The sequence below is a fragment of the Bradyrhizobium sp. WSM3983 genome (assembly GCF_000473045.1).
Classification (GTDB): Bacteria; Pseudomonadota; Alphaproteobacteria; order Rhizobiales; family Xanthobacteraceae; genus Bradyrhizobium.
Genome location: NZ_AXAY01000014.1, coordinates 112,670 through 168,116, shown reverse-complemented (window position 1 = coordinate 168,116; position 55,447 = coordinate 112,670). Strand labels below are relative to the sequence as shown.

Annotated in this window: 54 protein-coding genes (1 of these 54 only partly in view); 31 read left to right on the top strand and 23 right to left on the bottom strand. The window is 64.2% G+C overall.

Translation table 11 applies throughout. The features are described from left to right. The 5 genes from YUA_RS0121205 to YUA_RS0121185 all read left to right on the top strand — a co-directional run. Positions 1-624 carry the 3' portion of an ATP-dependent RecD-like DNA helicase gene (locus tag YUA_RS0121205; RefSeq protein ID WP_027532524.1) on the top strand. The gene continues 492 nt to the left of window position 1, outside the view, so the window shows 624 of its 1,116 coding nt (coding positions 493-1,116); its start codon lies beyond the left edge, outside the window; the stop codon is at positions 622-624. A 220-nt stretch (positions 625-844) separates the two neighbouring features. Beyond that, complete coding sequence (gene msrA, locus YUA_RS0121200; protein WP_027532523.1) at positions 845-1,546, top strand: peptide-methionine (S)-S-oxide reductase MsrA; 702 nt, start codon at positions 845-847, stop codon at positions 1,544-1,546. Positions 1,547-1,592: 46 nt separating this feature from the next. After that, positions 1,593-2,012, top strand: coding sequence for a peptide-methionine (R)-S-oxide reductase MsrB (gene msrB / locus YUA_RS0121195; RefSeq protein ID WP_027532522.1), 420 nt, complete (start codon positions 1,593-1,595; stop codon positions 2,010-2,012). Positions 2,013-2,119: 107 nt separating this feature from the next. After that, on the top strand, positions 2,120-2,284 hold the full coding sequence (locus tag YUA_RS48450) for a DUF3309 family protein (RefSeq protein ID WP_187436663.1): 165 nt from the start codon (positions 2,120-2,122) through the stop codon (positions 2,282-2,284). Between the two features lie 214 nt (positions 2,285-2,498). Then, positions 2,499-2,792 (top strand): hypothetical protein, encoded by a 294-nt coding sequence (locus tag YUA_RS0121185; RefSeq protein WP_027532521.1) that lies wholly within the window; start codon positions 2,499-2,501, stop codon positions 2,790-2,792. A 241-nt stretch (positions 2,793-3,033) separates the two neighbouring features. Here the strand turns inward: YUA_RS0121185 and YUA_RS0121180 are convergent, their stop codons facing one another. Next, positions 3,034-3,582, bottom strand: coding sequence for a DUF4112 domain-containing protein (locus tag YUA_RS0121180; protein WP_027532520.1), 549 nt, complete (start codon positions 3,580-3,582; stop codon positions 3,034-3,036). 61 nt (positions 3,583-3,643) lie between these two features. Then, on the bottom strand, positions 3,644-4,066 hold the full coding sequence (locus tag YUA_RS0121175) for a DUF5413 family protein (protein WP_027532519.1): 423 nt from the start codon (positions 4,064-4,066) through the stop codon (positions 3,644-3,646). Between the two features lie 143 nt (positions 4,067-4,209). Between YUA_RS0121175 and YUA_RS0121170 the strand changes: the two genes are divergently transcribed. Further along, positions 4,210-4,455: a hypothetical protein gene (locus tag YUA_RS0121170; RefSeq protein ID WP_027532518.1), complete on the top strand. Its 246-nt coding sequence runs from the start codon at positions 4,210-4,212 to the stop codon at positions 4,453-4,455. A gap of 179 nt (positions 4,456-4,634) precedes the next feature. Then, positions 4,635-5,000, top strand: a complete 366-nt coding sequence (locus tag YUA_RS0121165; protein ID WP_245285213.1) for a hypothetical protein — start codon at positions 4,635-4,637, stop codon at positions 4,998-5,000. Positions 5,001-5,135: 135 nt separating this feature from the next. Here the strand turns inward: YUA_RS0121165 and YUA_RS0121160 are convergent, their stop codons facing one another. Together YUA_RS0121160 and YUA_RS0121155 are read right to left on the bottom strand one after the other, a co-directional pair. Further along, on the bottom strand, positions 5,136-6,734 hold the full coding sequence (locus tag YUA_RS0121160; protein ID WP_027532516.1) for a hypothetical protein: 1,599 nt from the start codon (positions 6,732-6,734) through the stop codon (positions 5,136-5,138). Positions 6,735-6,771: 37 nt separating this feature from the next. After that, complete coding sequence (locus YUA_RS0121155; protein WP_027532515.1) at positions 6,772-8,064, bottom strand: adenylosuccinate synthase; 1,293 nt, start codon at positions 8,062-8,064, stop codon at positions 6,772-6,774. Between the two features lie 452 nt (positions 8,065-8,516). On the opposite strand from YUA_RS0121155, the gene mgtA reads away from it, so the two are divergent. Together mgtA and YUA_RS0121145 are read left to right on the top strand one after the other, a co-directional pair. Then, positions 8,517-11,042: a magnesium-translocating P-type ATPase gene (mgtA, locus tag YUA_RS0121150; RefSeq protein ID WP_027532514.1), complete on the top strand. Its 2,526-nt coding sequence runs from the start codon at positions 8,517-8,519 to the stop codon at positions 11,040-11,042. Between the two features lie 142 nt (positions 11,043-11,184). Further along, on the top strand, positions 11,185-12,117 hold the full coding sequence (locus tag YUA_RS0121145) for a DMT family transporter (protein ID WP_027532513.1): 933 nt from the start codon (positions 11,185-11,187) through the stop codon (positions 12,115-12,117). A 182-nt stretch (positions 12,118-12,299) separates the two neighbouring features. On the opposite strand, the gene YUA_RS0121140 is transcribed toward YUA_RS0121145, so the two are convergent. Then, positions 12,300-12,689 carry a DUF1330 domain-containing protein gene (locus tag YUA_RS0121140; protein WP_084292737.1) on the bottom strand — a complete coding sequence of 130 codons (390 nt, stop codon included), beginning with the start codon at positions 12,687-12,689 and terminating at the stop codon, positions 12,300-12,302. Between the two features lie 105 nt (positions 12,690-12,794). Here YUA_RS0121140 and YUA_RS0121135 point away from each other — a divergent pair, with 105 nt between their 5' ends. Continuing rightward, entirely contained in the window at positions 12,795-13,730 is a 936-nt protein-coding gene (locus tag YUA_RS0121135; protein WP_027532511.1) for a DMT family transporter, read from the top strand. A gap of 98 nt (positions 13,731-13,828) precedes the next feature. Then, positions 13,829-14,806, top strand: coding sequence for a tripartite tricarboxylate transporter substrate binding protein (locus tag YUA_RS0121130; protein WP_027532510.1), 978 nt, complete (start codon positions 13,829-13,831; stop codon positions 14,804-14,806). 175 nt (positions 14,807-14,981) lie between these two features. Here the strand turns inward: YUA_RS0121130 and YUA_RS0121125 are convergent, their stop codons facing one another. Further along, positions 14,982-16,667: a methyl-accepting chemotaxis protein gene (locus tag YUA_RS0121125; protein WP_027532509.1), complete on the bottom strand. Its 1,686-nt coding sequence runs from the start codon at positions 16,665-16,667 to the stop codon at positions 14,982-14,984. Positions 16,668-16,928: 261 nt separating this feature from the next. On the opposite strand from YUA_RS0121125, the gene YUA_RS0121120 reads away from it, so the two are divergent. From YUA_RS0121120 to YUA_RS0121100, 5 genes are all read left to right on the top strand, one after another. Further along, positions 16,929-17,972: a C-terminal binding protein gene (locus YUA_RS0121120; RefSeq protein WP_027532508.1), complete on the top strand. Its 1,044-nt coding sequence runs from the start codon at positions 16,929-16,931 to the stop codon at positions 17,970-17,972. Between the two features lie 99 nt (positions 17,973-18,071). After that, positions 18,072-19,415 carry an ABC transporter substrate-binding protein gene (locus YUA_RS0121115; RefSeq protein ID WP_027532507.1) on the top strand — a complete coding sequence of 448 codons (1,344 nt, stop codon included), beginning with the start codon at positions 18,072-18,074 and terminating at the stop codon, positions 19,413-19,415. A 134-nt stretch (positions 19,416-19,549) separates the two neighbouring features. Beyond that, positions 19,550-20,506, top strand: coding sequence for a carbohydrate ABC transporter permease (locus tag YUA_RS0121110; RefSeq protein ID WP_027532506.1), 957 nt, complete (start codon positions 19,550-19,552; stop codon positions 20,504-20,506). Next, positions 20,499-21,401 (top strand): carbohydrate ABC transporter permease, encoded by a 903-nt coding sequence (locus YUA_RS0121105; protein WP_027532505.1) that lies wholly within the window; start codon positions 20,499-20,501, stop codon positions 21,399-21,401. Before YUA_RS0121110 ends, YUA_RS0121105 begins: the two co-directional genes overlap by 8 nt. Positions 21,402-21,484: 83 nt before the next feature. Further along, positions 21,485-22,840, top strand: coding sequence for an esterase-like activity of phytase family protein (locus YUA_RS0121100; RefSeq protein WP_027532504.1), 1,356 nt, complete (start codon positions 21,485-21,487; stop codon positions 22,838-22,840). A 133-nt stretch (positions 22,841-22,973) separates the two neighbouring features. Here the strand turns inward: YUA_RS0121100 and YUA_RS0121095 are convergent, their stop codons facing one another. Together YUA_RS0121095 and YUA_RS0121090 are read right to left on the bottom strand one after the other, a co-directional pair. Further along, complete coding sequence (locus YUA_RS0121095) at positions 22,974-24,653, bottom strand: mucoidy inhibitor MuiA family protein (protein ID WP_027532503.1); 1,680 nt, start codon at positions 24,651-24,653, stop codon at positions 22,974-22,976. Between the two features lie 189 nt (positions 24,654-24,842). Beyond that, positions 24,843-25,463 (bottom strand): response regulator transcription factor, encoded by a 621-nt coding sequence (locus YUA_RS0121090; protein WP_027532502.1) that lies wholly within the window; start codon positions 25,461-25,463, stop codon positions 24,843-24,845. Positions 25,464-25,664: 201 nt separating this feature from the next. Between YUA_RS0121090 and YUA_RS0121085 the strand changes: the two genes are divergently transcribed. Beyond that, on the top strand, positions 25,665-26,702 hold the full coding sequence (locus YUA_RS0121085; RefSeq protein ID WP_027532501.1) for an AraC family transcriptional regulator: 1,038 nt from the start codon (positions 25,665-25,667) through the stop codon (positions 26,700-26,702). 3 nt (positions 26,703-26,705) lie between these two features. Here the strand turns inward: YUA_RS0121085 and YUA_RS0121080 are convergent, their stop codons facing one another. Continuing rightward, positions 26,706-27,917 carry an NnrS family protein gene (locus YUA_RS0121080; RefSeq protein WP_027532500.1) on the bottom strand — a complete coding sequence of 404 codons (1,212 nt, stop codon included), beginning with the start codon at positions 27,915-27,917 and terminating at the stop codon, positions 26,706-26,708. 181 nt (positions 27,918-28,098) lie between these two features. On the opposite strand from YUA_RS0121080, the gene YUA_RS0121075 reads away from it, so the two are divergent. Beyond that, entirely contained in the window at positions 28,099-28,809 is a 711-nt protein-coding gene (locus YUA_RS0121075) for a Crp/Fnr family transcriptional regulator (RefSeq protein ID WP_027532499.1), read from the top strand. Between the two features lie 86 nt (positions 28,810-28,895). On the opposite strand, the gene YUA_RS0121070 is transcribed toward YUA_RS0121075, so the two are convergent. Continuing rightward, entirely contained in the window at positions 28,896-29,093 is a 198-nt protein-coding gene (locus tag YUA_RS0121070; protein ID WP_027532498.1) for a DUF1858 domain-containing protein, read from the bottom strand. 82 nt (positions 29,094-29,175) lie between these two features. After that, positions 29,176-30,528, bottom strand: a complete 1,353-nt coding sequence (hemN, locus tag YUA_RS0121065) for an oxygen-independent coproporphyrinogen III oxidase (RefSeq protein WP_027532497.1) — start codon at positions 30,526-30,528, stop codon at positions 29,176-29,178. 252 nt (positions 30,529-30,780) lie between these two features. Between hemN and nirK the strand changes: the two genes are divergently transcribed. Then, on the top strand, positions 30,781-31,878 hold the full coding sequence (nirK, locus tag YUA_RS0121060; protein ID WP_027532496.1) for a copper-containing nitrite reductase: 1,098 nt from the start codon (positions 30,781-30,783) through the stop codon (positions 31,876-31,878). 53 nt (positions 31,879-31,931) lie between these two features. Beyond that, on the top strand, positions 31,932-32,810 hold the full coding sequence (locus tag YUA_RS0121055; RefSeq protein WP_027532495.1) for an SUMF1/EgtB/PvdO family nonheme iron enzyme: 879 nt from the start codon (positions 31,932-31,934) through the stop codon (positions 32,808-32,810). A gap of 211 nt (positions 32,811-33,021) precedes the next feature. Here the strand turns inward: YUA_RS0121055 and YUA_RS0121050 are convergent, their stop codons facing one another. Beyond that, positions 33,022-33,672, bottom strand: coding sequence for a 3-oxoacid CoA-transferase subunit B (locus YUA_RS0121050; protein WP_027532494.1), 651 nt, complete (start codon positions 33,670-33,672; stop codon positions 33,022-33,024). A 15-nt stretch (positions 33,673-33,687) separates the two neighbouring features. Beyond that, positions 33,688-34,395, bottom strand: a complete 708-nt coding sequence (locus tag YUA_RS0121045) for a CoA transferase subunit A (RefSeq protein WP_027532493.1) — start codon at positions 34,393-34,395, stop codon at positions 33,688-33,690. Positions 34,396-34,668: 273 nt separating this feature from the next. Here YUA_RS0121045 and YUA_RS0121040 point away from each other — a divergent pair, with 273 nt between their 5' ends. Continuing rightward, on the top strand, positions 34,669-36,570 hold the full coding sequence (locus YUA_RS0121040) for an AsmA family protein (RefSeq protein ID WP_027532492.1): 1,902 nt from the start codon (positions 34,669-34,671) through the stop codon (positions 36,568-36,570). Between the two features lie 113 nt (positions 36,571-36,683). On the opposite strand, the gene dctA is transcribed toward YUA_RS0121040, so the two are convergent. Further along, positions 36,684-38,069 carry a C4-dicarboxylate transporter DctA gene (dctA, locus tag YUA_RS0121035; protein WP_084292732.1) on the bottom strand — a complete coding sequence of 462 codons (1,386 nt, stop codon included), beginning with the start codon at positions 38,067-38,069 and terminating at the stop codon, positions 36,684-36,686. Positions 38,070-38,124: 55 nt separating this feature from the next. Then, positions 38,125-39,198, bottom strand: a complete 1,074-nt coding sequence (locus tag YUA_RS0121030) for a 4-oxalomesaconate tautomerase (protein ID WP_027532490.1) — start codon at positions 39,196-39,198, stop codon at positions 38,125-38,127. 106 nt (positions 39,199-39,304) lie between these two features. Between YUA_RS0121030 and YUA_RS0121025 the strand changes: the two genes are divergently transcribed. The 4 genes from YUA_RS0121025 (at position 39,305) to YUA_RS0121010 (ending at position 43,779) form a co-directional block, all read left to right on the top strand. Further along, positions 39,305-40,297, top strand: coding sequence for a LysR family transcriptional regulator (locus tag YUA_RS0121025; RefSeq protein ID WP_051383286.1), 993 nt, complete (start codon positions 39,305-39,307; stop codon positions 40,295-40,297). Between the two features lie 261 nt (positions 40,298-40,558). Next, entirely contained in the window at positions 40,559-41,944 is a 1,386-nt protein-coding gene (locus tag YUA_RS0121020; RefSeq protein WP_027532488.1) for an ABC transporter substrate-binding protein, read from the top strand. 99 nt (positions 41,945-42,043) lie between these two features. After that, complete coding sequence (locus tag YUA_RS0121015) at positions 42,044-42,916, top strand: carbohydrate ABC transporter permease (RefSeq protein WP_027532487.1); 873 nt, start codon at positions 42,044-42,046, stop codon at positions 42,914-42,916. Continuing rightward, entirely contained in the window at positions 42,913-43,779 is an 867-nt protein-coding gene (locus YUA_RS0121010) for a carbohydrate ABC transporter permease (protein ID WP_027532486.1), read from the top strand. The genes YUA_RS0121015 and YUA_RS0121010 overlap by 4 nt, the downstream gene beginning before the upstream one ends. 8 nt (positions 43,780-43,787) lie before the next feature. Here YUA_RS0121010 and YUA_RS0121005 read toward each other — a convergent pair whose 3' ends face one another. The 4 genes from YUA_RS0121005 to YUA_RS0120990 are packed head-to-tail and all read right to left on the bottom strand — an operon-like array spanning position 43,788 to position 46,940. Then, the gene (locus YUA_RS0121005; protein WP_027532485.1) at positions 43,788-44,036 is read right to left on the bottom strand and encodes a MafI family immunity protein; all 249 of its coding nucleotides are present in this window, start codon (positions 44,034-44,036) and stop codon (positions 43,788-43,790) included. A gap of 12 nt (positions 44,037-44,048) precedes the next feature. Beyond that, a complete protein-coding gene (locus YUA_RS0121000; RefSeq protein WP_027532484.1) occupies positions 44,049-44,861 on the bottom strand; it encodes an ABC transporter permease in 813 nt (270 codons plus the stop codon). A gap of 1 nt (position 44,862) precedes the next feature. Further along, on the bottom strand, positions 44,863-45,774 hold the full coding sequence (locus YUA_RS0120995; RefSeq protein WP_027532483.1) for an ABC transporter permease: 912 nt from the start codon (positions 45,772-45,774) through the stop codon (positions 44,863-44,865). After that, positions 45,771-46,940, bottom strand: a complete 1,170-nt coding sequence (locus tag YUA_RS0120990; RefSeq protein WP_027532482.1) for an ABC transporter ATP-binding protein — start codon at positions 46,938-46,940, stop codon at positions 45,771-45,773. The genes YUA_RS0120995 and YUA_RS0120990 overlap by 4 nt, the downstream gene beginning before the upstream one ends. A 123-nt stretch (positions 46,941-47,063) precedes the next feature. On the opposite strand from YUA_RS0120990, the gene YUA_RS0120985 reads away from it, so the two are divergent. Both YUA_RS0120985 and YUA_RS0120980 read left to right on the top strand, forming a co-directional pair. Then, positions 47,064-47,294 (top strand): hypothetical protein, encoded by a 231-nt coding sequence (locus tag YUA_RS0120985; RefSeq protein ID WP_027532481.1) that lies wholly within the window; start codon positions 47,064-47,066, stop codon positions 47,292-47,294. Further along, complete coding sequence (locus tag YUA_RS0120980) at positions 47,291-47,656, top strand: hypothetical protein (protein ID WP_156947181.1); 366 nt, start codon at positions 47,291-47,293, stop codon at positions 47,654-47,656. Before YUA_RS0120985 ends, YUA_RS0120980 begins: the two co-directional genes overlap by 4 nt. 32 nt (positions 47,657-47,688) lie before the next feature. On the opposite strand, the gene YUA_RS0120975 is transcribed toward YUA_RS0120980, so the two are convergent. Together YUA_RS0120975 and YUA_RS0120970 are read right to left on the bottom strand one after the other, a co-directional pair. Continuing rightward, on the bottom strand, positions 47,689-49,149 hold the full coding sequence (locus YUA_RS0120975; protein WP_027532479.1) for a glycerol-3-phosphate dehydrogenase: 1,461 nt from the start codon (positions 49,147-49,149) through the stop codon (positions 47,689-47,691). 39 nt (positions 49,150-49,188) lie between these two features. Next, positions 49,189-51,873 (bottom strand): EAL domain-containing protein, encoded by a 2,685-nt coding sequence (locus tag YUA_RS0120970; protein WP_027532478.1) that lies wholly within the window; start codon positions 51,871-51,873, stop codon positions 49,189-49,191. A 205-nt stretch (positions 51,874-52,078) separates the two neighbouring features. Here YUA_RS0120970 and YUA_RS0120965 point away from each other — a divergent pair, with 205 nt between their 5' ends. Continuing rightward, the gene (locus YUA_RS0120965) at positions 52,079-53,182 is read left to right on the top strand and encodes an NAD(P)/FAD-dependent oxidoreductase (RefSeq protein WP_027532477.1); all 1,104 of its coding nucleotides are present in this window, start codon (positions 52,079-52,081) and stop codon (positions 53,180-53,182) included. A gap of 110 nt (positions 53,183-53,292) precedes the next feature. Here the strand turns inward: YUA_RS0120965 and YUA_RS0120960 are convergent, their stop codons facing one another. Then, complete coding sequence (locus YUA_RS0120960) at positions 53,293-53,475, bottom strand: YdcH family protein (protein WP_027532476.1); 183 nt, start codon at positions 53,473-53,475, stop codon at positions 53,293-53,295. Positions 53,476-53,803: 328 nt separating this feature from the next. On the opposite strand from YUA_RS0120960, the gene YUA_RS0120955 reads away from it, so the two are divergent. From YUA_RS0120955 to YUA_RS0120945, 3 genes are all read left to right on the top strand, one after another. Continuing rightward, positions 53,804-54,010: a YdcH family protein gene (locus YUA_RS0120955; RefSeq protein WP_008546179.1), complete on the top strand. Its 207-nt coding sequence runs from the start codon at positions 53,804-53,806 to the stop codon at positions 54,008-54,010. Positions 54,011-54,132: 122 nt separating this feature from the next. Next, positions 54,133-54,351 carry a hypothetical protein gene (locus tag YUA_RS0120950; protein WP_027532475.1) on the top strand — a complete coding sequence of 73 codons (219 nt, stop codon included), beginning with the start codon at positions 54,133-54,135 and terminating at the stop codon, positions 54,349-54,351. Between the two features lie 22 nt (positions 54,352-54,373). Beyond that, a complete protein-coding gene (locus YUA_RS0120945) occupies positions 54,374-54,625 on the top strand; it encodes a hypothetical protein (RefSeq protein ID WP_027532474.1) in 252 nt (83 codons plus the stop codon). 2 nt (positions 54,626-54,627) lie between these two features. Here YUA_RS0120945 and YUA_RS0120940 read toward each other — a convergent pair whose 3' ends face one another. Beyond that, positions 54,628-55,347: a GGDEF domain-containing protein gene (locus tag YUA_RS0120940; RefSeq protein WP_027532473.1), complete on the bottom strand. Its 720-nt coding sequence runs from the start codon at positions 55,345-55,347 to the stop codon at positions 54,628-54,630. Positions 55,348-55,447: the final 100 nt, after the last annotated feature.

Genomic DNA, 55,447 nt, shown 5'->3' with positions numbered 1-55,447 from the left:
GTGCATCGCCAGGCCCAGGACGATCCGATCGTGCGGATGTCGATGGACGTGCGTGAAGGGCGCGAGCTCGATATCGGCCGCTACGGCGAGAGCGAGGTGGTATCGCGCAAAGAGCTCGATCCCGATCGCGTCATGGCCGCCGACCAGGTCCTGGTCGGCCGCAACAACACGCGACGCGCGTACAACATGCGGGTGCGCCAGCGCCAGAACATCGAGGACGTCTTCCCGGTCGCCGGCGACAAGCTGGTCTGCCTGCGCAACAACCGCAAGAAGGGCCTGTTCAACGGCGGCCTGTGGCGCGTCAAGTCGCGCAACACCTCGCGCTCGAAGTCGCGCATCCTCAGCATGCGGCTGTCGCCGGACGAGGATCTTGGCCACAAGGTCACAAAAGTCTCCGTGCGCGCCGATTGCTTCGAGGGTGGCGTCGAGGCGATCGCCTGGGAGCAGCGCAAGCCCTATGACGAGTTCGACTACGGCTACGTGCTCACGGTGCACAAGTCGCAGGGCTCGCAATGGGACGACGTCGTGCTGTTCGACGAGAGCTTTGCGTTTCAGGAGAGCCGGGCGCGGTGGCTGTACACGGGCATCACCCGCGCGGCGAAGCGGTTGAGCATTGTGGTGTGACACTGCCGCAGGGTGGGCTAGTTAGCCGAAGCGATTAGCCCAGCGGTCCCTACGCCACCAAGCCGGGCCACGGGTGCGGCTTTTTTTCACGGACTCGTGTCTCTCCCCCCGTAACAATCGCCCCGCCCTCCCGTATCTCCGATGTCTGAAAACGCCGGGCAGGCTGTTCGCCCGCCCTCAACCGCCCTAAACTGTCAGGCCTTCCGAAAGAGGATCCGCCATGCGCCGTTCCGTCCTGTCCCTGCTCGCCGCCACCACTGCCTTGACGCTGGCCTTTGCCGCACCGACCCGGGCCGCGGAAGACGCCGTCGTGATCCCCGCCCCCGCGATGGACGCAGCACCCGCAAACGGCATCCAGACCGCGGTGATCGCCGGCGGCTGCTTCTGGGGCGTGCAGGGCGTGTTCCAGCACACGGCCGGCGTCGTCAACGCCGTCTCCGGCTATGCCGGCGGCACCAAGGCGACCGCCGATTACCAGACCGTCTCGAGCGGCCGGACCGGCCATGCCGAGTCGGTCGAGATCAAGTTCGACCCGAAGAAGATCTCCTACGGCAAGATCCTCCAGATCTACTTCTCGGTGGCGCACGACCCGACCCAGCTCAACCGCCAGGGCCCGGACTCCGGCACGCAATATCGCTCGGCGATCTTCACCACCTCCGACGAGCAGAAGAAGGTCGCGGAGGCCTATATCGCCCAGCTCGACGGCGCCAAGGTGTTCAGCAAGCCGATCGTGACCAAGGTCGGCGCGCTCGAGGCGTTCTACCCGGCCGAGGCGTATCACCAGGACTATCTGACGCTGCACCCGAGCCAGCCCTACATCGCCTATAACGACATCCCGAAGGTCGAGAACCTGAAAAAACTGTTCGCGGATAACTACATCGAGAAGCCGACGCTGGTGAGTGCCAGCAAGGCCACCAACTGATCGCGAGATCATTGAAAACAAGATCACCAAACAAAACGGGAGACCCATGCCCGACACCAAGACGAAAACCACAGACGACAAGGTCATCAAGAGCGAAGAGCAGTGGCGGCGCGAATTGTCGCCGATGCAGTACGCCGTGCTGCGCGAGAAGGCGACCGAGCGTCCCTTTTCCGGCGAGTATGAGCACGACCACCGCGCCGGCACCTATGTCTGCGCCGGCTGCGGCAACGTACTGTTCGAGTCCGACGCCAAGTTCGATTCCGGCTGCGGCTGGCCGAGCTTCACGCAGCCCGCCGTCGAGAGCCATATCGACGAGGAGCATGATGCGAGCCACGGCATGATCCGCACCGAGGTGCTCTGCTCCAAATGCAGCGGCCATCTCGGCCATGTCTTCCCCGACGGACCGGGGCCGACCGGCCTGCGCTACTGCATCAATTCGGCGTCCCTGAAGCTCGAGCCGAAATAAGGTTGCGCGGCGCTGGGTTCCCCGATGGAACCCGGCGGCGCTATGTGCTTTTCTTGTCTGGCGGTCCAGCCGTTGAACGTCATCCGGCGGCCGCCAGGGAGGACGCCATGTCACTCGGGACCATCCTGATCATCCTGGTGATCATCTATCTGCTGGGCGGCTGGTCCGGCCGGATCGGCGGCTATGGCTACGGCATGGGCCATTCCGGCATGGGGATCGGCGGCGTCGTTCTGGTGGTGTTGCTCGTCCTGCTGCTTCTTGGCAAACTGTAAACCATTTAAGTTTCTGTAATTATTATATTTTCCGCGGTTGCGGACCTGCCATGCGTGGATTCATCATCTCCCATCGCAGGGGTCGCATTTCTGTCAAAACGGCCTATATTAGAGGACGAAAATGCGATGTGCGGCGGGCCCACCCGATCGTGGCCGCCGCCTTGCCAAACCCCACGCGCTTAAAGCCCCAGACAAGATCACGAGGTCTTTGACCATGCGTCCACTGCGTCCGTTCAACTTCAACACCTCCGCCGAACTCTTCCCCGCCGCGATCCGCAAGAAGAAGCGCGCAGGCTTCACCTATCGTCGGTTCGGCACCGCGGCCGAAGCTGTGCAGTTCGCGATGGAGCAGTTGCCGACGGATTCGCTGAATGGCGCGTATCTCCAGGTCGAGGAAGCCCGTTTCGATCAGAACGGCATCCGCTCGCTCTATGAGAGCGAAGCCTTCCCGCTGCCGCGTCACCGCAAGCCGGAGCCGGTCGCCGAGACCGACGCCGACGCGGCGTAAGTTTTCTTAAAGCCTCTGATGTGCGCAGAACGCGCGATGGCCGACAGGCTGTCGCGCTTTTTGCGTTTTTTAGTTCTCCCTCTCCCGCTTGCGCGAGAGGGCTGGGGTGAGGGTGCCTCTGCGATCGAGAACCCCCGAGAGGCGAAAGCCCTCACCCGGCGCTATGCGCCGACCTCTCCCGCTTGCGGGAGAGGTGCACTGAGCCTGACGCTCGACCACCTCACTCAAGATTCTTCGCAGCTCATATCCGCGGCTGCTTGTCGAGCCAGCGGCGCAAGAGGCGCACGTTGCGCATGTTGGCGCGGAACATGACGTCGAAGGCGTCGCCGGCGAACGGCACGATGCCGACCACGCCGTCGACCGCGACATTGCCCAGCATCCTCGCGGTGATGTGCCAGGGCGCGCCGATCGCCCGCGCCTCGCGCACCAGCCAGAGCGAGATCGCGGTGGTGATGATGTCGCCGACAACCGGGATCAAGCCGATCAGCCCGTCGATGCCGTAGCGAATATTGGTGCCCGGCAGGATGAAGGCTACATCGAGCAACTTCGCGATCGCCTCGAGCCGTGCGATGCGCTGCTCGCGCGTCAGACTGCCGAACGGATTGCTGTTGCCTTGGCCGAACTCGAAGCGAAACTCTTGAAACCCATGCTCCAGCGCTTCAGGACGGATCTCATGACCGTCCTGGTCGATGATCGGCCCTTGCGCCTTGCGGCTCGAAAAATCGGCGCGCGACTGCGTCCCTGAACGGGACCTGCGTGGCGCGAGAATGTCGTCGTCTTGCATCGTCATGGCCATTGGGGAACGCGCGAGCGCGGAGGAGGTTGCTGCGCCGCGTCCGAAGGTCGCGCGCTCAGCTCGCCGCCGCCGGTTGCGGCTCCTCGACATAGTGATGCACGAACCAGGATGACAGCACCGCCGGCACGAAGCCGACGAGGCCGTACAGGATGAACTGCACCGCGCCCGAATCCGACCCGCGCGAGCCGTAGGTCAGCGACGCCAGGATAAAGGCGAACAGGCCGACCAGCAGCATCCGCAGCACCGGCCCGACTCGCCTGACATGCATCAGGATGTCGTCGACCGCGCCGATCATCAGCGACGGCAGGAAACCGAACAGATAGCTGTATTGCAGCGTCTTGAAGAACACGACGAACAGCTTGCCGACCTCGCTGAGGCTGGTCTGGGTCCAGTAGCCGGACTGGTAGGTCGTCGTCAGCAGCAGCAGGAAGCCGCCCACGAACGGACCAACGAGCGCAAACACCAGATAGCGTTTCATCAAGAACTCCTCAAACCCGAGGGCTTTTATAGCAGCGTGCCGGGAACCTTGGATAGCGGGGTTGCGGGCTGCTTGGGGAACTAGTGGCAAGGCGGCGGGTTCAGACTGGACCTGAAATTCACCTGTCAGATCCGGAGCCGCCGATGTCTCGTAAACTGTTGTTGCTGGCGACGATCACGCTCACGGCCCTCGGTGGCCTGTCGAACGAACCTGCCTTCGCGCAAGGCCATAAGGGCACGCCGCAGGAGCAGAATGCCTGCTCACGCGATGCCTCGCGGCTGTGCCGCAAGGACCTCGGCAATGACGATGCGGTGCAAGGTTGCCTGCAAGCCCATCGTGCGAAGCTGTCGAAGTCATGCAGCAAGGTGTTCCAGAGTCACGGCATGTGAGGTCGGCTTCGCATGTTGCGTGACGGACGCGCAACAATTGCGAATTCCTTTGCGTCGCCCATTGAAGCTTCGCGACAATCGCGCATACTCGAATCGGGCGGCGCAGCACTTTTCGATTCGAGCATCAAGAGATCGAGCGACCACATGCGGGATTGAGTTCCCGACGTGAAGGCTGTGACATGCGGCACATCAAGCCGCGTGCGGCGCCCCAAAACCAAGTGGTTCAATCCACGGAACTCGGGGACGCATTCTTCATGACACGCACCATCGCTTCACTGTTCAAAACCACCGCTTCGCTGTTGGCCTTCGCCACCACCGCAATCGTCATCCAGACATCGCCCGGCCTCGCCTTTTCGTCCGAAGCGCAGCAGATGTGCTCGGGCGACGCGATGCGGCTGTGCTCCAGTGAAATCCCTGACATCCCGCGGATCAGGGCCTGCATGGTGCACAAAAAGGCGCAGGTCAGCCCCGGCTGCCGCGCCGTGATGGATCGCGAAGCGGCCGCCGCAGCGGCATCGCGCAAGCGGGAAGCGGCGGCTCAATAAACCCATCTGCAAGTCATGCCGGGGCGGCGCGCAGCGTCGAGCCCGGAATCCATTGTGCAGCATGTGATGCCGGGAAATGGATTCCGGGCTCGCGCTACGCGCGCCCCGGAATGACAGACGAGGACCAGGCTCAGCCTAGTCGCCCCACTGCGCGAAGGCGTCGTTGAAGGCGCGCTCGCCGGGGGCACCCTTCTCGATGGCGATGATGGCGCGGCGCTGGTTGGCGTAGACCAGCGGCACGTCGAACCAGGAGCGCTCCTTCAGGAGCTGGACGTTGCGCGCGCGGTCGGCGTCGACATTGGAGAGGCCAACCAGGAAGAAGCCGTCGGTGACCTTGACTGCGAGGCCCGCGAGCGGCGTGCCGCGCGCCTGCTCGTTCGACTTCATCAGGATGCCCGGCACGTTGGAGACGCTGCCGCCCGGAAAATCCGGCGGCAGGATGAAGGTCAGCTCCGCCGTGTGGCTCGCCGGCAGCGACGAGTCGGTGTTGCGGCGGAACGACATCGTCATCTTGAACTTGCGATCGGGAATCTCGATGTCCGCGCGCACGGCGATGTCGGCCTTCTGGTTGCCCGACGCCTTGATCGGCTCGAGCCGCCACACCACCGAGCCGACATATTGCTTGCCCTTCGGGTCGGACGGATCCTCGTCATAGAGCACGACCTTCTGCGCCACCGGCGCGGCCGGCTGGTCGCTCGCCGAGGGCTGGCCGACGCGATCCGGAATCTTCGGCTTGCTCTGCGGCTGCGAGGCATCCTTCGGCGCGTCGACCACCTGGGTGGGCGAGGACTTCAACATGTTGGTCGCGGTCTGGACCAGCTGTTTGCCCCAGAGGATGCCGGCGCCGACCAGGATCAGCACGATGCCGATGGCGATCGCGCTCTTGAACGGGAAGATGGAGCCGGTGCGCTTGGGCTTCTTGGCACCGCGATCGCCTGCGATGCGCTGACGCGGCGACGGCGGCTGCGGCGTGTAGCGCTCGGCCTCCTCCATCGACTCGTCATAGGAATAGGGCGCATCGGGATCGGCGGCGCGGTTTTCCAGGCTCGGCTCGAGCCGATCGAATTCCGGCGAGGGCGAGGGCACGTTGGCGTAGGTGCGGCGCGCGGCGCGGTTGGCCTGTGCGGCGGCGCCGCCGAGATCGTTGACGTCGGCGGTGATGTCGCGGAAGCCGCGCACGCCAGGCGCCGGCGGCAACGGTGGCGGCGGTCCGCCGTCCGGCGGGCGGCGCGGAGGCGAGCGATCACGCCCGGCCGGCGGCTCCGGCGGAACCGGTTGGCGCGGCGCATCGAAACGCGGTGCGCGCGGCGGACGCGGAGCATCGTTCTGGTCGTCGCCGCCGAGCGGCGGGCGATCGTCGCGCGGCGGCGGCGCGGCGGGACGGGCCCGCGGCGGTGCGGCTGGTTGAGAGGGTGCGGGCGGATTGTTTTCAGCCGCGCGAGCGCTGGCCCGGCGGAACGCATCGCCGCTGCCGCCGCCAGCGCGGGCGCCGCCACCGGGACGCGAGGCCTCGCGGGCGCGCTGGGCGGCCTCCGATTCGACCTTGCGGACGGCCTCTTCCAGCGACAGCCGCTCGCGGGTGATCTCGGATTCGGAGAGCGGCGGCTGCACGCTGCGGAGTTGCGCGATCAGGGCCGTGCGCGCCCGCTCATAGAGCGCGCGACGGCTTTCGCCGGGAGCGTTGGGGTCCAGGGCGGCAATAGCGCGGGCGATCAGCGGATAGTAATCAGCCATTTCTACTCAACTATACGCGCGTCCTAGTAAGAGATCGTTAAGCCTCAAACGGATTTTGCACCAGGATAGTATCCTCGCGCTCGGGGCTGGTGGAAAGCAGCGCCACCGGGCACCCCACCAATTCCTCGATCCGGCGGACATATTTGATGGCCTGGGCGGGCAGGTCGGCCCAGGACCGCGCGTTGGCGGTCGGCTCCTTCCAGCCCTCGATGGTCTCGTAGATCGGCTCGACCCGGGCCTGGGCGCCCTCGCCGGCCGGAAAATGGTCGATCTCCTTGCCGTCGAGCTTGTAGCCGACGCAGACCTCGATCGAATCGAAGCCGTCGAGAATGTCGAGCTTGGTCAGCGCCAGCCCGTTGATGCCGCAGGTTCGCACGGTCTGGCGGACCAGGACGGCATCGAACCAGCCGCAGCGGCGCTTGCGCCCGGTATTGACCCCGAACTCGCGGCCGCGACGCCCGATCTCCTCGCCGATCTCGTTCAGCAGTTCGGTCGGGAACGGCCCCTGACCGACGCGGGTCGTATAGGCCTTGCAGATGCCGAGCACGTAGCCGACCCCGTTCGGACCGATACCCGTTCCGGTCGCGGCCTGCGCCGCCACCGTGTTGGACGAGGTGACGTAGGGATAGGTGCCGTGGTCGACGTCGAGCAGCGCGCCCTGGGCGCCTTCGAACAGAATGCGCTTGCCGGCGCGCCGCTCGATATCCAGCAGACGCCACACGGTCTCCGCATAAGGCAACAGCTGCGGCGCCAGCGCGCTCAGCTCCTTCAGGATCTCATTGCCGTCGAACTCCGGCAGATTGAGGCCGCGACGCAATGCATTGTGGTGCGCAAGGAGCCGGTCGATCTTGTGCGAAAGCGTGTCGAGATCGGCGAGGTCCATCAGGCGGATCGCACGACGACCGACCTTGTCCTCATAGGCAGGGCCGATGCCGCGGCGGGTGGTGCCGATCGCGGTTGCCGAATTGGACGATTCGCGGAGTGCATCGAGCTCACGGTGCAGCGGCAGGATCAGGGTGACATTCTCCGCGACGCGCAGATTCTCCGGGCCGACCGCCACGCCCTGGCTGCGCAGCTTGGTGACCTCGTCGAGGAAGGCCTGCGGATCGAACACGACGCCGTTGCCGATCACCGCCAGTTTCGACGGGCGCAGCACGCCCGAGGGCAACAGCGCGAGCTTGTAGGTCTCGCCGTTGATGACCAGCGTATGGCCGGCGTTATGGCCGCCCTGGAAGCGCGCGACGATGTCCGCCTGCTCCGACAACCAGTCGACGATCTTGCCCTTTCCTTCGTCGCCCCACTGGGCGCCGACGACGACAACATTGGCCATTCGCGGGTAATCCTTCGAAGAATGTCTCTGTAAGTGGCATGATCCAAACGGAAAACCGGGACCCACTTTTCCGGGACCATGCCTACGCCCAGCCCAATTCCCGGCCCAAGGCCGTTCGCACGCGAGGCAGCCCAACCGGATAAAGGAAGCGGCCTCTCTAGGCAAGCAAGAACGGGGCTTTTTTCGGGCTCAATGCGCGATCCAAGCCTTTGATATCCCCTAAAAATCCGCCTTGCGGGGCCGGCTCTACGACGTTAGGCGCGGATGCGGCCGTCGATCACTTCGCACACCCGTTCGAGCTTCAGGATTGCATCAGCCACGGATCGCCACCACCGGATCGAGTTTTGCCGCGCGAACCTGCCGTCGGGAATCGAGATTGTTCTAGGTCAAGAGGTTACGCCGAATTTGGAGGCATCTGCCGCCACGAGACGCCCTGACACCGGGAGCTGCGTTTGCTGGAAAATCCAAACCGTCCTGACACCCATTTCTGGCGTCTGTCCCCTCTCGAGCTGTGCAACCGCCTCGGCTGCGGGCTTACGGGCCTGACCGGGGCCGAGGCCGCCGAACGGCTCGACCGCTTCGGGCCGAACAGCGACGCGCCACCCCGCATCGAGGGTGCGATGCGCGCGATCCTGCGCCGGCTGCTCGAGCCATTGTCGCTGATCCTGCTGGTGGCCGGCATCGTCTCGACGCTGACCGGAGACGACATCGGCGGGCTCATCATCGTCCTGATCCTCGCGCTCTCGATCGGGCTCGACACCATCCAGGAAGGACAGGCGGCCCGCGCCGCCGAGATTCTCCGCCGCTCGGTGGCCTTGAAGGCCGAGGTCAGGCGCGACGGCGCCTTTCGCGAGATCGACGTCGACCAGGTGGTGCCCGGCGATCTCGTGCGCGTCCGCTCCGGCGACATCATCCCGGCCGATGCGCTGGTCCTGGAGAGCACGGCCTTCACCTCGGGCGAGGCCGCGCTCACCGGCGAGCCTTACCCGGTGCCGAAGCGCGCCGGCGGCGCCACCGACCCCGACGACACCTCGAACGCGCTGTTCCGCGGCGCGGTGGCGCAGACGGGCGAGGCGATCGCGCTCGTGGTCAGGACCGGCCGCGACACCGTATTCGGGGCCGCAGCCTCCGCGCTTGCGGAAACGCAGGCACCCTCGCCCTTCGAGCGCGATTTACGTGAATTCGGCCTCGTGATCGCGCGCGCCACGCTGGCGCTGGTGCTGGTCGTACTTACCGTCCGCGTCGTGTTCGGCCGACCCGTGCTCGACTCGCTGCTGTTCGCCGTCGCGCTCGCGGTCGGGCTGACGCCGGAACTGCTGCCGATGATCACCACGGTGACGCTGTCGCGCGGCGCGCTGCGCATGGCCGGGCGCAAGGTGATCGTGAAGCGGCTTGCCGCGATCCACGACCTCGGCGCCATGACCGTCCTGTGCACGGACAAGACGGGCACACTGACCTTAGCCGAGATCACGCTTGCGAGAAGCCTCGATGCGGCGGGCAAGGACGACGTCCGCGCCGTGCATCTCGGTGCCATCGCGGCATCGCTCGGCGGTGACCGTGGCGCGCTCGATGCCGCGCTCGTCGCCGGCCGGCCGGACGCCGCCCGAGGCTGGACGCTCGCCGGACGGCAGGCATTCGATTTCTCACGCCGGCTGGGATCGGTGCTCGCGACCGGTCCCGAAGGCGCGCAGTTGATCGTCAAGGGCGCACCGGAAGCGGTGCTCGCATTGTGTACGATGGACGAGACCAAGTGCGAAGCGGCGATGGGCCGCGTGCACGAGCTCGCGACCCAAGGCCTGCGCACTGTGGCCATCGCCTCGCGGGCATGGACCGGTGCCCTGCGCGATGTGGAGACGGACGACGAAACCGACCTCGTCTTCGAAGGTTTCTGTGCCTTCGCCGATCCGCCGAAGCCGACGGCCGCAGCCGCGATCGCCCGGCTCGCGGCGGGTGGCGTAAGCCTCAAGATCCTGTCGGGCGATGATCCCGTGGTGGTGAAGCGGCTCGCGGGCCTGGTCGGACTGAATCCCGAGCGCGTCCTGTCGGGAGCCGATGTCGCCGAGCTCAGCGACGAGGCACTCGCCTTGCAGGTGCGCTCGATCGACGCGTTCGGCCGGCTCGCGCCGGATCAGAAATCGCGGATCGTGAAGGCGCTTCAGGCCGGCGGCGAGGTGGTTGGTTTTCTCGGCGACGGCATCAACGATGCGCCAGCCCTGAAAGTCGCCGATGTCGGGCTGTCGGTTGACGGCGCCACAGGCGTGGCGCAGGCCGCCGCCGACATGATCCTGCTTGCCTCGGATCTCGAAGTCGTCGCCGACGGCGTCGAGGAGGGCCGGCGCACCTTCGCCAACATCCTCAAATATGTCCGCATGGGCGCAAGCTCGAACTTCGGCAACATGCTGTCGATGGCGGCGGCCTCGATCGCGCTGCCGTTCCTGCCGATGCTGCCGACGCAGATCCTGCTCAACAATCTGCTCTACGATCTTTCCGAGCTCGGCATCCCCTTCGACCGCGTCTCGGCCCAGGCGACGGCGCAGCCGCAGGTGTGGAGCATGTCGCGGCTGGTGCGCTTCGCCGCGATCATGGGGCCGGTGTCGTCGGTGTTCGACTTTCTGACCTTCGGTGCGTTGCTGTACCAGTTCCAGGCTTCGCCGGACGAATTCCGCACCGCCTGGTTCCTCGAATCCATGGCGACCCAGATTCTGGTCATCTTTGTCATCCGCACCAACGGGCGGCCATGGCGCAACTGGTCCGATCCCGTGCTCGCAGCCTCATCGCTGGTCGCGCTGCTCGTCGCGATGGTCCTGCCATTCACGCCGCTCGGGGCCTGGTTCGGCTTCGTCGCGCCCCCACCGATCGTGATGGCCGGCATCGCGCTGCTCGTCGTCGTCTATCTCGCCTGCGCCGAGCTGTTGAAACCGTTCGCGATTCGCGCCAAGCAGGGCGGTGAAGGTTCCGCCGCTTCGCGCGGCGCATGATGGCGATGCGCCTCGCGGCATTGATATCGGGCGCGTTTCCGTGTCTTTGAACGGTGCCGGGTCTCGACCGGCCCGGACAGAGCCGGGCCGGAGGCCTGGGCGTTATTCTTGGCGCACTCGACGCGGGGCCATAACAATCACAATGTCCGCCACCGGCCAGACCACGAGCGCCGAAACATCCGGCCAGCACTGGATTGCCAACCAGCCTTATCTCCTGCTCGGCATCACCGCGCTGTGCTGGGCCGGCAATGCGGTTGTGGGGCGGCTCGCCGCCGGCCACATCCCACCGGTGACGCTGTCCTTCCTGCGCTGGACCTTCGCCTTCCTGCTGGTGCTGCCGTTCGCCTGGAAGCATCTCGCCCAGGACTGGCCCGCGATCCGCGACAAACTCGGCCTGATGATCGTGCTGTCGATCACCGGCATCGGCGCCTTCAACACCCTGCAATACTGGGCGCTGGAGCATACCCAGGCGCTCAACACCCTGCTGTTGCAGTCGGCAGCACCCCTGATCGTGGCGCTGTGGTCGCTGGTCATCCTCGGCATCCGCCTCACCGCGGCGCAAGCCTTCGGCGTGGCTCTCTCGATGTGCGGCGTGCTGATCATCCTGCTGCACGGCGATATCACCACGCTGTCGAACATCGCCTTCAACAAGGGCGATTTGATCTTCATCGTCGCGCTGATCATCTTTGCGCTCTATTCGGTGCTGACCTTGAAGCGGCCGCCGATCCACGGCCTGTCGTTCCTCGCCTTCACCTTCGGCGCGGGTGCGGCCTGCCTCATTCCGCTGGAGATCTGGGAATTGTCGGCGCGTCCCGTCATGAAGCTCGACGGGCCAAACCTGCTCACTTTGTTCTATGTCGCGGTGTTTCCATCGACGCTTGCCTATCTCTGCTTCAACCGCGGTGTCAGGCTGATCGGCGCCAATCGCGCCGCGCCGTTCTTCCACGTCGTGCCGGTGTTCGGCTCGATCATGGCGATGGCCTTCCTGGGCGAGCACCCGCAGGCGTTCCACTTCATCGGTTTTGCCTTAGTGCTGTCGGGCGTGTTCGTGGCGTCAAGGAAGCAGACGACTTAGCCTCTTCCTTCTCACCTTGTGGGGGAAGGTGGCGCGAAGCGCCGGATGAGGGGTGTCTCTCCGCGCGTCCAAATGAAGGTAGGACTCGCGGAGACAACCCCGTCTCGCCGCTACGCGGCGAGCCACCCTCACCCACAAGGGGAGAGGGGAAAATCGCGCGCCGGGCGAGCCGCAACACAGCGCTATTTCGTCTTGAATTTGCTATACGCCTCGCTCGTCGCGATGATCACGTGCTCGGCGCAGCCATTGACGCGATGCGGATCGGCATCGCGCTCGTAGGCTTCCGACGTCATCATATCGAGGAACGCCGCGACGGATGGATAGAAGACCAGCGCGACGAAATCCCAGTCGTTGCCAGCATGCGGGCCAAGCGCAACCGCCTTGGCCTCGCCGGTCCACAGAAGCGTGCCGCCGCGCGCCTTGATCATAGGCACGGTGATCGCGCTGTAGCGCAGATACGCGTCCCAGCCCGAGCCATCACCGTCGCGCGAGCGCGCGTGAAAGCGCATCAGGTTCAGCATCACCACCGACGCATGCCGGTCGAGCCCTTCGAGGCCCTGAATGTTCAACATATTAACCGCCAATGACGCCTCCTCTGGTCATGCCTGCATCGTAGCATTGCGGTGGCGTGACTTGTGTCACGACAGCTATCCGGCGCAAGCTCGTATCCAACGCCAATGACGATTGCTTCACCCGCGCCAAAGGCCGCCAATCCGGTCAGTTGGCTCAACAACCAGCCTTATCTGCTGCTCAGCCTGAGCTCGCTGTTCTGGGCCGGCAATATCGTGCTCGCACGCCATGTCGGCGCGCATGTGCCGCCGCTGACGGTGACCACGATCCGCTGGTTCGGCGTGTTCCTGATCCTGCTGCCATTTTCCTGGCCGCATCTGAAGCGCGACTGGCCGGCGTTGCGCAAAAGCCTGCCGCTGATGCTGTTCCTGTCGCTGGTCGGCTTTGCCTTCAACAACGCGATCTCGTACTGGGCGCTACAATATACCGAGGCGTTGAACGCGCTGCTGATCCAGTCGGCCGGACCGCTGTTCGTGGCGCTGTGGTCGCTGGTGCTGTTCGGCGTGCGGCTGACCGGCGGGCAGCTCGCCGGCATCGCGATCTCGCTGCTCGGCGTGCTGATCATCATCCTGCGCGGTGATCTCGCGGCTCTGGCGAGCATCTCGTTCAACAGGGGCGACATCATGTTCGCCTCCTCGCTGGTGGCGTTCGGGATCTACTCCGCCTTCATCCCGCGCCGGCCGAAGGTTCATCAGCTGTCGTTTCTGTCCTTCACCACCTGCTGCGGCGCCATGATGCTGCTGCCGACGGCCGTCTGGGAGGCGTGGTCCGGCAATGTCATGCAATTCGACACCGTGACGCTGCTGACGCTCAGCTACATCCTGATCTTCCCCTCGACGCTCGCCTATCTGTTCTTCAACCGCGGCGTCGCGCTGATCGGGCCGAACCGCGCCGCGCCGTTCTTCCATCTGGTGCCGGTGTTCGGCTCTGCGATGGCGATCCTGCTGCTCGGCGAAAAGCTCCAGCCGTTCCACCTGATAGGCTACGCGCTGGTGCTCGCCGGCGTCGTGATCGCCTCGCGACAGGGCGCCGCGGTCAAGTAATTCCGCGCTGCGGACGTGGTGCGCGCAGCTGCCGTCTTCCGGTTTCGATGTGGACCGGTTAGGTTCCCCGCCAACGAAAAAAGAGGGAACGTCCAAACATGCTGTCATCGCTCATGCGCGTTTTGCGCACCGCCGGCGCCGCCGCGCTTTGTCTCGCTGCCGCATCCGCCGCGCAGGCCGATAATTGGCCGAGCCGCAACATCACGCTGGTGCTGCCGTTTGCGGCCGGCAGCGGCACCGACACCACGACGCGGCTGATCTCGCAGCATTTGTCGCAGGCGCTCGGCGTCGGCATCGTCATCGAGAACAAGGCGGGTGCCAACGGCATGATCGCGGCGACCTATGTCGCGCGCTCGGCGCCCGACGGCTACACACTGCTGGTGACGACCAACACTACGCATTCCGCCAATCCCTATCTGCTCAAGAGCCTGACCTACGATCCGGTGAAGGATTTCACCCCGATCGCGCGCACCGGCGATCTGCCCTTCATGCTGGTGATCCACCCGGACGTGCCGGCCAAGACCGTCGCCGAGCTCGTCGCCTACGGCAAGGCCAATCCGGGCAAGCTCAGCTACGCCTCGGGCTCGTCCTCGGCGATCGTGTCGGGCGCGACCTTCGCGCACAATGCCGGGCTCGACCTCTTGCACGTGCCCTACAAGAGCTCGCCGCCGGCGCTCAACGACGTCATGGGCGGCCGCGTCTCGATGATGTTCGTCGACATCCTGACCGGACTGCCGCATGTCCAGGGCAACGCGCTGCGGGCGCTCGCCGTCACCACCAAGGACCGCACGCCGCTGATCCCCAGCCTCCCCTCGATGCAGGAGGCTAGCGTGCCTGATTTCGACATCTCGTCATGGCAGGGCTATTTCGGCCCGGCCGGCATGCCGAAGGAGATCGTGACGCGGCTCAACGCCGAAATCCGCAAGATCGTCGAGAAGCCTGAGATCAAGGCCCAGCTTGCCACGCTCGGCATGGACGCCTTCTCCGGCACGCCGGAGGAGCTCGGCACGTTCGTGAACGAGCAGCTCGTGCTGTGGGAGCGGCTGATCCGGGACGCGAGGATCGAGAAGCAGTAGGGTTTGCTTTCATCGTCCGCGAAGGCGGACGATCCAGTATTCCAGAGACGCCAGTGCTTGAATCGAGAGGCCGCGGCGTACTGGATGCCCCGCCTGCGCGGGGCATGACAGTCGAGAGAAAAGGCGGGCACGACGCTTCGCGTCTTTGCCCACTCTACGAATTCAACGCGAAAACTTACGCCGCGCGGACCTTGGCGAGGAAGCCGTCCACCGCGCTGCGCAGCGCGCCGGACTGGTTGTCCAGCTCGCGGGCGTTGGTCAGCACGTCGCCGGCCGCGGTACCGGTCGCTTCCGCGGCCGAGGTGACGCTGCCGATATGGGCGTTGATCTCGCTCGAACCGGCCGCGACCGACTGGATGTTGCGGGCGATCTCGCGGGTGGCCTCGCCCTGCTGCTCGATCGAGGTCGAAATGCCGGCGGTGATCTCGCTCATCTCGGCGATGGTCTGGGTGATGCCGCCGATCGCTGCGACCGCATCGCTGGTCGAGGTCTGCATCGCCGCGACCTGGGCGGAGATTTCCTCGGTGGCCTTGGCGGTCTGGTTGGCCAGCGCCTTGACCTCGGAGGCGACGACGGCGAAGCCGCGGCCGGATTCGCCGGCGCGCGCCGCCTCGATGGTTGCGTTGAGCGCGAGCAGATTGGTCTGCGCCGCGATCGAATGAATGAGCTTGACCACCTCGCCGATCTTCTCGGCGCCGGTCGAGAGCTCCTGCACCGTGGCGTTGGTACGCTCGGCGTCGCTGACGGCGCGGCTCGCCACTTCGGTCGAGCGCGTCACCTGGCGGGAGATTTCCGCAACCGAGCTCGACAGCTCTTCGGCGGCAGCCGCAACCGTGCCGACATTGCCCGACGCCCTCTGCGAGGCCGCGCCGACGGTGGCGGCACGTGAGCTGGCGTCGCTGGCGGTCGCGGTCATCGACTGCGCCGTGGCCTGCATGCCCGTCGCGGCCGAGGAGACCGAGCGGACGATGCCGTTGACGCTGCGTTCGAAGTCGCTGGCGATGCCCTCCATCGCGCTGCGACGTTCCGCCGCGGCGCGTTCCTTGGCATCGGCCTCGGTCCGCTCGAGGTCGCGGATGCGGACCGCGTTGTCCTTGAAGATCTGGACGGTTGCAGCCATGGCGCCGACCTCGTCGCCGCGGCCAACGCCGGGGATCTCGCCCTCGAGCTTGCCGCTGGCGAGATCTTTCATGCGGGCACCGAGCAGCGCCAGCGGACGGCTGATGCTACGGCTGATCATCCAGGCCACACCGCCGGCCACGATGACGATGGCGAGCATCGCAAGGCCAAGCGACCAGAAGACCGGGCCCATCTTGGCGTCGATGTCGTCGAGATAGGCGCCGGTGCCGAGATACATGTCGAAGCCGGGGACGGCCACGGCATAACCGATCTTGCGGATCGGCGTGTCCTGGCCGGGCTTCACATATTCATAATAAAGCAGGATCGAGCCGTTGGCCTTGACGCCGTCCATCAGCTCGACCGACAGCTTGCGGCCATTGGTCACGACGTCCATGCGATTGGCGCCGATCTGCTTCGGATCGGGCGCGAGCTGGGTGATACCGTCGTAGGACGTACCGAACAGATAGCCCGAGCCGTTGTCGTAGGTCATCGCATTGCCATAACGGCGAAGCTCGGCCAGGGCCGCGTCTTTCGTGAGCTCGCCCGCATCGACGCGCTTCTTCAGCGCGGCTGCGAAATTGCGGCCAAGATCGACGACCGACTTGGCTTGATCGATGCGTGCGTTCACCATCTCGCGCTTCATCAGATATCCGGCGAGAAATCCGGCGACGCACAGGCCGACCAAGGTGACGCCGACAAGGATGCCAAGCTTGGAGGCGATCTTCAGATTGCTCAACTTCACGGGGTGGGCTCCGGGGAAAAGGGGATGCGGGCGCGCGAGTCAATTGATCGCAATTGAATCAACTTTTAGTGTGAGACCCCTTAGCAAGTTACTTACACGCCTCCGTAGAAGCCCGTACGATGACGGGGAAACCGGCAAATAATCACGACAGCAACAACCGGGAATTGTACGCGACTGGGCCGATTTCGCGTAAAAGACGCAAAGGCCCGCCCAAAGGTGCGGGTCACAACAAGAACCGACAAACCAAATCGGGAGCAGGAAATGCCGAAATACAGGGTGGTGACGCCAAAGGGCGCGAGCTTCACGGTCGCGGGCAGCGATTACTCCTACGAGCGCGAGGCGCTCGATCCGATCGATGCCGAGATCATCGAGGCGCCGGCCAACGAGGCGGAGTTCATCGCCGCCGCGAAGAATGCCGACGCGATCTACGCCAAGGGCATCCCGATCACCAAATCGATCATCGACAGCCTAGAGAGCTGCAAGGTCATCACGCTCGGCTCGGTCGGCGTCGACAGCGTCGACATCAAAGCCGCGACGGCCCGCGGCATTCCCGTCACCAACATCCCCGACACCTTCATCGAAGAGGTCGCTGACCACGCCATGACGCTGCTGCTCGCCGGCTTTCGCCGGCTGATCGAGCAGGACAAGATGGTGCGCACCGGGCGCTGGGCCGAGGGCCGGCCGGCGCTGCTCAAGGTCCCGCGGCTGATGGGCCAGACGCTCGGCTTCATCTCGTTCGGCCGCGTCGCGCGTGCGGTTGCGAAGCGCGCGGCACCCTTCGGCCTGCGCATGATGGCCTACGATCCCTTCATCCAGGAAACCCTGATGTGGGACCACGGCGTTATCCCGGCGACGCTGAACGAGGTGCTGTCGCAATCCGACTTCGTCTCGATGCACGCGCCTGCCCGGCCCGAAGTGCACCACATGCTGACCGAGAAGCATTTTCGGCAGATGAAGAAGGGTTCGATCTTCATCAATACCGGGCGCGGCGCCACGGTCGATGAGGAGAGCCTGATCAAGGCGCTGCAGGAGGGCTGGATCGCGCACGCCGCGCTCGACGTGCTGGAGAAGGAACCGCCGTCGCACAACAACCCCATCCTGAGCATGGAGAACGTGACCCTGACCGCCCATGTCGCCTCGGCCTCGGCACGGTTCGACGAGGCGCGCAAGCGCCGGGTGGGCTACGAATTGTCACTGGTGCTCCAGGGCATGTGGCCGGTAAGCTGCGTGAACCCGTCGGTGCTGCAAGACACCGCGCTCCGCCGCTGGCAGCCCGTCAGCATGGACCGCGGCCCGAACAGCTAAGGCGGCCGGCGCAAAGCGCGCCGAAAGACCGGCAAAAGAACGAAACGGCCCTTCACTGGCGATCAACGCCGGGAAGGGAGACATCATAGGGAGGAACTGATGAGGAACGACATCACACGTCGTGATGCCTTGGCGCTGGGCCTGTCCGCTGCAACGGTCGCTGCCACTGGTGTTGCAGCGCACGCTCAATCCGCGATCAAGGCCGCCGACGTCCCCGCGCCGAAACTGCCGATCGAGAAGGGCGCAACGCTCCGCATGCTGCGGCCAGTGCGCTTTGTCCAGGCCGACGAGGACGTGTTCCGCGCCAATGCGGCCAAGTTCACCAAGGAGACCGGTGTCGAGGTCAAGGTCGATTTCGTTGGCTGGGAAGACATCAACCAGCAGACCGCCGTCACCGCCAATTCCGGCGCCGGCCCCGACATCATCATCGGCTTCTCCGATGCGCCGCATATCTACATCGACAAGCTGATCGAGCTGACCGACGTCGCCGACTATGTCGGCAAGCGTTATGGCGGCTGGTTGCCGCTGGCGCAGCGCTACGGCAAGAAGAACAAGAGCGACACCTGGATCGGCCTGCCGTTCGGCGCGACCGCCGGTCCCCTGATCTACCGCAAGTCGATCCTGCAATCGGTCGGCTTCGACAAGGTGCCGGAAGATCATGCCGGCATCCTCGACCTCTGCCAGAAGCTTCAAAAGGCCGGCAAGCCGGCGGGCTTCGCGCTCGGCAACGCCAAGGGCGACGGCAACGGCTTTGCGAGCTGGGCACTGTGGTCGCACAACGCGGCCCTGCTGGATGAGGAAGGCAACGTCACCATCAACAGCAAGGAAACGATCGCGGCGCTGAACTGGGTCAAGCAGCTCTACCCGACCTTCATCGCCGGCACGACGTCGTGGAACGACGTCAGCAACAACCGCGCCTATGCCGCGCAGGAGATTGCGCTGACCGCCAACGGCGTCTCGCTGTATTTCTCACTGAAGAACGATCCGGCAACCAAGCCAATCGCCGACGACAGTGAGCATCAATTGCTGCCGAAGGGCGTGGCCAAGGTCTCGCCGATGGCGGGGCTGACGCTGAATGCCATGGTGTTCAAGCACAGCCAGTATCCCAACGCCGCAAAAGCCTTCCTGCAATTTATGCTGGAAAAGGACCAGTACGAGCCGTGGCTCAACGCCAACTCCGGCTATTGGGCGCAGCCGCTCGCGGCTTACGCCGAGGCCGCCGTGTGGTCGCAGGATCCCAAGGTCAAGATCTTCAAAGACACCATGAACAGCACCTATTACGACGGCTATGCGGGCCCGATCTCGACCGCGACCGGCGCTGTCAGCGCCGACTACGTGTTGATCCAGATGTTCGCGTCCGTTGCCACCGGCGCGGCCACGCCGGAGGCCGCCGCCGCAGAAGCCGAGCAGCGCTGCAAGCGGTATTTCAGGCGGCAGAAGTAAAGACCGAACGACCGTCATTGCGAGGAGCACTTGCGACGAAGCAATCCAGACTGTAGCCGCGGAAGCAGACTGGATTGCTTCGCTTCGCTCGCAATGACGGGTGTGGTGACTTTCACAGACAGGACAACTACCCGATGTCCGTGACGACACTCTCCTCACCCGTACTGGTCCAGCGGCAACCGAACTGGCTGGTGCGCCTGTTCGACTACAAGCCGTTCCTGGTCGCGATGTGCCTCGCGCCCGCGATCGGGCTGCTCGGGGTATTCCTGACCTATCCGCTTGGGCTCGGCATCTGGCTCGCCTTCACCGACACCACGATCGGCCGAAAGGGCGAGTTCATAGGCCTGGAGAATTTCCAGTATTTGCTCACCGATTCGCTGTGGTGGAACGCGGTGTTCTACAGCGTGGTTTATACGGCCATCGCGACCTTCGGGAAGTTCGCACTCGGCTTCTGGCTCGCGCTGCTGCTCAACAACCATTTTCCATTCAAGAGCCTGCTGCGCGCCATCATCCTGTTGCCCTGGATCGTGCCGACGGTGCTGTCGGCGCTGGCGTTCTGGTGGATCTACGATCCACAATTCTCGATCATCTCCTATCTGCTGGTCGACGTGCTGCACTGGCGCACGAGCAATATCGACTTCCTCGGCTCGCCCTGGCCGGCGCGGTTCTCGCTGATCGCCGCCAACATCTGGCGCGGCATTCCCTTCGTCGCGATCTCGCTGCTGGCGGGCCTGCAGACCATCTCGCCCTCGCTCTACGAGGCCGCGATGCTCGACGGCGCCAGCGCCTGGCAGCGCTTCCGCTACATCACCTTCCCGATGATGATGCCGATCCTCGCCATCGTCATGACGTTCTCGATCATCTTCACCTTCACCGATTTCCAGCTGGTCTACGCCATCACCCGCGGCGGGCCGGGCAACTCGACCCATTTGCTGGCGACGCTCGCGTTCCAGCGCGGCATCGCCGGCGGCGAGCTCGGCGAAGGTGCCGCGATCGCGGTGTCGATGATTCCGTTCCTGGTGTTCGCGACGCTGTTTTCCTATTTCGGCCTGGCACGCCGCAAATGGCAGCAGGGAGAGGCCAATGACTGACACCGCCGCGCAAGCCTCCGCGGTCGCCGATGCAAAAGCGGCACCCGACACCATGGCCTGGGATTCCGGGCTGCGGCGGCTGATGATGATCTATCTGCCGCTCGGCTGCTTCGTGCTGATCCTGCTGTTTCCGTTCTACTGGATGGCGATCACGTCGTTCAAGCCGAACGCGGAGCTGATGAACTACCGGGAGCACAACCCGTTCTGGATCACCTCGCCAACGCTGGCGCACATCAAGCATCTCTTGTTCGACACCGCCTATCCGCGCTGGCTGTGGACGACGATGCTGGTGGCGATCGGGGCGACCACGCTGTCGCTGATCGCCAGCACGCTCGCCGCCTACGCCATCGAACGACTGCGCTTCCGCGGCAGTCCCTATGTCGGCCTCGGCATCTACATGGCCTATCTCGTGCCGCCGTCGATCCTGTTCATCCCGCTCGCCACCGTCGTCGTGCAGTTCGGCCTGTTCGATTCGCCGCTGGCGCTGATCCTGGTCTATCCGACCTTCCTGGTGCCGTTCTGCACCTGGCTGCTGATCGGCTATTTCAAGTCGATCCCCTACGAGCTCGAGGAATGCGCGCTGGTGGACGGCGCGACTCGGCTGCAGATCCTGCGCCGGATCACGCTGCCGCTCGCGGTACCCGGCCTGATCTCGGCCGGCATCTTCTCCTTCACACTGTCCTGGAACGAGTTCATCTACGCGCTCGCCTTCATCCAGAGCGGCGCCAACAAGACCGTGCCGGTCGCGATCCTGACCGAGCTCGTCACCGGCGACGTCTACCAGTGGGGCGCGCTGATGGCAGGCTCGCTGCTCGGCTCGCTGCCGGTTGCGATCTTCTACTCGCTGTTCGTGGACTATTACGTGTCCTCGCTGACCGGCGCGGTCAAGGAATAGCCGCGCCTGCGGCGTTTGGCCCGGTTTCACAAAACTGCAATGTGCGATCCGCATAAGGCGTCGTCCGCTAACAGGAGACGCACATGCGCGCGACTTTACTTGCCTCCGTCGCAACGATCATTCTCACCGCGAGCACCGCGCTTGCAGCGAGTGAGGGTGAATTCCCCGCCAAGCTCGCCGGCCACGTGGTGATGCCGGCCGCGACCTTCATCGACGCGCCGACCGATGCGCCCGCCGATCTCCAGACCTCAGGAAAATACACCACCGGCAAGCGCGTCGACGCGCTCGGCACCGTGATGGGAAAATCCTTTGAGCGTCCGACCGGCATCTCGCTGCCGTTCAAGGGCCAGCCGCTGCAGGGCCATTCCGGCATCAAGACCATGCCCGACGGCACCTTCTGGGTCATCACCGACAACGGCATGGGCGCGCGCGCCAATTCGATGGACTCAATGCTGTACCTGAACCACTACAAGATGGATTGGGCCGGCGGCAAGATCGAGCGCGAAGCGACCGTCTTCCTGCACGATCCCGACAAGAAGGTGCCGTTCCGCATCGTCCACGAGGACACCCAGAAGCGCTATCTCACCGGCGCCGATTTCGACACCGAGGGTTTCCAGATCATCGGCGACAATTTCTGGATCGGCGACGAGTTCGGCCCCTACATCCTGAAGGCCGACAAGACCGGCAAGCTCCTCGCCGTGTTCGAGACCATCGCCGACGGCAAACCGGTGCGCTCGCCCGATCATTGGGCGGTGGCGACCCCGGGCGCGCCGGGCGCGACCTACACCAACGTCAACCTGCGCCGCTCCAAGGGTTTTGAGGGCTTTGCTTCGTCGAAGGACGGCAAATTCCTCTACGGCCTGCTCGAGGGCCCGCTGTGGGATGCCGACAAGAAGGACTGGGAGAAGGTCGACGGCAAGGAAGCCTCCCGCATCCTCGAATTCGACGTCGCCGCCGAAAAATTCACCGGCCGCTACTGGCAGTATGTGTTCGAGCAGAACGGCAACGCCATCGGCGACTTCAACATGATCGATCCGGCCAGCGGCCTGGTCATCGAACGCGACAACGGCGAAGGCACGGCCGACAAGGCTTGCCCTCAGGGCACCCGCGGCGAGAACTGCTTCCCTGATGTCGCCAAGTTCAAGCGCATCTACAAGATCGAGCTGACCGACGCCAATGTCGGCAAGCCCGTGCGCAAGATCGGCTATATCGACCTCTTGAAGATCCAGGACCCCGACAAGAAGGCGCGGAAAGCCCTCAATGACGGCGTCTACACCTTCCCGTTCTTCACCATCGAGAACGTCGATCGCGTCGACGACACCCACATCATCGTCGGCAACGACAACAATCTGCCGTTCTCGTCGAGCCGCGACCCCAACAAGGCCGACGACAACGAGTTCATGCTGCTCGAAGTCGCGGATTTCCTGAAGGCGAAGTAGGGCGCGGCTCTCTCGACACGGTCATCGCCCGGCTCGACCGGGCGATCCAGTACGCCGCGGCGGCTGTGATATACGGAAACGCCGCGGAGTACTGGATGCCCCGCCTTCGCGGGGCATGACGAGAAGGTAAAAGCTAGCCCGACGGCACGATCACCATGCTCTTGTCCTTCGGCCAGCGGGCGCGCCAGGCGAAGTTGATGTCCTTGACCTCGCCGGGCTTGGCGTCGAACGACCATTCCAGCACGCCGCGCTTGTCACGGATGTCTTTTGCCGTGGGCGGTGTGGTCGCGGGCAGCATCTCGACCACGATCTCGTCATTTTCGCTGACCGGCAGCTGGTCCTCGATCGCGACGTGGATCGGGAAATCGTGGCCGTTGCGGACGGTCGTCTTGAACGCGCGCTCGTCGGTCTTCGACGTCGTGAGCAAGAGACCGGCCGAGCCCTCGTTGCGCTTGAGCACGGCGCGCTCGACCTTGACCTTGTCGTCGGCGCCGAAGCCGAGCCGCACGATGTCGTCCTTGGCCGAGGCCGAGAGCTTGCCGCGGCCGACGAAGACGCCGTCGCGGTAGATCGCGACCTTGCCCGGCAGCAACGTCGTGTCGTCGGTCTGCTTGAAGCTGGCCTCGAGGAAGGCGGTGGGGTCCAGCACCGGCGCTGCGCGTACTGCGAGATCGGCGGGTACGGTCATTGCCGCGATCTTCAGACTCTTGGCGCCCTCGGCGGCGCCGAGGCTGACGCGGCCGGGAATCTTGTAGGTGGCCTGGAAGTCGCCGATATCCCCAATGGCTTGCTGCTCGTCGGCACGCACGGGTATATCGGCCTGTTCGGGGGGCACGGCGGCTGATTGCATCTTTCGCAGCATCGGTGCGGCCGAAGGCATCGCCATGTCCGAGACCGTCCCCAACGCGCGCGGTTTTGGCACCTGCGGATATTGCGCAACCAGGGAGCCTAGTTCCGGTGCGCTGCCGCCGCGAGCGATGCGCACGGTAGAGACGCCGAGCGTGACGTTCGACCAGTCCTCGCCGGTCGATTGCGTGACCTCGGCGCGGCGGACCAGCTCGAGCTGCGGCTTGCGGTCCTTCGCACCGGTGTCGAGCCGGGCGTCATAGAGCGGCAGCCAGCGCGCATTGCGCACGGCGTAAGTGACTCGCAGCGTCGCCTTGGTCGCGGCTGCCGAGGCGACGTCGATCCGTACCTCGAGTTTGCTCGGCGGCTTGGCGGATCGGTCGGCTTCGAGTTGCGCGATCTGGCGATCGATCTCGCGCTGCTTTCGCGCGGATTCGCGGATTGCGGCCTCAGCCGCCGCGACTTCCTCGGCCACGGCGGTGAAGGCCGCACGCCACTCGGTGATCGGGCGCGCCTCGCCTTTCTCGCCGAGGCCGGCGGGAGAGGTTTCGGCGAAGCGCTGCGCGAATTTGCGCCGGGCGGTCGCCGCGTCGATCGTGCCTTGCAGATCGGCGCGCTCGTCCTTGAGCGCCTCGATGCGCTTGTCGAGCTCGGGCAGATTGACCGGCTGTGCCGCGCGCGGCGGCCGTGCATCGATGGTGCCGATGGTGAATTTTGCGCCCGCCTCACCTTCGACGCGGAGGGAGGATGGGTCGAGCGAGAGCGGAAAATCCTTGGCGACCAGCGTGCTGTCGCCGGAGGTGAGGTCGATCGCGATCACGCGGGTGACGGTGGCGCCATCGGGATAGACGGTGACGGTGTCGATGGCCGACGTGGCGTCCACATCGGCGGCCCATGAGGGCGAGGCGAGCGCCGTGGTCACCAGGACCAGGCTCGTCGTCGCCAGACATCTTGCGATCGTGCGCATCAAATTTCTCCCTGCCGATATTGCCGCGCCGCCAGCCGGACGCGCGAAAACATGCCACGCCATCGTGGTGAGACGCGGCAGGGAAGGAACCGGTTCGATTGGGGTTTCCGTTGGGCGCGGCTGCGGCAGCACCATGGCCGCGGAACGCGTCACCGCGCCGCGGCACAACCGACGCTTAAGAGGTAAACCTCAGATCTGGCTGGGCGAACCCTGGCCGAAGATGCGGCGGAGCAGATCCGTCACGTTGCGGGCGCCGGCCTTCTTCAAAATGCTGGCGCGATAGCCTTCGACCGTGCGTGCGCTCAGATGCATCCGCCGGGCGACCTCCTTGTTGGTCAGGCCGACAGCGAGATGCGCAAGCACATCGCCTTCGCGCGCGGTCAGTGGCTCGCAGCCGGCCAGCCAGCGCTGCCGGCTCGAATCGGGTTGGGCGGATTCGTCGATCGCGGCATCGATCCGGCCGATGACGTCGTGCGTGCGAAACGGCTTCTCGATAAAGTCGGCCGCGCCGCTCTTGATGGCGTCGACCGCCATGGCGATGCTGCCGTTCGACGAGGTCACCAGCACCGGCGCCATGCAATTTTCCTCGCGCAGGCGCTTGAGCACGTCGAGCGCGGAGCGATCCGGCGGCATCTCCAGCACCACGCAGGCCGGCATCCGCGCCTTCGCTTCCGACAGCAACGATGCGCCATCGGCGAAGCAGATCACGTCATAGGCGCTCTGCTGGAGCGCGCTGGACAATTGTTCGCGGCAGGCGGCGTCGGTTTCAATGACGAATACCTCACCCTTGGAAAGCATGTTTCCCGGCATAATCCCGATCCAATAATGTCTTGGTCAAATGATAAGAGACGGCCGGGGGCCCGATCGCGCCCCGCCGTCATGAGCACGGCATTCGCGCCGGTGCTTGCCTTTCCCTTATGTATGTTCCGACCTGTTCCCGTATTTGACGGATCGGGACAGAAACTTTACATTTCGGGACATCTGCGGGAATGGCTGACAGGGACAGGTCGCATGACCGACCTCATGCGCAGCGCAGGCTTAAGCTATTATCCGGAGGTCGCCCGGTCGGTCGGGCTCGACCCCAAACAAATGATGCGCAAGGCCAGGCTACCGCTAACCGTCCTCGACAAGCCAGATACCCCCATCGCCGTCGCAAGCCTGCGTCGCCTGCTCGAATTGTCGGCAGAAGCCTCAGGTGCTGAAGATTTCGGCTTACGGCTCGCCGAGCGCGGAGGGCTGACCAATTTTGGCCCGGTCGGCCTGATCGTGCGCGAACAGGCGACCGTCGGCGAGGCCATCGCAGCGTTCTCGCGCTTCATCCATGTCCACCACGACGGGATGAAGCTCGACGTCGTCAGGGACAAGCAGACCGTGACCGTTACATTGCATCTGCGCGGGCGACAGCCGACGGCCCCGCGCCAGTCAATCGACATGGCGCTGGGCAGCATTCATCGCATCATCCAGTCGCTGTTCGGCAGTGACTGGCGGCCGCAGGAGGTGCATCTGCACTACCCGCCGCCGCACGACCGCAAGCGTTACCGCGACTTCTTCGGCTGCCGCGTCATCTTCAACGCGGAAGAGGATTCGATCCTGCTGTCGGCCCACGACATGGAGCGGCGGATCCCGAGCGCGCATCCCTTGATCGCGAATTATTTGCGCAAGCGGATCGAGGCGATCGAAAACCGGCCGGCCAGCTGGGAGGAGAAGGTCGACGAGGTCGTGCGCATCCTGCTCGCGAGCGGCGACTGCACGGTCGAACGCGTGGCCGAGCATCTCGCCTGCACCCGCCGCACCATCCACCGGCACCTGGCCGAAGCCGGCACCAGCTTCTCGGCCATCCTCGACGCACAGCGCGCCGATCTCGTGATCCAGCTGATCGAGGACCCCGGCCGGCCGCTGGCGGATATCGCCGCGCAGCTCGGCTTCTCCGCCCAGAGCGCCATGGCCCGCTGGTTCCGCGGCCGCTTCGGCTGCACCATCACCGACTGGCGGCGGGGCGTGCGGCCGTTGACGCACCTTGCCGGCGTAGCGTCGGCGTCAGCCGCTTAACACTCACCGCGCCGGGGCCGGCACGCCCATGATGGCGAGTGCGCGTCGCGGGCTGCCGGCGAGCAGCGGTCCGAACGCGGCTGCAAAGCCGAGGAACGCGACGATCCAGCCGCAGGCGGCAATGTGCAGCAGCACATCGCTATGCGCCGGCAACACCACGGCAGCGACCCGCGCCAGCGCCGCGACGATGATCGCGACGTAGATGGCTTGCGTGGCGGGTGAGGCCGTCAGCGCCTGCCCGGTATGGCCAAGGCTCGCGCGCGTCATCACTGCGAGCGTCATGATTCCGGCAGCGCCCGTCATCCAGGCATGAATGCCCGCGCTCGGCGGCAACACGCCGAAGCCGGCCAACGCGTTGAGAAGGAAGCCGAGCGGCACGAAGGCGTAGCCGACATGCAGGATCAGCAGCAGCCGCTCCCGCGTGGTGCGGTCGCCGGCCCAGCGCGCGAGCCGCACCAGGTGCAACGTGCCGACAAGTGCCATCGCAACACCGGTGGCCCAGTTGAGCGGCGCCACGATCCACGCAATGAGCGCCAGCGCGCTCAGTCCGATCACCACGCCGTCGAACCTTCCGAACGGCACCGGCAGACGGCCGGGATTGAACTTAACCAGCCAGTTGCGGGTGAAGCTCGGGATGATGCGGCCGCCGATCAGCGATATCAGCAGCACGACCACGCCGATGCCGACGCGGATGCTGACATCGGCGGCACCTTCAAAGTGCGCTTCGAGGTGGAAGGCGACATTGCCGGCGAGCAGCACCAGCACGAGCACCACCACCGGCAGATTGCGCCAATTGCCGCCCGCGATGATCTCGCGCGTAGCGGCGACGACGACCAGCGCCAGGAAGGCGGCATCGACGGCAAGCGCGAATGCCCAGCCGATCTCGGCGGACAATGCCACCGCGGCGCGTCCGGCGAGCCAGACCACCAGCAGCGCGCCCAGCGAGGTCCCCTGGATCGGCAGCCGTCCGGTCCAGTTCGGGATCGCCGTGAACAGGAATCCGGTGATCACTGCGGGCAGGAAGCCAAAGAGCATCTCGTGGACATGCCAGTCCCGCGGCGCGAAGGCTGATGTCACCGACAGCTCGCCATAGAACATCGGCAGCCAGACCAGGATCGACAGCCCAGCCTGGATCGCGGCGAGCAGGAAGAAGGGCCGGAAGCTGTTCGCAAACAGCGGCCAGCCCGCAAAGTTACGGGATCGGGCGCCAGCCATGGGGGTAACTCCTGTGAATTCGGACCGTTACTTGGATATTCGCTTGGATATTCGCTTGGAAATTCGCTTGGAAAAATACTGCCGTCCGGCCGGCCCGTTTTGCGCTATCGCAAACTGCCTGACGATTGCAGGTGCCATCACACTCCCGAGCGCCAAAACTCCTGAGCGCCGAGGAGGCAGTATGGCCAAGGTCGACACATCGCTGATTGCGCATTTGCCGCTGTTTGCCGGCGTCAAGCCGGAGGACCTCGACGAGATCCTGCGCGAGGCACGCTCGGCGCGCTATCCCAAGAACACCGCCATTTTCGAGCAGGGCGCGGACGCGCAGTCTTTCTTCCTGCTTCTGCACGGCCATGTCCGCGCGGCCAAGACCACGCCGACCGGCGAACAGATCGTGGTGCGCTATGTCGCGCCCGGCGAGACCTTCGGGCTCGCGATGGCGATTGGCGCCGCGCAATATCCGGCGACCGCGATGGCGGTCGACGACAGCGTGGCGCTGATCTGGCCGACCTCGGCCTGGCCGCGGTTGATCGAGCGGTTTCCGGCGCTTGCCGCCAACACGATGCAGACGGTCGGCAAGCGACTTCAGGAGAGCCATACCCGCATCCTGGAAATGTCGACCCAGCAGGTCGAGCAACGCGTCGCGCACGCGCTGCTGCGGCTCGCCAGCCAGTCCGGCAAGAAGCGCGACCACGGCATCGAGATCGACTTTCCGATCAGCCGCCAGGACATTGCGCAGATGACCGGAACCACGCTGCACACGGTGAGCCGCATCCTCAGCGGCTGGGAGAGCCAGGGTCTGGTCGAGAGCGGCCGTCAGCGCATCATCCTGCGCGATCCGCACAAGATCGTCGTACTGGCGGAGCGCAACCCCGACAGCGGCGCGGCCTGACGATAGGGGTGAGGGCACTTCCGCTTACGGCAAAAGCTCTCCCTCACCCGGGAGTCTGCGCGCGCCCGCGCAGACTCCGATTCCCCTCACGCCGGCACGCATTCGCTCAGCGCGGCGAGAAATTTATCGCGGTCGATGCCGTGCTCGCGGCAGGCATCGTCCACGGTGTGGAAGGTTGCGATCGGACAGCCGACACAGGCCATCCTGAAGGCGAGGAACACGCGGATCGTGTGCGGCGCCGTACGCATGATGTCATCGACCAGATCGTCGGATCGGAAGGGCATGGACAACTCCGTTCCGAACTGACGATAGCGGAGCGGGGCTGAGTTTCTTTGTTGAAGCGCAAGCTGTATGGAGAGAGCGACTTCAAACCGCCCGACTGTGCAATTGCTTGCCCGGATCCAGATGCGCGTCGAACGCCGCTGCAACGCTGCGGACGAGGAAGCGCGAGTCGCTTGCGACCGCGAGGCGGCCGGCGTCCAGCCTGACGACGCCGTCCGAAATCAGCGGCTTCAGGCGCGACGCAGACCTGAGAATCGCCTCCGGCTCTGCACCATGACGCGCGCAGATGTCAGCGAGATCGGCACCGAACTCGCACATGATGCGCTCGATGATGTCGGCGCGCAACCGGTCGTCATCGGTGAGCCCATAGCCCTTCGCAGTGGCGAGACGGCCGTCCGCGATGCTCCGCGCGTAGGCGCCGATCTGCACTTCGTTCTGGACATAGCCCTGCGGCAGATGGCCGATCGCGCTGGCGCCGAAGCCGAGCAGGACCTCGCCCTGGTCGGTGGTGTAGCCCTGGAAATTGCGCCGCAGCGTCCCTTGCCCCAACGCCACGGCCATCGCATCGTCGGGCCGCGCGAAATGATCGAGACCTATCTGCACATAGCCGGCCTCCTTCAGCGCGTTGGCGATGGCGCAGGCCTGGTCATGCCGCGCAAGACCGTCAGGCAGATGATCCTCATTGATCATACGCTGGTGCTTCTTGAAATCAGGCACATGCGCATAGCCGAACACCGAGAAGCGGGCTGGCGCGAGCTCGAGCGAACGCCGCGCCGTATCCAGGCAGGATGCTACGGTCTGGTGCGGCAGGCCGTAGATCAGGTCGAAGTTGAGTCCCCCAATATCGGCCCGCCTGAGCATATCGACGACGGAGGCGGTCTGTTCAAAACTCTGCACACGGTTGATCGCGCGCTGCACGACGGGATCGAAACTCTGCACACCGAGGCTGGCGCGGTTGACGCCGGAGAGCCGCATGGCCTCCACCATCTCGGCGGTCAGCGTCCGCGGATCGATCTCGACCGCGATCTCGGCCGAGGGCAGCACGAAGAACGCGCGACGCATCGCCGCCATCAATTCGGCAAAGGCCTCCGGCGCCATGATCGTCGGCGTGCCGCCGCCGAAATGGATGTGCTCGACCTTGATGCGGTGGCCGATAGTCTCCGCGACCCGCGCGATCTCGCTGCGCAATGTTCGCTGATAGGCCGCAATCAGCCCGTCGCGGCGGACGATCTGAGTATGGCAGCCGCAATACCAGCACATCTCGCGGCAGAACGGCACGTGCAGATAAAGCGATGCACTCGCGTTCGAGGGAAGCTCGGACAGCCAGCGTGCGTAGGTGTCGGCACCAATCGCCGGCGAAAAGTGCGGCGCGGTCGGATAGCTCGTGTAGCGCGGCAATCTCTCTTCGCCGTAACTCGCTGCGAGATCAGTCCTCATATCTTGCCCATTCGTAAATCGATGCCGCGCAAGGCCGCGGCAAATCACGGATGGCATTGGACTACCCATTTTCCGGGAGGCCACCTTGCGCTTGCTCAAAGTCCGGGCGCCGGAGTCGCATTTCGGTAAACCTCTTAGGGTTCTTATCGGAGGCGAATCCAGGCAGAACCTTGTCGCAGCGCAAACACTCTTGCGTGGATAGGCGCACACTGCATCCGTCATCAAAACCCTTTCACATGAAGGATGCTTCCGATGTTCACCCGCAGGGCCGCATTGATCAGCGCCGCCGCGACCGCTCTGATGCTCGCGACACCCGTCTTCGCTGCCAACGATCTCAAGCTGCCGCGGCAGAAGGTCGAGCTGGTCGCCCCGCCCTTCGTGCACGCGCACGAGCAGGCCGCGACGCAAGGTCCCAAGATCATGGAATTCAAGATGACCATCGAGGAGAAGAAGGTGGTCATCGATGACAAGGGCACGACCTTCCAGGCCATGACCTTCAACGGGTCGATGCCGGGCCCGATGATGGTCGTGCATGAAGGCGACTATGTCGAGCTGACGCTGGTCAATCCCGCGACCAATACCATGCCGCACAACATCGACTTCCACTCCGCGACCGGTGCGCTGGGTGGCGGCGCGCTCACGCTGGTCAATCCCGGCGAGCAGGTCGTACTGCGCTGGAAGGCGACGCGGACCGGTGTGTTCGTCTATCACTGCGCCCCGGGCGGCCCGATGATCCCCTGGCACGTCGTTTCCGGCATGAACGGCGCCGTGATGGTGCTGCCGCGCGACGGACTGAACGACGGCAAGGGCCACGCGCTGAAATACGACAAGGTCTACTATGTCGGCGAGCAGGACATGTACGTGCCGCGCGACGAGAAGGGCAATTTCAAGTCCTACGACTCGCCGGGTGATGCCTTCACCGACACCGAAGAGGTGATGAAGAAGCTGATCCCCTCCCACGTCGTGTTCAACGGTAAGGTCGGCGCGCTCACCGGCAAGAACGCGCTGACGGCCAAGGTCGGCGAGAACGTGCTGATCGTGCATTCGCAGGCCAATCGCGACAGCCGTCCGCATCTGATCGGCGGCCATGGCGACTATGTCTGGGAGACCGGAAAGTTCTCCAACCCGCCGGAGACCGGGCTCGAAACCTGGTTCATCCGCGGCGGCTCGGCGGGAGCTGCGATGTACAAATTCCTGCAGCCCGGCATCTACGCCTATGTCACGCATAATCTGATCGAGGCCGCAGATCTCGGCGCCACCGCGCACTTCAAGGTCGAAGGCAAGTGGAACGACGATCTGATGACCCAGGTGAAGGCGCCTGCGGAGATACCGTCTCCCAATACCAACTAGACGCGACAAGGGGCCGGTCATCACCGGCCCCTTCTTCTTTCGGGGGAATGACCATGCTGATTGCATTCAAGCTCAAATTGCTGCTCGCCTGCGCGGCCGGGTTCGCGGGGCCGCTGGCGGTTGCGCCGCTGGTCTCCGAGATGTCGACGCACGGTGCGCAGGGCGAGCCTGGTATCGTCGAGATCGCCGCGGGCAGCTTCGCCTATCGCGAGGCCGGCGATTTCACGCGTGCCGGGCAGCAGGCCGAGGCGCCGCTGCGTGCATTGCAATTTAGGAAGCCACTCCACATCATGCGCGAGCAGGTTTCCTCCGCCGATTACCAGCTTTGCGTGCGGGACGGCGAATGCCATGCGCTCGATCGCGGCGTGACGATCGCGCCCGACCGTCCCGCGGTGCAAGTGAGCTGGCACGATGCCCAAGCCTATGCGAGCTGGCTATCGCGCAAGAGCGGCCACCATTATCGCCTGCCGAGCGATGCGGAATGGGCCTTTGCGGCGGGCTCGAAGTTCAGGGATGACGGCGCGCCGGTCGACGCAGACGATCCCGCAAAACGCTGGATCAACCGCTACGAGCGCGAATCCGAACGCGACCTCTCCGACACCACGGCCTATCCGTTCGGCAAGTTCGGCCTGAACGAGCGTGGCGTGTCCGATCTCGCCGGCAATGTCTGGGAGTGGACCTCGACCTGCTTCGTGCGCTCGCGTGTCGACGAGGCCGGCAAGGCCGGCCGCCCCACCGTGAATTGCGGCGTGCGCGTCGCCGAAGGCGCGCACCGGGCGTATGTCACCGATTTCATCCGCGACGCCCGTGCCGGCGGCTGCGCGCAAGGCGTCCCGCCTGCGAATCTTGGATTTCGCCTGGTGCGCGAGGAGCGATCGTGGGTGGCGAGCGTCTCGGCACGGTGGAGCAGGATGTGGATGGCGAGGTCGTAAACCCACGCACTCGCGATGACGTCATGGATACAGGTGCGCCACTCGCGTGGCCACCGTAGGGTGGGCAAAGCGAAGCGTGCCCACCGACTTTTAAGACGCGCCTGGATAGATGGTGGGCACAGCGCTATCGCGCCTTTGCCCACCCTACAAACTCAAACGAAAATGGCTGGGACGAAGCCCGGACCATTCCTGATCGTTCTCTGCGAAGACCTTACGTGTTCTTCAGCGCGACGCGGAATTCGGCCTCGGTCTTGGACTTGACTTCGTCGAGCGTGACGCCGTCGGCGAGCTCAATCAGCGCCATGCCGCCGTCACCGTGCTTGTCGATGGTGAACACGGCGAGATCGGTGACGACCATGTCGACCACGCGCTCACCGGTCAGCGGCAGATTGCACTTCTTCAAGAGCTTGGGGCCGTCCTTGGCGGAATGCTCCATCACCACGACGACGCGTTTGACGCCGGCGACGAGGTCCATCGCGCCGCCCATGCCCTTGACCATCTTGCCGGGAATCATCCAGTTGGCGAGATCGCCGTTCTGGGCCACCTGCATGGCGCCGAGGATCGACAGATCCATGTGGCCGCCGCGGATCATGCCGAAGGAATCCGCGCTGGAGAAATAGGAGGTCGAGGGCAGCTCGCTCACGGTCTGCTTGCCGGCATTGATGAGGTCGGCATCGACCTCGTCCTCATAGGGGAACGGGCCCATGCCGAGCATGCCGTTCTCGCTCTGGAGGCTGACGTCGACGCCATCAGGAATGTAGTTCGAAACCAGCGTCGGAATGCCGATGCCGAGATTGACGTAGTAGCCGTCACGCAATTCTTTCGCGGCACGCGCAGCCATCTGTTCACGGGTCCAGGCCATCTTATTCTCCTGATCTCAAGCTGCGGTGCGCGGGCGGGTGTTGCGGAATTCGATGCGCTTCTTGGCCGTGCCGACCTCGACGATGCGCTTCACGAAAATGCCGGGCGTATGGATGTGGTCGGGGTTGAGTTCACCGGCGGGAACCAGATGCTCGACCTCGGCCACCGTGACCTTGGCGGCGGTCGCCATCATCGGGTTAAAGTTGCGCGCGGTCTTGCGGTAGATCAGATTGCCGGCGGTGTCGCCCTTCCAGGCGTGCACGATGGCGAGGTCGGCGAACAGGCCGCGCTCCATCAGGTACTTCTCGCCGTCGAACTCCTTCACTTCCTTGCCTTCGGCGATCAGCGTGCCGACGCCGGTCTTGGTGTAGAAGGCCGGGATGCCGGCGCCACCGGCGCGGATGCGCTCGGCCAGCGTGCCCTGCGGATTGAATTCGAGTTCCAGCTCGCCGGCGAGGAATTGCTGGGCGAACAGCTTGTTCTCGCCGACATAGGACGAGATCATCTTCTTGATCTGGCGGGTTTCCAGCAGGCGGCTGAGCCCGATGCCGTCAACGCCCGCATTGTTCGAGACAACGGTCAGACCCTTCACGCCGGATTCGCGGATCGCGTCCGACAGCACCTCGGCAATGCCGCAGAGGCCGAAGCCACCCGACATGATCATCATGTTGTCCTTGAGAACGCCCTCAAGAGCCGACTTGGCGTCGGGATAGACCTTGTTCATGCAAAAACCCTCGACTGAAGCTGCGGCCTGCAGGCGTCGCGCCTTATTGACGGCGATTATTAGGCGAATTCCTCCAAAGCCGTCAATGATACGGGGTTCTCCGTTCCGCGAGGCGGTGGTAGAAGCTGCCCACACCGTGGGCAGACCCGTCCACGGCCTTGAAAGCGACAAGAAAACCCATCAAGTTGCGGGGGTTGGGCGTGGGGGCGCGCAGGTTTCCCGCTCCGCCCTTCTGGCTCCAGCGACCAACCCGTTCAGGACATGCCATTGACCATGGCTCAAGGAATCAAGCGCCTCGGGACGCCGATCGCGGCGCTGCTCGGCGTGGCGCTGATCGCCCTGATCGCGACCTCCTGGCTCATCAACCGCGACGCGCTGCGCAAGGCGGTGGAAGCGCAGATCCGCGACGTCACCGGGCTCGAGCTCAGCGTGGCAGGCAGCATCGACATTTCCGTGCTGCCAGCAAGCTACATTTCCTTCCATGACGTCGGCCTCAAGGGCGGCGGCACCGCAGACCCCGCGCTCCATGTCGACGTGCTCACCGCCAATCTCAGGCTCCTGCCGCTATTGCTGCAACGGTTCGAGATCGCCGACCTGACGCTGCTGCGGCCGCGCATCCATGTCAGCCTCAAGCCGGATGGCGAGAGCAACTGGACACCTTTCATCCAGACCATTGCGCGCACGATGAAGCCCGGCGCCGACAACCAGGTCTCGTTCTCCGAGATCAGGATCCAGGACGGCGTGCTCAATTACGAGGACGCCGCCACAAACGCCACCGAGAAGTTCGAGGACATCGACCTGTCGCTGGCCTGGCCCTCGATCTCGCGCTCCTTTGCCGCGACCGGGCAGTTCGACTGGCGCGGCGAGCGCGTCGACGGCTCGATCAGCTTTGCCGATTTCGTCGCGGCGCTCTCGGGCGACCGCTCGGGCCTGAAGGCGCGGATCGCCAGCGCGCCGCTCAAGCTCGCCTTCGATGGCAGCGTCGCCAACCGCACCAGCCCGATGATGGAGGGTACGCTCACCATCGACAGCCCATCGCTGCGCAACGCGCTGCGCTGGACCGGCCAGCCGCAGCCCGGCAGCGGCGGATTCGGCCGCTTCGCGCTGAAGGCGCGCGCCAATGTCGTCGGCGCCTCGATCGCGCTCACCAATGTCAATGTCGAGCTCGACGGCAACACCGCCGAAGGCGTCATGACCTACGCCAATAACGGCCGGCAGACGCTGCAGGCGACACTCGCCGCCGACGCGCTCGACTTCACACCTTATATCTCCACCTTCCGCCTGCTCGCGAGCGGTGCGCGCGACTGGAACAGGCAGCTGTTCGATCTCAACGGGCTTTCGAGCACCGACCTCGACATGCGCCTCTCGGCCGCCAAGCTGACGGTCGGCCCCACGAAGCTCGGCCGCACCGCGATCGGCGCCAATTTGCGCAACGGCACCCTGGCGCTCTCGGTCGGCGAGGCGCAGGTCTATGGCGGCATCGCCAAGGGCTCGTTCGGCATCTCGCGCGCGGACACGGTTGCCGACATCAAGGCGCAATTCCAGTTCACGGACGTCGACCTCCAGGCCTGCGCCTCCGAACTGTTCGGCCTCAACAAGCTGTCCGGCCGGGGCAATATCAACGTGTCGCTGCTCGCTTCCGGCTCGAGCCCGTTCGGCCTGGTGCAGTCGCTCGACGGCACCGCCACCGTGATCGGGCATGACGGCGCGATCGCAGGCTTCAATGCCGAGCAGTTGCTGAAGCGGCTGGAACGCCGGCCATTGTCCGGCGGCGGCAATTTCCGCAACGGCTCGACGCCCTACGACAATCTCACCATTGCCGTGAAATTCGCCGACGGAATCGCCACCGCCGAGGATATCCGCATCGAGGGGCCGGCTGCGAAGATCACGCTGACCGGCACCGCATCGGTGCCGACGCGTGAATACGACATGAAGGGTGTGGCGAGCCTCAACACGACGTCCGGCTTTCAACTGCCGTTCATGGTGCAGGGCCCCTGGGACGATCCGCTGATCTTCCCCGATCCCGAGGCCCTGATCCGGCACTCGCCCGCAGCATCTCCTTTCCTCGACCTGCTGAAGCAGCGCATCACCGGCGGAAAGCGACAGGCGCCGGAGGGATCGCCGACGGCGGAGAACGCGAAGGAAAACACCAAGGAAAACGCCAAATCCAACTAGGCCCTAGAGTGATGAACGTTACTCTTTTTGGGTTGGCAGCCTGCGCGCCGGTTCGACTTGCCAATTCGATTTGCCAAACGGAATATCGCGACCGATTTCAACCAGACGCGGCGTCAAGCGGCGGACTGCGTCGTCGAAATCCAGATCTTGTCCTCCTGCACCTCTGCTGCCTCGCCAATCTTTGGTTCCGCCTCGACCTTGAGAGTGCCGTTCTGTCCCAGTTCGCGGGCCAACACCTCGCGGTCACAAGCGTCCTCCCACAGCGAGACGGTGATGGCTGCGACACAATTGCTGATCATGCTGGTCAGCGCCCGCGCCTCCGACATGAAGCGGTCGATGCCGACAAGCAGCGCCACGCCGGTCACGGGCAAATCCGGCATGACGGAGAGGGTCGCAACAAGCGCGACGAAGCCGCTGCCGGTGACACCGGCTGCCCCTTTGGACGTCAGCAGCATCAGTCCCAGCATCGCGGCGATCTGCCCCCATGACAAATGGATGTCGCAGGCCTGCGCAATGAAGATGGACGCCAAGGTGAGATAGATGGCGCTGCCGTCCAGATTGAAGGAGTAGCCCATCGGCAACACGAGCCCGGACACGCCCTTTCGGCATCCGAGCTGCTCCAGCTTGCGCAGCGCGCCGGGCAGCGCCGGCTCCGACGACGACGTGCCGAGCACGATCAGCAGTTCTTCCTTGAAGTAGCGGATGGTCTTCCACAGGCTGAAGCCGTTCAGCCGCGCCAGCGTACCAAGCACGACGATCACGAAGACGGAGCAGGCGATATAGAATGTCAGGATCAGCAGTCCGAGCGAACCAATCGAACGGATGCCGTAGCGGCCCACCGTGAACGCCATGGCGCCAAAGGCGCCGAGCGGGGCGAGTTTCATGATGAAGCCGAAGGACACAAACAGCACCTGCGAGAACGAGGCGATTGCCTTTGCCACCACGACACCGCCGTCGCCGGCGCGGCTCAGACCAAAGGCGATCACGACGGAGAGCAGCAGCACCGGGAGCACTTCGCCATCGGCGAACGCTCCAAAGAACGAATGCGGGATGATGTGCAGCAGGAAGTCCGCAAATCCGGTCGCACCTGCCGGCTTGGTGAATTTCGCGGCCACGGACGGATCCAGCGTATTGACGGAAACATGCATGCCCACGCCCGGCTGGATCAGCGATACGGCGATCAGCCCGGCCAGCAGTGCGAGCACGGTCAGCAGGTAGAACAGCGCCATGGATTTCACCAGCGTGCGGGCGATCTCGCGCGAATCGCTAATGCTGTTGATGCCGCTGACAATGGTGCAGAACACGATTGGCGCGATCATCATCTTCACCAGCTTGACGAAGCCGTCTCCGAGGGGCTTCAGCGCGGCGCCGAATTCGGGCCAGAAATGGCCCGTGAGGACACCCAGCATGAGACCGATCAATACCTGAACGTAGAGAACCCGATAGAACGGCTTTCGCGCCTCAATGCTCGGATGCTCAACCAGCGCTTCCTTGTGCATTCTCGTTTCTCCCATGGCTTTGATTTTTTCTTGATGACTCCGGAGGCGGCCGGCTTCAGGCCGCCAGGACCGAATGAGCAATGTGCGACCGACGGGCGAACACGTGGCCCTCGAAGATTCGCCGCGCTGTCCGCTGCACCCGGGCAACCGGGCCGGGCTCCAGCCGAACGACGAGCTGGCCGGAGGGATGGGCTAGCGTGATCGGCACCGGCGGCGCCAGCGGTCCCACCATCTCTGCGGCAATCGTTCCGGGCGTGACACAGGCAATCGCAATCGCGACAGCGCCGGTCACCGCCAGCGCGCGATGGCAGTCGTGTGGCATGAAGTACCGGGTGTTCAACGTCGCCTCGCTTGCGGACGCAATCAGAACCGGTTTTGGGATCACCATTGCCGCAGAATTCGGAAAGCCCATCCGGCGTCCAGCCTCGATGCGCAAGCCTTCGAGACGCGCGCGGAAGTAGCTGTCGGTGAAATCCGAGGGTGCCTCGCCCCCACTGCAGCCAAGATCCGCCGCGCGGACCAGCATCACGGGCATGGCCGCGTCGATGCAGGTCACATCGATCCCTTCGATGCGGTCGACCGGTCGCCCCGTGGGCAGGAGGCGACCGGTGCGTGCGCCGGCCGCGTTGGGAAACGACAGTTCGATCGCGGCGGCCGTTCCCGGTACACCGTCGATCCTCGCCTCGCCCTCGTAGGTCACCCGCCCTCCGGGGGTGGCAACCATCGCGTCAATCAGCTTGCCGGTGTTGACATTGTGGATGCGCACATGGGTGCGATCTGCGGCGGCGGCGACCAGCCCGGCTTCAATTGCGAACGGCCCCACCGCCGCCAGCATATTTCCGCAGTTGGGCGAGGTATCGACGATCCCTTCACGCACCCGCACCTGGGCAAACAGGTAATCAACATCGGCGCCGGGCACCGATCCCGGTCCAATGATCGCAACCTTGTTGATAACGGCATTGCCGCCGCCGATACCGTCTATTCCAAGATCGTGCCCACCTCCCATCACAGACAGCAGGATGGCGTCGCGCAAGCTGGGGTCGGCCGGAAGATCGCTGGCCAGAAAAAACGGCCCGCGTGAGGTTCCTCCGCGCATGACCACACACGGAATGGCAATCTGATCATTCATGAAGCTGTTTCCGTTCGTCGACATCCTCGCTCGAACCGGAGCATCGTCCGTCAGAACTCTTTTGTAAAATGCAAATATCTGAGGTATTATTCCGCATATAGGTATAATGGAGCGCGCCGTGAACGCAGAACTGCTCGACCTCAAAGCATTCATCACCGTGGCGGAGACGGGAAGCTTTGTCCGGACCGCCAAGGCGCTGAACCTGTCGCAGCCGGCGCTCAGCCGGCGCATTCAAAAACTGGAAGAAAGCCTCGGTGCGCCGTTGCTCGAACGGTCGACGCGCCACGTCAATCTGACCATGACGGGGCGCGACTTCCTGCCGAAAGTGCGTCGCCTCATCGACGAGTTCGAGACCTCGGTGCTCGCCATTCACGATATCGGCGCGCGAAGTTCAGGCTTGGTCTCGGTGGCTGCGGTGCCGACAGCCGTGTTCTATTTCCTGCCGCGTGCGATCGGCCGGTTCGCCGAAGCGTATCCGCGCATTCGCATCCGGATTCTGGACATCGGAGCCAATGAGGGCCTGGAAGCGGTCGCGCGCGGAGAAGCCGATTTCGGTATCAATTTCATTGGCGCCTCGCACGCCGAAATCGAATTTGAGAAACTGGTCGAGGATCCTTTCGTCCTGGCCTGCCGTCATGATCATCCGTTGGCATCGCGCAAACAGGTAAGTTGGTCGGAGATCGTGTCGCATCGAATCATCACCGTCGGTCGTAACAGCGGCAATCGCGCGTTGATCGACAATGCGCTGGCGCGACACGGCCTGCAGCTGAACTGGTCCTATGAAGTCGCTCACCTCTCCGGCTCGCTTGGCCTAGTCGAAGCGGGGCTGGGCATTGCCGTGCTACCGAGGCTCGCGACGCCGGCGGCCGGTCATCCGATCATTCACACCATTCGGTTGATCGAGCCGGAAGTATCGCGGACGATCGGAATCGTGCGCAGGCGCGGGGCGACACTATCTCCTCATGCCAGCCAGTTTCTCAAGATGCTCCTCGAGGCATGGCGCTCTCCTTCCGGGACGGGCGGGCATGGCAAGCCGCGGTCCCGGTCCGCTGAGGCAAGTTCGAATGCCGTGTCGACCGGTATGAAGGGGAAGCGCTGACAGCTTGCCCGTGCAGCGGTGCATGACCGTTCCCCTTGAACTGGAGTTCCTCGAGGCAGCCCGCCCTAAGCCAGAACAGCAAGAGGCGAATTGATTGCCACGAATTGATGCGGCGATCGCATTGATGCGCCGCGTTAAGCATCTCCGAGAGCCCGATCCCCCTCGACCTAGGTCTGACAACATGCCGCTAGATCGGATAGCGGCCATGCGCTAGTGTTTTTGCCGACCGGTTAAAACACCGGCGGCTTGAGGGAGAAAAACGTGAAATCCAAGATTATTGGCGCTGTATCACTGGCGGTCGCTGCAGCTGGGCTGTTTGCAGCCGCTGCACCCGCATTTGCGCAGCAAAAGACGATTACGGTGTGGTTTGCCAAGGGCTTCTACAGGTCCGAAGACGACGCACTGATCGAGACCATCAAGAAGTTCGAAGCAAAAACCGGTATCAAGGTCGAATTGTCGCAGTACGCGATCCAGGACATGATTCCGAAGACGGTCGCAGCGCTCGACGCCGGCACCGTGCCCGATGTCGCCTATTCCGATTCCTATGATGTGCAGGCGCAGGGCAAGTGGGCCTACGAGGGCAAGCTCGAGGATCTGACCGACGTCATGGAGCCGATCAAGGACCGGTTCGTGCAGAACACGCTGGACGCCTCGATCCTCTATAACGACGTCACCAAGAAGAAGGCCTATTATGGCTTCCCGCTGAAGCAACAGAGCATGCACGTCCAGATCTGGAACGACATGCTGGAGAAAGCGGGCTTCAAGCAGAGCGACATCCCGAATGATTGGGAAGGCTACTGGAGCTTCTGGTGCGACAAGGTGCAGCCGGCGATCCGCAAGGCCACCGGCCAGCGCATCTATGCCGTCGGCCAGCCGATGGGCGTGGAATCGACCGACGCCTTCCAGTCTTTCTACACCTTCATGGACGCCTACCACGTCAAGCTGGTCGATGATGACGGCAAGCTCACGGTCGACGATCCCAAGGTCCGCGAGAACCTGATCAAGGCGATGAAGGACTACACCGACACCTACATCAAGGGTTGCACCCCGCCGTCCTCGACGACCTGGAAGGACCCGGACAACAACGTCGCGTTCCACAACAAGACCATCGTGATGACCCACAATTTCACGATCTCGATCGCGGCGAAATGGTACGAGGACTCGCAGAACCAGGCCCTCACCCAGGAGCAGCGCGATGCCGGCAAGAAGGCCTATGAGCAGGACATCATCACCGCGTCCTTTCCGAAGGCCCCGGATGGTTCGACCATCCGCTACCGCTCCGACGTGAAGACCGGGCTGATGTTCGCCGCAGCCAAGAACAAGGCGGAGGGCAAGCAGTTCATCAGCTTCCTGCTCCAGGAAGATAACGTCCGTCCCTATATCGAGGGCGCACTTGGCCGCTGGTTCCCGGTGACCAAGGAAAGCCAGGCGAGCCCGTTCTGGCAGTCCGACCGCCACCGCAAAGCGGTCTACACCCAGTTCACCGGCGGCACCGCGCCGTTCGACTTCACCAAGAACTGGAAGTTCACGATCCTGAACAACGAGAACGTCTGGGCCAAGGCGATGAACCGGGTCGTCAGCGAGAAGGTCCCGGTCGACAAGGCCGTCGACGAGCTGATTGCCCGCATCAAGCAGGTTGCAGGCTAAGTTTCTCTTTCTTCCTCTCCTCGCTGGCGCGAGGAGAGGCAAAACGCTAACACCGGCCGCCTCGTGCGGCCGGAAGTCCTTTCAAAGAGTCCTAAAAGAATGGCGATCACTCTCTCTGGCGATCAGTCGATCCCCGCCCCGCCCCTGTCGCCGCGGCTGACCCCGGCGCAGGTCTGGGGCATCGCGCTGCTCGCGCCCTATCTGCTCGTTTTCCTCGCCTTCGTCGTCTATCCCGTCTGCTACGGGCTGTGGCTGGCGCGGGCCCCGTCGAACTATGTCGCGCTCTATAACGACCCGATCTTCGCGCGCGCTGCGGTCAATACGCTGATCTTCCTGGTCATCGGCATCAACATCAAGATGCTGATCGCGCTGTTCCTGTCCGGCTTCTTCGCCCAGCAGCGCACCTGGATCAAATGGCTCTCGGTGATCTTCATCCTGCCTTGGGCGGTGCCGTCGATCCCGACCATCCTGTCGGTCCGCTTCATGCTCAATCCCGAATGGGGCGTGATCAACCACCTGATCTTCTCCTTCACCGGCGATGACGGCCCGAACTGGCTGAACGACCCGACCGTGGCGCTGACCATGGCGATCGGCGTGCACATCTGGAAGTCGCTGCCGTTCTGGACGCTGATCCTGATCACCGGGCGCCTCGCGATCGCGCACGACCTGTTCGAGGCCGCCGAGGTCGATGGCGCCAGCTGGTGGCAGAAATTCCGCTTCATCACCTGGCCGTCGATGCAGACGCTCTACATCACCTGCACGCTGCTCTCGATGATCTGGACGCTCGGCGATTTCAACAGCGTCTATCTGCTCACCGGCGGCGGCCCGGCCGACCTCACGCACGTGCTGTCGACGCTCGGTATCCGCTATCTCCGGCTCGACCAGCTCTCGCTCGCGATGGCCTCCATCGTCTGCGCGATGCCGTTCGTCCTGCCGCTCGTGTATTTCATGATGAAACGGTTGTCGCGATGAAGTTTCCCGGCGTAAGCGAATTTTCCTGGCGCGACGTCGCGACGGAAGCGCGGCTGCTCCTGATCGGCATTCCGGTCTTCCTGTGGACGATGATCCCGATCTACCACATGTTCCTGTTCGCGATCTCCCCGAAGGAGGACGCGTTCTCGGGCAAGCTGTGGCCGGACCATCCGACGCTGCACAATTTCGAAATCGTATTCAGGCAGCAGCACTATTTCCTGCGCGACTTCTACGTTCAATTCTGGAATTCGCTGGTGATCGCGGCGGCCGTCGGCGCGTTGACGCTGTTCATCGCCACCGCCGCGGCGTTCTCGATCTCGCGGCTGAAGGTGCCCGGCGGGCGCATGGTGCTAAACCTCGCCCTGTTCACCTATTTCATCCCCGCGGCATTCCTTGCCGTGCCGATGTACCGCACCATGGGCAATTACGGCCTGCTCAACAACCACTGGGCGCTGATCCTGGCGATGGTGACGATCGCCTCGCCTTACGCGATCTGGGTGCTGAAGCAGGCCTCGGACAAGCTGCCGGTCGAGCTGGACGAGGCCGCGGTGATGGACGGTGCCACCACGCTGCAGATCTTCCGCCTGGTCTATCTGCCGCTGATGATGCCTTCGCTGGTCGCGATCGGCACCTATGCGGTGCTGCTCGCCTGGAACGAATATCTCTACGCGTTCCTGCTGCTCTCGAACGATCGCGAGATCACGCTTCCCGTCGCGCTCGGCAACTTCCTCGCCGCCGACGACTCGCCCTGGGAGCTGCTGATGACGACCGGCTTCATCTACGCCCTGCCGCCGGCCGCAGTCTATTACGCCTTCCGCCGCTACATGGTGGGCGGGCTGACGGCGGGTGCGGTGAAGTCCTGATCTCGCCCCTATGGCAGTTCGATGTGCATCAACGCGGCTAGTCGCTGAATTTCTGACGCCTCGCTGGCCGAAGGCCGGAGGTTCTTCTCAGCAATCACGGAGTGTAGCCATTCCAGAGCCAAACCAAATTCTCTATTGTCGATGAACTCCATCACCAGCTTCCGGTCTTCGGCAGCAAGTTGGGGTGCCATCGAGTCGAGGAGATGGGTGAGACCCTCCTTCAGTTGGCGCCATAGGACGGCTCGATCGATTGCCATTTGTAGTGTTCCTCAGAGCGGCGCCGCGCTCTCGCCCTGCGAGCTCGACAGTTTCGAAGCCAGCGAGGCGATGACGATGACGACCGCGATCAGGGCGATCACCAGGGTGCAGATCGCATTGATCTCCGGCTTCACGCCGAGCCGTACCTCGGAATAGATTCTGATCGGCAAGGTCGCCGAACCGGGACCGGTTGTAAAACTCGCAATCACGAGATCGTCGAGCGAGAGGGTGAAGGCGAGCATCCATCCGGCGACGATCGCAGGCGCGATCAACGGCAGCGTCACCGACAGGAAGGCGCGGACGGGGGCGCAGCCGAGGTCCATCGCCGCCTCCTCCAGCGAGCGGTCGAGCGAGCCGAGGCGCGACTGCACGACGACGGCGACGAAGCACATCGTCAACGTGGTATGCGCGATCGTCACCGTCCAGAAGCCGCGCTCGGCGTTCAGCGCGACGAACAGCAGCAGCAGCGACAATCCCGTGATCACCTCCGGCATCACCAGCGGCGCATAGAGCATGCCGGAGAACAACGTACGGCCGCGAAAGCGCTCGCCGCGCGCCAGCGCCACCGCGGCCAGCGTGCCGATCAGCGTGGCGATGGTCGCGGACGCGACCGCGACCCGCAGGCTCATCCAGGACGCCTCGATCATGGCCCGGTCGCCAAAGAACTCGTGGTACCAGCGCAGCGACCAGCCGCCCCACACCGTCACCAGCCGCGAGGCGTTGAAGGAATAGATGACGAGAATGAGGATCGGCAGATAGAGGAAGGCGAGGCCCAGCGCGAGCGAAGCGATGTTGAAGCGGGACAGGCGAGAGACTTTGCGCATCTCACCGCTCCTCCAACTGCCGCCGCTGCAGACGCTCGTAGAGCAGGAGCGGCAGCAGCAGCACCACGAGCAGCACGATCGCCGCGCTCGATGCAACCGGCCAATCCTTGTTGGTGAAGAATTCGAGCCATAGCGTCTGGCCGATCATCAGCGAATTGGAGCCGGCGAGAAGATCCGGGATCACGAACTCGCCGACAACAGGGATGAAGCACAAGAGCACGCCGGCGCCGACGCCCGGCAGCGACAGCGGGAAAGTCACCAGCCAGAACACCTGCCAGCGCGGCGCGCCGAGATCACTGGCCGCCTCCTCCAGTGCCGGCTCCATCTTGGCGAGCGTGGCGTAGAGCGGCAGGATCATGAACGGCAGATAGGAATAGACGATGCCGACATACATCGCGGTGTCGGTGGACAGCCACACCACCGGCTCGCTGACCAGATGCAGCGCCAGCAGGATCTGATTGAGCAGGCCGTCGTGCTGGAGGATGTTGATCCAGGCATAGATCCGGATCAGGAACGAGGTCCAGAACGGCACGATCACCAGCACCATCGCCACCGCCTGCCAGCGCTTCGGCAGCCGCGCCATGCCGTACGCGATGGGATAGCCGATCAGCAGCAGCAACGCGGTCGCCGTCACCGCAACGGTGAGGCTGCGCAGATAGGCGAACAGATAAAGGTCGTCGGAGGCGATCAGCCTGAAATTGTCGAATCCCAGCGCGGCAAAGGCCGCCCGGATCGCCGTCCACCCGGCCGTCAGGTGGAACACCGGCTCGTAAGGCGGCTGCGCAATCGCGGTCTGCGACAGGCTGATCTTCAGCACGAAGCCGAACGGCACCAGGAAGAACAGCGCCATCCAGACATAGGGCGCGATCGCGGCAAAGCGTGCCGGCCGCGCGAAAATCCGGCGCGCGCTCATGACGGCAGCACCACGCAGTCATCTGGCGTGAACCAGGCGACGATCTGCTGGTTCAGGCTATAGGCATCGACATCGAGGCGCGCGCTGTTGGCGACCGACGCCTGCACCATACCGCCGGTATCGAGCTTCACCTTGTAGGTGGTGGTGCCGCCGAGATAGCAGATGTCGGCGATCACGCCATCCAGCCGGTTGATCGCGGTTTCATGACCGGCCTCGCGCACGGGACCACGACGCGACAGCTTGATCTTCTCGGGGCGGATCGCGACCGAAAATCTGCTCTCGCCGACGGGCTGGCGCGGCTCGGCCACCACCAGCGTACCCGCATCGCGCGTGCCAATGACCAGGCGATGGCCGTCGCGCAATTTGGACTCTGCGTCGAACAGATTGATGTCGCCGACGAACTCCGCGATCCAGCGCGAGCGCGGCGCCTCGTAGAGCTCGCGGGGGCCAGCGACCTGGGCGAGCCTGCCGGCGTTCATCACGCCGATCCGGCTCGCCATCGTCATCGCCTCCTCCTGATCGTGGGTGACGATGATGAAGGTCATGCCGAGCCGGCGCTGGAGCTCCATCAGCTCGCCCTGCGTATTCTCGCGCAGCTTCTTGTCGAGGGCTGCGAGCGGCTCGTCGAGCAGCAACAATTGTGGCCGCCGCGCCAGCGCGCGGGCCAGCGCGACACGCTGGCGCTGGCCGCCGGAGAGCTGATCAGGCTTGCGCTTCTCCAGCCCGTCCAGCTTCACCAGCGCGACCATCTCCGCGACGCGCGTTGCGATGTCGGCGCGTGCCATGCCGGCGCGCCTGAGGCCGAAGGCGACGTTGTCGCGGACCGTGAGATGCGGAAACAGCGCGTAGTTCTGGAACATCATGTTGATCGGGCGCTTATGCGGCAGCGCCTGCGCGATGTCCTTGCCGCCGAGCAGGATGCGCCCTTCATCCGGGGCTTCGAAGCCCGCGAGCATGCGCAGCAGCGTGGTCTTGCCGCAGCCGCTGGGGCCAAGTAGCGCAAAGAACTCACCGGCCTTGATGTCGAGCGATACGCCGTCGACTGCACGGAACGTCCCGAACGTCTTGGCCACGCCCTCGATGCGCAACAGCGGCTCACCCGCGGCCGGGCGCGCATCTCCAGCCGCATCGGCCGCGGCGTCCGTTCTGGGCAACTCGTCAGTCATGGTCCCTGCCAACCCCTATGCCGCCGCACGCTAGCGGCGGATCGGGCTTTGCTCAACCGGTTCGAGGCGGATCATCCCAAATGGGTCTTCATACAAGGCGCCAAAAGGCGTATAGTCACAGACATGACCAAGTTGCTGGATCAGGCTTTGGAGATCGCGCGCAGTCTGCCTGCGGACGCACAAGACGACATTGCCCGGATCGTGCTGCAGCTTGCCGGCGCAGAAGTAGCCTCTCCCGTCATTCTCTCGGAGGATGAGAGACCGGCGATTGCGGCATCCAAGGAGGCCGCAGCACGAGGCGAATTCGCGACCGAGGCTCAAGTCGGGGCAACTTGGGCCAAATACGGCCTGTGAAGAAAGCGCGAGTTCCGCTTATCGGATTGCTTATCTTTCTATCATCACCAGCTTTTGCAGAGGTGGCGGACAAGGAGCCCACTATCCTTCAGCTATGGATGGTTCCGGGGATTATCACAGCCGTTGCCTTCATCGCAGGAGTGAAGCGCCCGTCGTTCGCGCTTTTCCTTTTCCCGATCGCGTTATTTTGCGCTTGGGGCCAAGTCGATGAACTCCAGGATCCCTTTGTTGGCCCCGCGATCCGCGCCGAATTGGGCGATACGTACTTCACTCACGGATACCTGTCGGCGGCGGTGGGGATAGTGGGTCCACTCATCGCCTGGGCCGTGCTCGGGTTCTATCGGGTGAAGGCCAAGCGCTAACTACGGCGCCATCCCATTTATGGGTTCACGGCCTAATTCACACCCGCCATGAACGCAGCCAGCGCCTCGCGGTCCGCCGTCGGCATGGTCAGGCCGAGCTTGGAGCGGCGCCACAGGATGTCCTCGGGGAAGCGCGCCCATTCCCGGGCCATGAGATAGCGCACCTCGGCGCCGGTCAGGTCGGGACCGAAGGCGGGTCCCAGCTCATCGCGCGTCTTCGCCTCGCCCAGCACGGCCGGCAATCGCGAGCCGTAGGCCGCAACCAGGCGCCGGGCCTGCGGCTCCGAAAGAAAGCGCCAGCGGTGGCGCGCGAGGTCGACCTCGGTCTCGAAACGATCCCAGGCAAAATCTCCGCCGGGTAATGCCGCGCCGGCGGTCCAGCGCGGCGACATCGGATAGAACGGCGTCAGCCGCGTCACCGCCCGCTCGGCGCGCAGCCGCGAGGTGGTGACGTCGCCGCCGAACATCGTGAGCAGCGGCGCATTGCGGCGGCGTGCGTGGAACAGCGTCGTCCCGTCGCGGCGCCGCGCGGACGCGGGCGTCAAATTGACGCCGGAGACCGTGCGCACCACGTCGGTCGGATCGACGCGCTCGCGGAAATAACGGCTCGCGGCCTCGCAGAGATAGCTGACATCGGCACCCGGCACCGCGACGATTGCGGGATCGCCGGTGAAGTCATGCGTGACCGTGCCAACCAGCGTGAAATCACGCTCGAACGGGCTGGCAAAAATCAGCCGCCCGTCGTTATTCTGGAACACATAGACGTTGTCGGACTCGAACAGCTTGGGCACGACGATCTGGCTCATCTGCATAGCCGCCATCGCCGGCTGCTTCTGTCGCAGCACGGTCTCGGCGACCATCGACGTCCAGCCGCCGGTGGCATTGGCCAGCGCACGTGCCGTGATCACCCGGCGATGGCCGCGGTCGATTAGCGCGAGCCGCCAGATGTCGGTCCTGTCAGCGCGCACGCAACGCGCGCCGGTCCGGATCGCGGCGCCACGCTCAGTGGCATCCAGCGCCGTGAGCACCACCAGGCGCGAATCGTCGACGACGCAATCGGCATATTCGAACGCGATGCCGAACGGCCGCTTCAGCGCGTTGCCGACCGGATGATGCGTGATGTCGAGGGTGGTCGATCCGGGCAAGCCGCCGCGGTTCGTGAGGGCGTCATAAACATAAAGGCCCGCGCGCAACAGCCATGGCGGGCGTTCGTCGGAATGGGCGGGGATCACAAAACTCATCGGCCGCACCAGATGCGGCGCGATCCGGAGCCAGGTCCGGCGCTCGGCCAGGGCCCGGCGCACCCGCCAGAAGCCACGCCGCTCGAGCACCGACAGATCGCCATGAATCAATCGCGGTGTCGCCGATGACGCGGCGCCGGCGAGATCGCCCTGCTCGATCAGGATCACCCGCAGCCCGCGGCCGGCGGCATCGCGCGCGAGGCTGACACCGTTCAGGCCGCCGCCGATGATCGCGAGATCGTAATCCGCCATGAAACCGTCGAATGGGAGCGAAACGAAGCGCTCTCACCACTAGCCGGTCTTGAGCGCAAGCTCCATGGCCTCGACGCGGCCGACGAGGCCGGCATATTTCCCGATGGGCAGCGGCTTGCCGAGCAGATAGCCCTGCACGCCGTCGCAGCCCTCCTTGGCAAGGAAGGCGAGCTGGTCGATCGTTTCGACGCCCTCGGCGATGATCGACATTTCGAGGCCGTGACCGAGATCGATCACGGCGCGGACGATCGCGGCCGATTGCGGGTTGCGGCCGAGATTGATGATGAAGGCGCGGTCGATCTTGATCTTGTCGAACGGGAACGCCTGGAGATAGCTCAGCGAGGAGTAGCCGCTGCCGAAATCGTCCATCGAGATACGGACGCCCAGCGCCTTCAGCCGGCGCAGCAGCGCGAGGCCGCGATCGAAGTCCTCGATCAAGACGCCCTCGGTGATCTCGAGCTCGAGACGGCCGGGCGCAAGCCCGGTTTCGATCAGGATCGAATGGACGAGCCCGACCACGTCGCCGTGCATGAACTGCGCCGGCGACAGATTGACCGCGACCTGCAACGGCTTCGGCCACGACGCCGCCTCGCGGCAGGCCTCGCGCAGGATCCATTCGCCCATCTCGACGATCAGGCCGCTTTCTTCCGCGATCGGGATGAACTCGGCCGGCGAGACCTGGCCGCGCACCGGATGCTGCCAGCGCGCCAGGGCCTCGAAACCGATGATCTCGCTCTCGGCGACGCTGTGGCGCGCGATGCCCTGCGGCTGGAAGGCCAGCGACAGCTCGCCGTTCTTGATCGCCTTCGACAGGTCCTGGTGCAGCACGCGGCGGTCGCGGATCTGCTGGTCCATCTCGGGCTGGTAGAGGCTGATCGTGCCGCGGGACTTCTGCTTGGCGCGGAACAGGGCCGCGCCGGCGTTGGCAAGCAGCGAGGCCCCGTCGGGGCCATTGTGCGGGAAGACCGACATGCCGGTGGAGATACCGGCGCGGACCGCGCGGCCGTCGATGTGGAATTCCGGCGCAAGCGCCTCGCCGAGCTGCTGCGCCAGGGCGAGGCCCGCGTCGGGCTGCTTGCCATCGATGATCAGGCCGAATTCGTCGCCGGAGAGGCGCGCCACCAGGCCGCCGCGCGCGGTGTCCTGGAGCCGCTGCGCCACCTCTATCAACAGCTTGTCGCCAAGCGCATGGCCGAATACGTCGTTGACTTCCTTGAGGCCGTCGAGATCGACGCAAAGGACCGCGAATTCCTCGTCGGTCCCTTCGCAGGCCTCGATCATCTGGTTCAACGCCTGAAGGAAGGCGGCGCGGTTCGGCAGGTCGGTGAGGCCGTCGTGATAGGCCATGTGCGCCATGCGCGACTCGGTCTGCCGGCGGTTGGTCACGTCCTCGTGGGTCTTGATCAGATATTGCGGCTCGCCGGCGTCGTTGAGCACCGTGGCACGCCGGGTCAAGAACAGGCGAAGGCCGTCCTTGGTGGAGATCGGATGCTCCTCCGTGATCATCCCGCGCTTCTTGATCGCGGCCTCGTCGCGCGCGATGATCAGCTTGGCTTCCTTGGCATTGAAGATGTCGGAGGCGGTCAGGCCGGTGGCTTCCTCGCGCCTGCGGTTGAGGATCGTCTCGGCGCTGCGGTTGGCGAGCAGATAGCGGCCATCCTTGACCTGCTCCACGATCAGCGCCACCGGGATATTGTCGACCACCAGCTCGAGGAACTTCTTGGTGCTCTCCAGCTCCATCGACAGCGATTGCCGATCGGTGATGTCCTCGAACACCACCAGCAGGAATTCCGGCTTGTTGCTCTCGTTGCGGACCACGATCCGGATCGAGGCCACCATGCGCCGGGTCTGGTCGCGTTGGACCTCGACCTCGAATTCGTTGCGATACTGTCCTTCCGGCGCCAGCAGCGCCGCCCGGTCGGTCGCCTCGATGCTCGCCGCCGATGTCGGACCGAACAGCTCGCGCGCATTCTTGCCGACGACCTGGTCGCGCGAAAAGCCCCAGAAGCGCTCATAGGCGCGGTTGGCAAAGATGTAGCGGCCGTCCTCGATGTTCTTGGCGGCCACGCAGGCCGGAACGTTGTCCAGCACCGTTTCGAGGAATTGCTTGGTCGAGGCGAGCTGCCGCGACAGCTTGCGCTGCTCGCTGACGTCGAGATGGGTCGCCACCGAGCCGCCATTCGGCAGAATGAAATATTTAACCAGGATGGCGCGGCCGTCCGACAGCTCACTGATCAGGCCGTTCGGGCTTGCCGCCTTCTCGTAGAAGTCGTCGTCGGAGACGGCGAGGACCCCGCGCTTGCGCCGCAACTCGAGGATGTCGTAGCCGGTCATGCCAGTCCACAGATCCGAGCGCGTCAGGCCGTAGATCTCGAGATAGCGGTCATTGCAGAAGATGATGCGCCGCTGCGCATCCGTCATCACCACGCCCTGGTTGAGATTGTTCATGGCGGAGGAGACGAAGGCGTTGCGCCGCAACTGCGAACGCGTGCTCCGGCGCAGCGCCGAATGGATCGACAGCACGATCGCCGCCAGGAACGCGCAGACGACAACGCCCCCGATCAGGGCTTCCCAGATCAGATTGGAGTCGAGATTGCCGAGATAGCTCGGCGGAACAAGGCTGTCCGCGTGGGCACGCGAAGGCGCGACCGCGCTGGCCAGGCACACGACGGCCTGCACAGCAATCGGAAGCATGCTGCCTTCGTGCCAGTTCTTCTCAGCCATCCGCCACCCGCGATTTCAACTGCGGATTGTCTGGCTTCACGGGTTTGGATCGGGTAAACGCCTGTACGTCCAACAGAAAAATGTGACGCGAAATACGGCAATTGCCCTGACATGATAAATACTTCCTTAACGGAAAACACCCGCGCGGCGCGTTTCCCAGGCAAACCAGCGCCATCGGCAACTTCGGCGGGACTTCTGCACAACCATGGATAGGGTCGACTGCGTCGTCATCGGAGCCGGCGTGGTCGGGCTCGCGGTGGCCCGGAAGCTGGCCCAGGCCGGGCGCGAAGTGATCGTGCTCGAGGAAGCCGAGGCGATCGGCACCGTCACCTCCTCACGCAACAGCGAGGTGATCCATGCCGGAATCTATTACCGCGCCGGAAGCTGGATGGCGCGCATGTGCGTCAGCGGCAAGCATGCGCTCTACCGCTATTGCGGCGAGCGCGGCATCCCGCACAAGAACTGCGGCAAGCTGATCGTCGCGACCAATGCAAGGGAAACCGAGAAGCTGCAATCGATCAAGGCGCATGCCGAAGCCAATGGCGTGCTCGACATGCAATTGCTCTCGGGCGAAGACGCGCGCGCGCTGGAGCCGGCGCTGGCCTGCGACGCCGCGCTGCTCTCGCCGTCCACCGGCATCATCGACAGCCACGCCTACATGCTCTCGCTGCGCGGCGAGGCCGAGGAGGCGGGCGCGGCCTTTGCGTTTCTCACACCGCTGATCCGCGCCAAGGCGGATGCCGGCATGATCGAGATCGAAGCCGGCGGCGAAGCGCCGATGACGCTGCAATGCGGCCTGCTCGTCAACGCCGCCGGGCTTTCGGCGACGACGGTGGCACGGCACATCGACGGCATGCCGGTTGACCGGATTCCGCCGGCCTATCTCGCCAAGGGAAACTATTTCAGCTGCAACGCGCGCGCACCGTTCTCGCGCCTGATCTATCCCGTGCCCGAACCCGGCGGGCTCGGTGTGCATCTGACGCTGGACATGGCAGGACAGGCGCGCTTTGGCCCCGACGTCGAATGGATCGAGACGATCGACTATGAGGTCGATCCGTCGCGCGCCGAGCGCTTCTATCCGGCGATCCGCAAATACTGGCCAACGCTTCCCGATGGTGCGCTGATGCCGAGCTATTCGGGCATCCGTCCGAAGATCGTGCCGCCGGCGGTGGCCACGCAGGATTTCTTGATGCAGGGACCGCGCGACCATGGCGTCGCGGGCCTGATTAATCTGTTCGGTATCGAATCGCCGGGACTGACGTCGTCGCTCGCGATCGCAGACCACGTCGCGGAGCTCGCAGGACTCTAGACGCCGCGCAACGATCATTGCGCGGTGCGCACCTTACGGCAGGGATGAGCGCAAGCGCTTTCACCCATGCCTGAAAGGGTACGATCAACTCTACGCTGTTTCGGGGGTTACTAGTGAAGCGTGTCGCCGGTGTGCTTCAGACGCTCGATCTGGTCCTTGACCATCAATTTCCGGCGCTTCAACTCAACAATTTGCAGGTCGTCTGTTGAAAGGTGCACGAGAGCGTCGTGCAATTCGTTTTCGAGAGTTTTGTGCTTCCGTTCCAATTCAACCAGATGTGCCTGAATTGTCATTCGAAACCTCCTCGGTAGGGGTGAACCTTGGATTCGATCCGGACGAAGAAGTGTACATCACCGATTCGTTCTGTCGATGGGTATCCGTCGTCGCACCGTCATTTTTGAAAATTCATATGTAACGAACCGTGAGTAAGGAACCACTCGACGAAAAATCCATGATATCAACGTGCTTGCGCGACACTGCTGCGAATCGTTGGAAATATCTTGCGAGGGAGCGGTGCGTGGAGGTCGCAGATCGCTTGCGATCACGCCGCGCAAGGACGATAATTTCCACAGGGCATCCACAGCCTTAATCTCAGCCTATCGGTTTTCGGCCACCGCAAACATGACCAATGAAGACGAGCGTGAGCTCGAAGCCGAGCTCACCCGGTTGCAGCAGGAACACCGAGATCTCGATGCGGCGATCGATGCACTGCATCAATCGCCCGCCCCCGACCTATTGCGGTTACAGCGGTTGAAGAAGCGCAAGCTGTTGTTGCGCGACCGTATCGCCTTCATCGAAGACCAGATCACGCCCGATATTATCGCTTGACCCACAGCGGCTGCGGATTGCTGCGCGCGAATCCGCTTGACTCAAAAAGAACAAAATAGGAACATCTATCCCACCCCCGATGCTCCAGGAAACGCCAAGGACAACACGCAATGACAGCGCAGATGTCAGTCCCCGCCCTTCTCGACAACAGCTATTATGAACAAGCCTGCGATCAGGCGATCAAGATGTGCGACGGCAATCTGCGCAGCACCATCAAGGCGCTGATCATGGCCAACGAATATCTGGAGGCCGAACTGGAAGAGCTGCAGGCAGCGATTTCGGCCGGCTGCATTCCCGAGACCTCGCGCAGCTGGACGCGGGGCAAGAGCAGCACCGCCTAGTTTTGATCACCGGAGCAACGCCATGTCGGACGTGACCTACTACGTTGCAATGCCCTTCCTGATCGATGCCGACGGATCGCCTGTCGCGGGCGCCGCAGAGGAATGCCAGAGCTCGACAGCCGCATTGCGGCGCGCCGAGGCGATGGCGCAAGGTGCCGGCCATATCGGCGCGGTCGCGTTCAGCCGCAGCGGCGATCCCATGACCGGCGAATTCGGCGACGCCACGCTACTGCGCAAATTCGGCAACGTGCCGGAAGACCTTGCGACACTGTAGGATCAGCTGCTCACGAGCCTGATCCGCGGCTCGTGCCGCCGATGCGCCTTGCGCACATACATGGCGGCGTCGGCCTCCTCCAGTGCGCGGACGGCGTCGGACTGCGCGCCGAGCAGCGCAACACCGGCGGAGGCGCCCGCGGACACGTGCTGGCCGCGAAAGGTGAACGACAAATCGTCGATCGCCTGCTCGAAGATGACGGCCTTCGCCTTGGCGTCGGTCTCGCTGAGATTCCACAACAGCAAGGCAAACTCGTCGCCGCCGAGACGGCCGACCACGTCGGAGGCGCGGATCTGCCGCGTCAACGTCGCAGCGATCGCCTTGAGCACCTCGTCGCCCGCGGCATGGCCGAAGGAATCATTGATCGGCTTCAGCCGGTCGACGTCGAGCACGATCAGCGCGCCGCTGGCGCGGTAGCGCTTCATGTAGGCGACGGCGCGCTGGAGCTCGCGCTCGAAGCCGCGCCGGTTGGGTATGTCCAGCAGGAAATCGGTGTCGGCCACAGCCTCGAGCTCGGCGACGCGCCGCAGCGCCTGCGTGAGCTTGGTCCGCAGGCCGCGGATGGTCGCCTTGCTGGTGTCCTTGCTGGTTGCAGCGCGGGCTGCGGGCGCGCGGCGCGGCGCCGCAGCCGCGGACCGTTTGGGTGTAGTTTTCGTTCGGCTCCCGCTGGTTTTTCGGCCTTTTTTGACCTTCGCAGCGGTCGCCCTTTTTGGTTTCTTCATGGGCATCCTGCTCAATGAAGGCTTGCGGGGATTCACCAAGACAGGATAGTGCATTCCCTTCTCCTTGCCACCGCCTTGCGAGCCGCCGGCCGGAACCGTT

Excerpts from the sequence above, each read along its gene's own strand:
- msrA (WP_027532523.1), top strand. The coding sequence starts at position 845 with ATGCGCCGTTCCGTCCTGTCCCTGCTCGCCGCCACCACTGCCTTGACG.
- msrB (WP_027532522.1), top strand. The coding sequence starts at position 1,593 with ATGCCCGACACCAAGACGAAAACCACAGACGACAAGGTCATCAAGAGC.
- YUA_RS48450 (WP_187436663.1), top strand. The coding sequence starts at position 2,120 with ATGTCACTCGGGACCATCCTGATCATCCTGGTGATCATCTATCTGCTG.
- YUA_RS0121185 (WP_027532521.1), top strand. The coding sequence starts at position 2,499 with ATGCGTCCACTGCGTCCGTTCAACTTCAACACCTCCGCCGAACTCTTC.
- YUA_RS0121180 (WP_027532520.1), bottom strand. The coding sequence starts at position 3,582 with ATGACGATGCAAGACGACGACATTCTCGCGCCACGCAGGTCCCGTTCA.
- YUA_RS0121175 (WP_027532519.1), bottom strand. The coding sequence starts at position 4,066 with ATGAAACGCTATCTGGTGTTTGCGCTCGTTGGTCCGTTCGTGGGCGGC.
- YUA_RS0121170 (WP_027532518.1), top strand. The coding sequence starts at position 4,210 with ATGTCTCGTAAACTGTTGTTGCTGGCGACGATCACGCTCACGGCCCTC.
- YUA_RS0121165 (WP_245285213.1), top strand. The coding sequence starts at position 4,635 with ATGCGGCACATCAAGCCGCGTGCGGCGCCCCAAAACCAAGTGGTTCAA.
- YUA_RS0121160 (WP_027532516.1), bottom strand. The coding sequence starts at position 6,734 with ATGGCTGATTACTATCCGCTGATCGCCCGCGCTATTGCCGCCCTGGAC.
- YUA_RS0121155 (WP_027532515.1), bottom strand. The coding sequence starts at position 8,064 with ATGGCCAATGTTGTCGTCGTCGGCGCCCAGTGGGGCGACGAAGGAAAG.
- YUA_RS0121145 (WP_027532513.1), top strand. The coding sequence starts at position 11,185 with ATGTCCGCCACCGGCCAGACCACGAGCGCCGAAACATCCGGCCAGCAC.
- YUA_RS0121140 (WP_084292737.1), bottom strand. The coding sequence starts at position 12,689 with ATGTTGAACATTCAGGGCCTCGAAGGGCTCGACCGGCATGCGTCGGTG.
- YUA_RS0121135 (WP_027532511.1), top strand. The coding sequence starts at position 12,795 with ATGACGATTGCTTCACCCGCGCCAAAGGCCGCCAATCCGGTCAGTTGG.
- YUA_RS0121130 (WP_027532510.1), top strand. The coding sequence starts at position 13,829 with ATGCTGTCATCGCTCATGCGCGTTTTGCGCACCGCCGGCGCCGCCGCG.
- YUA_RS0121120 (WP_027532508.1), top strand. The coding sequence starts at position 16,929 with ATGCCGAAATACAGGGTGGTGACGCCAAAGGGCGCGAGCTTCACGGTC.
- YUA_RS0121115 (WP_027532507.1), top strand. The coding sequence starts at position 18,072 with ATGAGGAACGACATCACACGTCGTGATGCCTTGGCGCTGGGCCTGTCC.
- YUA_RS0121110 (WP_027532506.1), top strand. The coding sequence starts at position 19,550 with ATGTCCGTGACGACACTCTCCTCACCCGTACTGGTCCAGCGGCAACCG.
- YUA_RS0121105 (WP_027532505.1), top strand. The coding sequence starts at position 20,499 with ATGACTGACACCGCCGCGCAAGCCTCCGCGGTCGCCGATGCAAAAGCG.
- YUA_RS0121100 (WP_027532504.1), top strand. The coding sequence starts at position 21,485 with ATGCGCGCGACTTTACTTGCCTCCGTCGCAACGATCATTCTCACCGCG.
- YUA_RS0121095 (WP_027532503.1), bottom strand. The coding sequence starts at position 24,653 with ATGCGCACGATCGCAAGATGTCTGGCGACGACGAGCCTGGTCCTGGTG.
- YUA_RS0121090 (WP_027532502.1), bottom strand. The coding sequence starts at position 25,463 with ATGCCGGGAAACATGCTTTCCAAGGGTGAGGTATTCGTCATTGAAACC.
- YUA_RS0121085 (WP_027532501.1), top strand. The coding sequence starts at position 25,665 with ATGACCGACCTCATGCGCAGCGCAGGCTTAAGCTATTATCCGGAGGTC.
- YUA_RS0121080 (WP_027532500.1), bottom strand. The coding sequence starts at position 27,917 with ATGGCTGGCGCCCGATCCCGTAACTTTGCGGGCTGGCCGCTGTTTGCG.
- YUA_RS0121075 (WP_027532499.1), top strand. The coding sequence starts at position 28,099 with ATGGCCAAGGTCGACACATCGCTGATTGCGCATTTGCCGCTGTTTGCC.
- YUA_RS0121070 (WP_027532498.1), bottom strand. The coding sequence starts at position 29,093 with ATGCCCTTCCGATCCGACGATCTGGTCGATGACATCATGCGTACGGCG.
- hemN (WP_027532497.1), bottom strand. The coding sequence starts at position 30,528 with ATGAGGACTGATCTCGCAGCGAGTTACGGCGAAGAGAGATTGCCGCGC.
- nirK (WP_027532496.1), top strand. The coding sequence starts at position 30,781 with ATGTTCACCCGCAGGGCCGCATTGATCAGCGCCGCCGCGACCGCTCTG.
- YUA_RS0121055 (WP_027532495.1), top strand. The coding sequence starts at position 31,932 with ATGCTGATTGCATTCAAGCTCAAATTGCTGCTCGCCTGCGCGGCCGGG.
- YUA_RS0121050 (WP_027532494.1), bottom strand. The coding sequence starts at position 33,672 with ATGGCCTGGACCCGTGAACAGATGGCTGCGCGTGCCGCGAAAGAATTG.
- YUA_RS0121045 (WP_027532493.1), bottom strand. The coding sequence starts at position 34,395 with ATGAACAAGGTCTATCCCGACGCCAAGTCGGCTCTTGAGGGCGTTCTC.
- YUA_RS0121040 (WP_027532492.1), top strand. The coding sequence starts at position 34,669 with ATGGCTCAAGGAATCAAGCGCCTCGGGACGCCGATCGCGGCGCTGCTC.
- dctA (WP_084292732.1), bottom strand. The coding sequence starts at position 38,069 with ATGCACAAGGAAGCGCTGGTTGAGCATCCGAGCATTGAGGCGCGAAAG.
- YUA_RS0121030 (WP_027532490.1), bottom strand. The coding sequence starts at position 39,198 with ATGAATGATCAGATTGCCATTCCGTGTGTGGTCATGCGCGGAGGAACC.
- YUA_RS0121025 (WP_051383286.1), top strand. The coding sequence starts at position 39,305 with ATGGAGCGCGCCGTGAACGCAGAACTGCTCGACCTCAAAGCATTCATC.
- YUA_RS0121015 (WP_027532487.1), top strand. The coding sequence starts at position 42,044 with ATGGCGATCACTCTCTCTGGCGATCAGTCGATCCCCGCCCCGCCCCTG.
- YUA_RS0121010 (WP_027532486.1), top strand. The coding sequence starts at position 42,913 with ATGAAGTTTCCCGGCGTAAGCGAATTTTCCTGGCGCGACGTCGCGACG.
- YUA_RS0121005 (WP_027532485.1), bottom strand. The coding sequence starts at position 44,036 with ATGGCAATCGATCGAGCCGTCCTATGGCGCCAACTGAAGGAGGGTCTC.
- YUA_RS0121000 (WP_027532484.1), bottom strand. The coding sequence starts at position 44,861 with ATGCGCAAAGTCTCTCGCCTGTCCCGCTTCAACATCGCTTCGCTCGCG.
- YUA_RS0120995 (WP_027532483.1), bottom strand. The coding sequence starts at position 45,774 with ATGAGCGCGCGCCGGATTTTCGCGCGGCCGGCACGCTTTGCCGCGATC.
- YUA_RS0120990 (WP_027532482.1), bottom strand. The coding sequence starts at position 46,940 with ATGACTGACGAGTTGCCCAGAACGGACGCCGCGGCCGATGCGGCTGGA.
- YUA_RS0120985 (WP_027532481.1), top strand. The coding sequence starts at position 47,064 with ATGACCAAGTTGCTGGATCAGGCTTTGGAGATCGCGCGCAGTCTGCCT.
- YUA_RS0120975 (WP_027532479.1), bottom strand. The coding sequence starts at position 49,149 with ATGGCGGATTACGATCTCGCGATCATCGGCGGCGGCCTGAACGGTGTC.
- YUA_RS0120970 (WP_027532478.1), bottom strand. The coding sequence starts at position 51,873 with ATGGCTGAGAAGAACTGGCACGAAGGCAGCATGCTTCCGATTGCTGTG.
- YUA_RS0120965 (WP_027532477.1), top strand. The coding sequence starts at position 52,079 with ATGGATAGGGTCGACTGCGTCGTCATCGGAGCCGGCGTGGTCGGGCTC.
- YUA_RS0120960 (WP_027532476.1), bottom strand. The coding sequence starts at position 53,475 with ATGACAATTCAGGCACATCTGGTTGAATTGGAACGGAAGCACAAAACT.
- YUA_RS0120955 (WP_008546179.1), top strand. The coding sequence starts at position 53,804 with ATGACCAATGAAGACGAGCGTGAGCTCGAAGCCGAGCTCACCCGGTTG.
- YUA_RS0120950 (WP_027532475.1), top strand. The coding sequence starts at position 54,133 with ATGTCAGTCCCCGCCCTTCTCGACAACAGCTATTATGAACAAGCCTGC.
- YUA_RS0120945 (WP_027532474.1), top strand. The coding sequence starts at position 54,374 with ATGTCGGACGTGACCTACTACGTTGCAATGCCCTTCCTGATCGATGCC.
- YUA_RS0120940 (WP_027532473.1), bottom strand. The coding sequence starts at position 55,347 with ATGAAGAAACCAAAAAGGGCGACCGCTGCGAAGGTCAAAAAAGGCCGA.